The organism is Acinetobacter sp. SCLZS86, assembly GCF_021560715.1.
GTDB classification, from domain to species: Bacteria; Pseudomonadota; Gammaproteobacteria; order Pseudomonadales; family Moraxellaceae; genus Acinetobacter; species Acinetobacter towneri_A.
The window spans coordinates 1,038,088-1,095,758 of sequence record NZ_CP090864.1 but is presented as its reverse complement, the minus strand read 5'-3'; the positions used below and the strand labels follow the sequence as shown (position 1 = coordinate 1,095,758).

Here is a 57,671-nt window from a genome sequence, read left to right as displayed (position 1 = left end):
AAAAAAGCCACTGGGCAAAACATTAACTTTAAACAATCACATGGTGGTTCGGGCAAACAGGCACGTGCGGTAATTGATGGTTTGGGTGCCGATGTCGTGACTTTGGCGCTAGCTGCCGATATTGATGAAATTGCCAAACGTGGGCTATTGCCCAAAGACTGGCAAAAGAAATTTCCGCACAACTCGACTCCTTATACATCCACAATTGTATTTTTAGTGCGTAAAGGCAATCCGAAAGGTATTCAAGATTGGGGTGATTTGATCAAACCAGGGGTAGAAATCATTACCCCAAATCCAAAAACATCTGGTGGTGCACGCTGGAACTATTTGGCAGCGTGGGCATGGGCAAAACATCAACCTGCGGGCAGTGATACCAAAGCACAAGAATTTGTGCGCCAAATTTATAAACAAACCAAAGTGTTGGATTCAGGCGCACGTGGCGCAACCACCACTTTTGCAGAACGTGGCATTGGTGATGTTTTGTTGGCTTGGGAAAATGAAGCCTATTTAGCCGTGCGTGAACAACCAGGCAAATTTAAAATCATTACCCCTTCTCTATCCATTTTGGCTGAACCACCTGTGGCAATTGTAGAGAAAAATGTGCAAAAAGATGGTAATCAACACTTAGCCAAAGCCTATTTAAACTACCTCTATTCACCTGCGGGTCAAAATATTGCTGCAAAGCATTATTATCGACCACGTAATGCTAAGGTATTGGCACAATATAAGTCGCAATTTAAACCATTGAAGTTGGTGACCATTAATCAAGCCTTTGGTGGATGGAACAAAGTCCAAAAACAACACTTTGAAAATGGCGGTATTTTCGATCAGATTGTCAAAGCCAACCAAACCAAATAATACTCCGAAAGGTAAATCATACCAAAGCTCTAGCTGAAAACACCCAAATTGAAAAATGCGGGTGTTTTCACAAACGCATTTTTACCTGATTCACATATATCTTTTTTATTCATATAAAATTCATTTTTAATTATTTTTTTTGCAAATAAACTCTCGTTATCCTTGTCGCAGATGATTTAAAACATGAATTCTACAGCATTATCTTACTGAATTTTGAATCCAAGTGATTACATCCAAAGCTGAAAATGCTGGGTTCAATTCACATTTAAGCGTTATTCAGATCATTATTTCAGTTTGAAATATGCGAAGGAGCATCGACATGATTCATACCGTAATTGTTCCGGGTGTAGGTGGCAGTGAATATGCACACTGGCAATCTTGGTTACAACGACAAATCATGTCTTGCTCGCGTGTAGAACAGTCAGACTGGAATAGCCCCATTTTACAGAACTGGGTTACCGAGTTTGTCAAAACGGTAGCCCCGATTCAGGACGATATTCAAATTGTGGCACACAGTTTTGGTTGTCTAACCACCTTGGCGGCATTAGCTCAGCACACTGAGCTTCAGGCGAAAATTAAAAATTTGGTTTTGGTTGCGCCTGCCAACCCTGCCCGTTTTGGTGAGTCTGGTTTTGCAGAACACAGTCAAAGCAATTATTCGGCTTATTTTCAGCAACTTAAATTAGCTGTACCGACACGCTTATTGATTAGTGAAAATGACCCGTGGCTCAGTTTTACAGATGCACAGTCACTTGCACAAGCATGGCAAGTCACACCTATTAATTTAGGGCAAGTGGGGCATATAAATGTTGCCTCAGGCTTTGGGGCATTTCCAGAAATTTATGATTATTTGATTGCAGAAAATATGCAATCACATATCAATATATCTGATAACAACAAGTATCTATTCAAATTTGTAATTTGATCTTCGCAACTTATGCTTGTGCCGAATTTATTTTTATCTGTTTGTTTTTAAACACTCATTCTCTCTTTTGAGGAGTCAACATGTCGCAGCGATCCAAAGTGCTGCCAGGATTTGGTCTTTCTCTAGGCTTTACCCTAGCGTATTTATCTTTAATTGTTCTTATTCCCTTATCGGCTGTATTTATTAAATCGCTAGGTATCGGTTGGGATGGTTTATGGGAAATTTTAAGTTCAGAACGTATCCAAAAATCTTTGCAACTCAGTTTTAGCGCTGCGCTCATTGCAGCCTTTATTAATGTCGTATTCGGCTTATTATTGGCGTGGTGTTTGGTACGATACAGCTTTCCGGGCAAACGTATTATAGATGCGTTGGTCGATTTACCTTTCGCCTTACCTACCGCAGTGGCTGGTATTGCCCTGACTTCTTTATATGCACCTACAGGCTGGATTGGACAATATTTAGAACCACTGGGTATTAAAGTCGCCTATACCCCTATCGGGATTACGCTTGCCCTGATTTTTATTGGTATTCCATTTGTTGTGCGTACCGTGCAACCTGTACTCAGTGACTTAGAAACCGAGTTAGAAGAAGCAGCATCTGCGCTAGGGGCGAACCGCTTTCAAATTGTCAGCAAAGTGATTTTCCCATTTTACTGCCTGCACTGATTACAGGTTTTGCCCTCGCATTTGCGCGTGGCGTGGGTGAATATGGCTCGGTGATATTCATTGCGGGTAACCAACCATTTAAAACTGAAATTGCACCCTTAATGATTATTTCCCGTTTGGAAGAATATGACTATGCGGGTGCAACCACAATTGCTGTGGTGATGTTGCTGATTTCTTTTGTCATGCTGTTCCTGATTAACTTATTACAAGCATGGGCAAGTCGTCGCACAGGGAGAACAGCACGATGAGTTTAAATACCAACAGCAATGCTTTGGCTGAAAAACTGCAATCACGCGATGCAACACGTGAGCCGACTTGGGTACGCTATACCCTGATTGCGATTGCTTTGATTTTCTTTTTAAGCTGTCTGATTTTGCCGCTGATTTTGGTTTTTGTAGAAGCGCTTAAACAAGGCGTCGGTGTCTATGCCCAAGCTTTAGTGCATCCTGATACTTTATCGGCAGTGAAATTAACCTTACTCACAGCAGCGATTGCCGTGCCTTTGAACGTTGTATTTGGTATTGCAGCAGCGTGGGCAGTGGCGAAATTTAATTTCCGTGGTAAGGCAATTCTCACCACCTTAATTGATATGCCTTTTTCAGTTTCCCCTGTCATAGCAGGTTTAATGTTAGTCCTGATTTTTGGTACACAAGGCTGGTTGGGTGGCTGGTTGATGGAAAACGACATCAAAGTTTTATATGCCGTACCTGCAATTGTGATTGCCACGATCTTCATTACCGTACCTTTTGTGGCACGTGAATTGATTCCTTTAATGGAAGCACAAGGCACAGAGGAAGAAGAAGCTGCGATTGTATTAGGTGCATCTGGTTGGCAAACCTTCTGGAAAGTCACTTTGCCTAATATTAAATGGGGTTTAATTTACGGCGTAATTCTGTGTAATGCCCGCGCGATGGGTGAGTTTGGCGCAGTATCTGTGGTATCGGGGCATATTCGCGGAGAAACCAATACCCTGCCGCTACACGTCGAAATTCTCTACAACGAATACACCTTTAGTGCTGCGTTTGCGGTGTCCTCTCTCTTGGCACTTCTTGCAATTGTGACCCTGATTTTAAAAACTTGGGTTGAAATTCGCCAAGAAAAGCAAAACCAACGCAATGAAGATTCAACTGTTTCTTAAGGAATGACCGCATGAGTATTCAAGTTAAAAATATTGAAAAAAATTTTGGTGCATTCCATGCACTGAAAGACATCTCCCTCGATTTTCCAGATGGTCAATTGGTGGCACTGCTTGGACCTTCAGGCTGTGGTAAAACCACCTTGCTGCGTATCATTGCAGGTTTAGAATCGGCAGATCGTGGACAAGTCATTTTAGAAGGTCAGGACGCAACCGATGTGCATGTGCGTGAACGTCAAGTCGGTTTCGTTTTCCAGCACTATGCCCTATTCCGCCACATGACTGTATTTGACAATATCGCGTTTGGTTTACGGGTACGTCCGCGTGCAACCCGACCATCAGAAGCCGAGATTAAAAAACGCGTTATGCGTTTACTTGACTTAGTACAGTTAAGCTTTTTAGCAGACCGTTATCCTGCGCAGTTATCAGGTGGACAACGTCAACGTATCGCTTTGGCACGTGCCTTAGCGGTTGAACCACGCGTATTGTTATTGGATGAACCTTTTGGTGCGCTCGATGCCAAAGTGCGTAAAGAATTACGTCGTTGGTTAAGAACTTTGCATGATGAATTACACATCACTTCAATTTTTGTGACCCACGATCAGGAAGAAGCGCTCGAAGTTGCCGATCAAATTATTGTGATGAACAAAGGTAATGTCGAACAAATTGGTTCACCACGTGAAGTGTATGAACAGCCTGCCACTCCATTTGTATTTGACTTCTTAGGTCAAGCCAACCGTTTTGAAGGACAACATCATCAAGGAATTGTGCAAATTGGTGAAGATCGTGTACAACTTCTTAATCAACCGAATGCGCCACAAGGCAAAGTCATTGCATTTGCACGTCCAGATGAGTTGCATATTCATGCCCAACCACAAGAAAATACCATTCAAGCGACCTTCTTACGTGAAGTTTGGATTGCTGGTAAAGTAGTTGCAGAATTGCAAGATCGCCAAGGGAATTTAATTGAAATTGCACTCACTGCAGATGAAGCTAAGCTGCACCAATTCCGTCCAAATCAAACGGTTTGGTTAAGTGTAACCATTTTACATTTATTTGAAAATCAAGTCGCATAAGGACATTAATATGGAGCCTAACCCGCTCCATCCTTTTTAGGGTTGCACCACTATGAATTTCCAACAACTTAGAATTATTAGAGAAACCGTTCGGCAAAACTTTAATTTAACTGAAGCGTCTGCGGCACTATATACCTCTCAATCGGGCGTGAGTAAGCACATTAAAGACCTTGAAGATGAGCTAGGTGTGCAGCTTTTTGTCCGCAAAGGTAAACGTCTACTAGGTTTAACCGAGCCAGGACAATCCTTGCTGTGTATTGTCGAACGCATGTTGATTGATGCAGATAACATTAAACGCCTTGCTGATGACTTTAATAAAGTTGATGAAGGCACGCTCACCATTGCGACTACACATACCCAAGCGCGTTATGTGCTACCGCCCATTGTGAATTTGTTTAAAAAAGAATTTCCTAAAGTACATCTGATTTTACAACAAGCCAGCCCTGTAGAAATTGCTGAAATGCTGCTACAAGGTGAAGCCGATATTGGTATTGCAACCGAATCTCTCACCACTGAAGAAAACTTGGCAAGTGTGCCTTATTATGAGTGGCGTCACAGCATTATTACTCCACAAAACCATCCTTTAGCCAGTAAAGCTGAGATTAGCCTGTCCGATTTGGCTGAATATCCAATTATTACTTACCACGGTGGCTTTACGGGTCGTTCTAAAATTGACAAAGCATTTACCGATGCAGGCGTCGATGTCAATATCGTGATGTCTGCACTTGATGCCGATGTCATTAAAACCTATGTTGAATTAGGCATGGGTGTAGGTGTGGTGAACAATGTAGCATACGATGCAGAACGTGATTACCGCCTAAAACAAATCCAGACCGATATTTTTGGGCTTAACACCACATGGATTGCGGTTCGCAAAGGACATTTACTGCGTGGTTATGGCTATGAGTTTATTTCTTTATGTGCACCAAATGCTGATATTAAAGCTTTAAAACGTATCGCCTATCCCGAAGAATAAAACAATAATGCATAAGAGAGCCTAGGCTCTCTTTTAGTTCTTTAGCAAAACTCTTGCTTATCTAAATGCCTAGAAATAATCAAAATAATGATTTTAATTTATCAGAAACGTGAATAAAATATAATCAATAATAAAAAACGTAATTTGATTTTAAACACGATTCTATAATTTAGACCAAGGGCGTAACATGAAATATCACATTTTTGTTGGATTGCTGTGTGTCCTGCCGCTAGGTTATGCCTCTGCTGCCGCTTTAGAACGTAGCGGTCAATCGGTACATGCATTATTTGAAAAAGGAAATTATGCGGAAGTCGCTTTGCTACACGTGGATACCAATATTTCAGGTCAGGTACAGCATCAACAAAATATTGCCGAATTAGGCGTTCAAGATTTTTCAACAGGCAATTTAGTCAATAATCAACACTTCATCCAAGCTGCATTAAAATTACAACCACATCCACAAATTTCTGTGGCGTTATTATTTGACCAACCTTATTTTGTTGATGTGGATTATCACTATAGTCCTATTCTTTCAGGCGAACCTTTACCTATAGAAAATGCAGATATTAAGTTTGACTCAAGAAATATTACAGCGCTTATTGGCTATCAACCCACACAACATTGGAACCTCTTTACAGGTCTGAGTTACCAGTCATTTTCAGGTGATCTGAAAATTGGTACACAAGTTGACTATACCTTTTTTGATTATCACGTACATTTTCCAAAAGACCATGCGTGGGGTTGGTTGGCAGGTGTAAGCTACCAAATTCCTGAATATGCATTTAATACAGCAATCACTTATCGCTCTAAAATCAAACACAGGACCAATGCAAGCGAAAGTATTTGGGGATTTCCTTTAGAGATTGCACCACAACAAGCAACTGAAATTCAGACCCCTGAATCGGTGAATTTAGATTTTCACACCGGTTTACCTGCACAAAATTTTCTGTACGGATCATTGCGATGGGTCAATTGGCAAGATTTTAAAATTCAACCCACTCAATTTGCTGCAATTCTGCAATCTGAAGGACTAGGTAATCAGTTCAACCTGATTGATTACCAAAAAAATCAATGGTCTACGCGTTTGGGTTTTGCCCATCAATGGTCACCCAAGTGGATCACTGCGGTGGAAGGATTATGGGATTCTGGTGCGGGTAATCCTGCCTCAAGCTTAAATCCCGTAGACGGCTATGTTGGTGTGGGTACGGGCGCGGTTTATCACTTCACCCCCAAAACGTTTATGATTGCGGGTCTGCATTATTTGCACTTTACTAAGCCAGACACGGTACAGCCGCAGTCATTCATCACGCAAATCTCAAGTTTTTCTTCACTCGAACAACGTGAGGCTTGGGTTTATCACTTGAAATTGGCACACCGCTTTTAAAACACGAAAAAACGAGCCGAAGCTCGTTTTTTGGTTTAGCTCAAGCTAATAGATATTACCAGTGGTAACTTACACCTAGTTTAGCAACTGGCATCCATTCGTATTTGTCATCATTGGCAATTTTTCGCTCTTCACCACGGATAGCATCACTTAATCGATCGCCATTACCGTTGACTTGGTCTGTACCACTCACTTGTTGCAGTGAAACAGTAGGATTACCAGTATAGTATGCACCTACTTCACCAAATACACCGAAGTTCTTGTTGATTTTTGGAGCAAAACCAAAACCTACATATGGTGCAAATTGGTTATCGTATTTTTGCTCACCTTTTATCTGAACATCTGATGTAGCATTAAAGTCAGTATTATTCACAGAGAAATTACGACCCTGAGAAATACGACGCTCTAAACCATATTCATTATCTACGTAGCCTACACCAGCAGCGACATAAACGCCTTGAGCCCATTTACTTGGACTTGCACCCCATGGACGAATTTCAGCGTTCAAATAGGTCAAGTTATTGTCCATGTCTAAGTCATACTTTGAGCCATTGACTGATAAATCATCTGACCATGAAATGTCACCACCGTTATACCCAAGCGCTAAACCAACATACGGGTTTGCAGTCCAAAGTAAGGCACCGCCATAACCTGTTGTACCTACTTCAGCACGCACACCTGTTGGAATGAGTTGGTTACGGTCAAATGCATAACCATCTTGAACCACAGCTGTATCTGCCATTGCAGAACCTGCAACTGCTGCCAACACCGACGCGGCTAAAATTGTATGTAAAGTTTTTATTGTGTTTCTCCTCAAAATAAAGCTTTTTGAATTTTCATTCGTTTTGTCATGTGAAAACTATAGAGCATGTTGCGCTCAGCTTTTATGCAAGATTCACCCCGTTTTTGTTATCTTTTGATACAAATTTATTTTTATTGTTTATTGCAAAGCAATTATTTTCAAAACTTCAACAATTTAGTGCTCAATTTGACTTGTTTATTTTGCCAAGGATAAATTCCAATCTGTTCCAATTTTTATCTATTCCTCACTCAATATAGTGTAAAATCTTTGGAAAATTTTTTTCTGGTAAGAACATCGATGTCTCAACTTTCCACAATCATTGAACAAGCATTTGAAGACCGCGCTAATTTCAGCGCTGCAGATTGTCCCACTGAAATTCGTCAGGCAGTTGAACAAGCGATTGCAGGATTAGATAACGGCACATTGCGCGTTGCTGAAAAAATTAATGGTGAGTGGATCGTTCATCAATGGTTAAAAAAGGCAGTGTTGTTATCTTTTAAACTCAATGATAACAAGCCAATTGAATCTTGCGATTTGCGTTTCTACGACAAAGTAGACACGAAATTTACAGGCTGGACTGACGAGCAATTTAAACAAGCGGGCGTACGTGTAGTTCCGCCTGCTGTTGCACGTAAAGGTTCATTCCAAGCCAAAAATGTGGTGTTAATGCCATCTTATGTCAATATTGGCGCTTATGTAGATGAAGGCACCATGGTCGATACATGGGCAACTGTAGGTTCATGTGCACAAATTGGTAAAAATGTGCATTTATCGGGTGGTGTAGGCATTGGTGGTGTACTTGAGCCACTTCAAGCAAACCCAACGATTATTGAAGACAACTGCTTCATTGGCGCACGTTCTGAAATTGTTGAAGGCGTGATTGTAGAAGAAGGTTCTGTTATTTCTATGGGCGTTTATATTGGTCAATCGACCAAAATTTATGACCGTGAAACTGGCGAAATCCATTATGGTCGTGTACCTGCAGGTTCGGTGGTCGTTTCTGGCAATCTGCCTTCTAAATGTGGCACTTATAGCTTGTATGCTGCTATCATTGTGAAGAAAGTAGATGCGAAAACCCGTGCAAAAACCAGCTTGAACGACTTATTACGCGAAGACTAAACTTTTTTAGTTTTTCCCATCTCTACGGCCAGCAATGACCGTAGGGATTTTTGTTTTTTACATACTGTGATGAATTTTATGAGTACCCTCCGATCTTCCGCTATTCCTGTTTCTGATCCGTCTGCGGGTTTACGCATTACGGAGATTTTCTATTCATTGCAGGGCGAAGCCAATACATCAGGCTTGCCAACCGTATTTATTCGTTTAACGGGTTGTCCATTGCGTTGCCATTACTGCGATACCACCTATTCTTTTGAAGGTGGCGAACGTCAATCTTTAGATGACATCATCCAAACCACACTAGATTTTAAAACACCGTATGTATGTGTGACGGGCGGTGAACCTCTGGCTCAACCGAATGCACTGCCACTGATGCAACGCTTGGCAGATTTAGGTTGTGAAGTGTCTTTGGAAACCAGTGGCGCTTTAGATATCTCTAAAGTGGATAACCGTGTATCTAAAGTGCTAGATTTAAAAACCCCTGCATCGGGTGAAATGTCACGCAACTTATTATCAAATTTAGATTTTTTAAACCCACATGATCAAATCAAATTTGTGATTTGTAATCATGATGATTATCTTTGGGCGAAGCAGCAAGTTGAGCAATATCAGTTGCATAAAAAAGTCGATACCGTGTGGTTCTCCCCAGCATTTGCTGTCGAAAAAGGTGCAGTCGCCTTGCCACAACTTGCACGTGATTTAGCACAGTGGATTTTAGCCGACCATCTCCCTGTTCGTTTCCAATTGCAACTACATAAATTGCTTTGGAATGATGAAACAGGTCGTTAATCTCCTCACGAATACACATTCGTACTGAGGTCAATCATCACAGTTTTGCTCAAGTTCTATCGCAATATTTTAAAATTTGGAGTTCAATTATGCGCCCTCGTGCCATTGTATTGTTATCTGGTGGATTAGACTCAACCACGTGTTTGGCATGGGCACAAGCGCGTTATGAATGTATTGCACTAAGTTTTATGTATGGTCAACGCTCGACAACAGAGCTAGATGCTGCACGTGCCTTGACTAAAAATGCAGGCATTGAGCATCGTGTGATTAATATTGATTTAGGCAACTTGGGCGGTTCTGCCCTGACCGATCACAGCATTGAAGTACCTGATCATGAGCAAGAAGGTATTCCTGTGACTTATGTGCCTGCACGTAATACCATCTTCCTATCTTATGCTTTGGCAGCAGCCGAAGTTTTTGATGCAGAAGCCATTGTGATTGGCATTAATGCGGTAGATTATTCGGGTTATCCTGACTGTCGTCCTGAATTTATTGATGCATTTGCCAATATGGCACGCTTGGCAACCAAAGTTGGCGTAGAAGGCAAACCGTTAAAATTTGAAACACCTTTGTTACATTTATCCAAAGCAAATATTATTCGCTTAGGTATTGAACATGGCGTAGACTACAGTCAAACGGTTTCTTGCTACCAAGCAGATGACCAAGGACGTGCTTGTGGTAAATGTGACAGCTGTCGCTTACGCAAACAAGGTTTTGCCGATGCAGGTGTTGCAGACCCAACACGTTATATACCGTCATAACAAGGTAAAGTATATGAAAAATTTAAAATCAAACATTATGGTTTCTGCGATTATGTCTGTTGCTGCATTATTCGCTACAACGACGCACGCAAATAATGACAAGTTGCAACAAGCATACAAAAGCACCAATGTAAAAGCAGCTTTAATTAATGTTTGTAAAGAAGAAACTGCAAAAGGCAAAAAACTAACTACAGCTGAAGTAAGCAAATATTGTACTTGTGCAGTAGAAGCAGATGGTAAATTAACCAACGCTCAAAAATGGGAAATTCAAAGCGCAATTAACCAGAAAAAGAGCCCTGCGACTTTAGCTTTTGTACAAAAGCAAAATAAAGATTTGCAAGCTTGTTTTGGTCCTCAGCTTACAGGTAAATTAAAAACCTTAACTGAAGAAGCAATGAAAGCGGGTGAGAAAAAATAATTTTTCTTAACAATTTCAACTAGCCACTTTATGTGGCTAGTTTTTTATGTGCATGATTTTGGAGAAAAATATGAGCACGACAATTCAATTACCAAATCAAGCTTTTCCTGCAACTACAGGCGAAGTCAATTTAACCGAACTTGGTGCAGATTGGTTAGTGGTGTATTTTTACCCGAAAGATTCTACCCCAGGCTGCACCACACAAGCTGTCGATTTTACTGCGCTAAAGCCACAATTTGATGCACTCAACACTACCATTATTGGTATTTCACGCGACTCGGTCAAAGCGCATCAAAACTTTACCGAAAAGCAATCTTTAGGCATTAACCTGATTAGCGATAAAGATGAAGTATTATGTCAATTGTTTGATGTGATTAAAGAAAAAAATATGTATGGCAAAAAAGTTATGGGCATTGAACGCTCTACTTTTATTTTCCATCAAGGTCAATTACTGAAAGAATATCGTAAAGTCAAAGCTGCAGGACATGCTGAGCAAGTGCTTGCGGATTTAACCGCTTTACAGGCTTAATTTTCAGCCTCTAAAAAAACACAATGTTCTGGATGATTGAAAGCTTTTTCAATCATCCTTTTTCATTTAAAAACTGGATTACTCCGTCAAATTACTGCTGTCCTGCTGCTGGTATTTATCTTGTAATTGACGATAAATTTCCGTGTTTTGAAATGCGGTTAAGAAATTAATTGTCCCTTGCGGGAAAAAATTGGGCTGAATTTCGCCACGATAATAAGCTTCTCGTGCAGGCGTGGCAGACATCGCATTTTGCAAGCTGTCTAACTCTACCATTTCCCATTCAGGGAAAAACTTTAAATAATAAGATGAGTCATCTTTAAAATGCCCTATTAAACCAACACGATCTTGAGGTTGAATCAGTTCACCTACTAAAGATTTGACCAGTTTTTGCCATTTTTCATCATTGTAGACATCGACAACATGCACAAATTTAATCCGTTCTTGCATCTCAGGTGAAAAGTTAGACAAAATCATCTGCTCACGTTCTTTGGCTAAAAACGGATTTTTTAAATTGCGCTCATTTTGTGCAGAACCTAATGCCAAAATCACATAATGACTACGTGCTAACGCAATTTGAATGGTTTGCAAATGTGCCAAATGAAATGGCTGAAAACGACCAATGAAAACCAAATAATCAAACGTATATTGCATAATAAATACGCCAATCCTAATTTTGATAACAACATGATGCTATCTGATACGCGGAAATGTCATCCACAACCTGCGTGGTATCAACTCATTATTGTTTTTGCAAGATAATAAATCAAAAACAATAATTGGGCAGGTTTCGTGGATGACAAATGGTTTTGCCTACTTTTGCCAAAACAAAAGTAGGTCGAACCGAAGGTTAATCCTAAAATAGAATTAATAGACGTTAAGATTCCGCCTTGCTTATTCATTTTTTAAATGAACAACCCCAAATTCTAAATAAATTTCACATTGAATTAGGAACGCAAATCTCATCATTCACTAACTTTTTATGAACTCATGAGTTGTGCCAGCGCTGCGAATTTGCGACATAATGAGCCATAAATTCTAACCAATCAAAGCAAGGATAGTACGATGACACTGAGCTGTATTCAACAACCTCACCCACATTTGAATGCGAATTTAGACAATGGCGTACTGACTTTAGCCATCAACCGACCAGAAGCAAAAAACGCGCTGTATGGTGAATTATATTTGTGGATTGCACAAGCCTTAGATGAGGCCGATCAAGCCAATGAAGTACGTTGCGTAATTTTACGCGGCGCAGATGCAGACTTTAGCGCAGGCAATGACATGCAGGACTTTATGAAGTCTGCCGCACTTAAAGGACAACTACCTGCTGCCGAAGGTCCTCCGTTCATCTTATTAAAATCTGCTGCCAAGTTTTCTAAACCGCTAATTGTAGCTGTACGTGGGGTGGCGATTGGCATTGGTGTCACCATTTTATTGCATGCAGATTTGGTGTATAGCGACAATACTGCCCTATTCCAGATTCCATTTGTGAGCTTGGGCTTATCGCCAGAAGGCGCATCAAGCAAACTTTTGGTAGAGCAAGCTGGCTATCACAAAGCTGCTGAACTGTTGTTGACTGCGCAGAAATTCAATAGCGAAACGGCATTATCGGCAAATCTAGTTAATAGTATTGAAACCGATGTCTATGCAACAGCACAACAAAAAGCAGCGCAATTGGCGGCTTTGCCATTGGCTTCACTCAAACAATCTAAAGCCCTCATGAAACATAATGTCGATGAAATTGTGGCGTGGATTGACCATGAAGCAGAAATTTTTATGCAACGTGTCGGCTCAGCAGAAATGATGGAAGCAGTGCAAGCCTTTATGCAAAAACGTAAACCTGATTTCAGCCAATTTAATTAAGTACTGTTGAACTGAAATGCACTTATTTCAAGTGTACTAGCCGTTTTTAAAACCACATTCATATTGGCTGAATGTGGTTTTTTCTTTATTCGCCCCCATATTCTAAGATGTGCTGTCAATCATTAAAAATTGAGGAAAATTGTAATTTCTAATTCAAATCTAGCCGATGTTCAAGTTGAAAAAAAAGAACGTTATTTTGAACCCGCACCAAAAGATATTGATGTAGAAAACTTTAAAAAAGTCATTCAAAGCCGTCGTTCGGTGCGAAAATTTACCGACAAAGCCATTCCTGCTGAAGTGTTGGATGATTGTTTAGATATGGCTTTATTGGCGCCAAACTCATCTAATTTACAACCCTGGACTTTTGTGGTGGTGCAAAACCCTGCCAAAAAAAAACAACTGGTTAAAGCCTGCTTAGGACAGCTTGCTGCCCGTACTGCAGCAGAGCTAATTGTATGTATTGCGCGGACAGACCGCGTTGATGAAATGGCAAAAAAGAATATCAGCGAGTTTCCTTTTCCTGAAGCACCCGCTGCAGTAAAAAAATATTACAAGTTTATTCCTTATAACTACAAGACTGGTTACTTAAATACATTAGGTAACTTTAAGAAAGTCGCTTTCAAAATTGCACGTAGTTTAGATAAACAATTACCTGTAACGGCATTTAATCCTGCCGATGCCAAACTTTGGGCCAGTAAAACCACAGCACTCGCCTGTGAAAATATGGTTTTGGCCCTTCGCGCACACGGTTTTGATAGCTGTATGATGGAAGGTTTTGATGAGCCGATGGTACGCAAACTCTTAAAACTGAATGATCAACAATTTCCAGTCATGGTGATCGCTGCAGGTGAACGTGCCGAAGATGGTGTCTTTTTCCCACAATACCGTTTTGACCGTGACTTGTTTATTCAGAAAGTCTAGGGGCTGTTAACATTTCATAAATGGCTTGCGCTGTAGGCTAAAACTGAGCAGATTAGGCATGAAACGCAAGGAATAGCGGGACTATTGCCAAGTTTCATAACGTAATCTGAGAAAGTTTTAGCCACATGAGCAAGAACAAAGCGCTGCTTTGTTTGCTGCGCAAGGAGACGAGCATATTTTTTGCTGCTATTGCGTTATGAGTCAGTCATTTAGAATAACTAAATTTCCTGCCCCATGCCTTATAGCAGCTAAAAAACCTTGCGAGATATATCTCTCACGTCGCAAACATAGATGAAGTGTCAACAGACCCTAATATTTCAACTGTATTTTTAAAACCTAGCCACATTTTGACTCGTGATAAGGCGACAAGGATGTCGCCCGTTAGACTGTGGTACAGGACGTACCATCAGTCTAACAGAGGGCTTTTGTTACTTTTCGCCCGTGAAAAGTAAACTCTATCTACGCAACTTATATTTGCCCCAATCCATATATGAGTGATCGTGCAATTCTATTTTTCTTTAAAAATTGGTATTTAAGTCTTTAAAAATTAATATCTAAAAGTTGCATAAACTCAAAGGCAGGCTCTTCGTAAGGATGGCTTTCCTTGAGTGCTTTTGCGACTGCCTGAGCATTTTGCTCAGGCACAATGGTTTCCACTCGCCACTCAGCAACGTGTTCCAAAGCATCTAACTCACCAATAAAAGGATTTGCTCCTTTTACAGGTTTAAATTGCCCTGCGCCTAAAACCTGCCATGCACATTGTTCATAATTGCCAATCCCCCCTGCACCTGCTGCAAAAACAGCCTGTTTGGTTTCTTCAAGATGAGATTGAGGCACATAGTAAATCAGTTTAAGCATATTTAAACTTCGCTATCCATTTCACGATTGACTAGAAATTATCATAAAAATTTGAGCATTGTTGCTATTTTGGCAACCTATACGCATCATCCAATCCTCGATTTATATAGCCCCCAAAAAAAATTTAAAGTACGCTTCGCCACAAACGTATCTCCCATTTTGTATGATTTTAGATTTAAAAAGACAAGCCATGTCGCCCGCCCCTAGAGCTTTTGTCATTTTTTTGGCATGATGCAAAACAAGCACATAGTGAATAATGATAAATGACTCAAATGCGTTGGTTAGAACTGCTTTCCACAGTTCGAATTGGTAGTAAAAAACAAAGTACAGAACAGGCGCGCAGCCCTTTTCACAAAGATTATGACCGTATTATTTTTTCGCAAAGTTTCAGACAGCTTAACCGTAAAACCCAAGTCCATCCACTCACTCAACACGATGGTATTCATACTCGCCTGACCCATTCTTTAGAAGTGTCTTGTATTGGACGTTCATTAGGGATGTTGGCTGCAGAAAAAATCAAAGACCACTTGCCAATGTGGATTTCTCCTGCCGATGTCGGTGCGATTATTCAAGCCGCATGCTTGGCACATGATATTGGTAATCCACCTTTCGGACATGCAGGTGAATATGCCATTCGTGAATGGTTTGACGATGCTTCACACGGCAATTTTCTCGCCAAACTGAGTGATGAAGAAGAAGCTGACGTGCGTCAGTTTGAAGGCAATGCGCAAGGTTTACGGCTACTCACCAAAATTGACTATCATCCAAATGATGGCGGCATGCGTTTAACCTATGCCACTTTAGGCGCTTATTTAAAATATCCGTGGCTCTCCAAAACCATTGCTGAACAAGGCAACCGACCTGCCAATCAACGTGATAAATTTGGTTGTTACCAAGCTGAAAAAGAAATTCTCAAACAAATTGCAGAACAGCTTGGACTGATTCAATTGGGCGATTATCACTATTGCCGTCATCCACTGACATATTTATTGGAAGCGGCGGATGATATTTGCTATGCCTTAATTGATTTGGAAGATGGCATTATTTTAAACATGCTCAGCTATGAAGAAGTGGAACCGATCTTTTTAAACTTAATTGGTGACTACGGTATTCCTGCAGAACTGGCGATGGCACGGACCACATGGCAACAAAAAATTGCCGCTTTGCGTGGTCGGGTCATGAAGCGTTTGGTCGATGAAGTCACCACGGCGTTTGCCAAACACCATTTTGAAATTCTGATGGGTCAGCTCAAAGGCAGCCTTTTACAGTATTGCTCGGCAGATATTGAAATTGGTATTAATCGCGCCAAAGACTTAGCGCGTGAGAAAATTTTCGAGCATCCACATAAGGCAGGGCTGGAAATTATTGCGCATCAAAGTTTACAAAATATTTTGGATGCGTTTATTCCGCTCACCACACCCCATAAAACCCTAAGTTTTAAAGAGCAGCGTTTAATGTCCATCTTGCAACGCTCAGGGGCAGATTTTGCGCATAATCATTATGACAATATCATGCAAGTGTTGGACATTATCTCTAAGTTTTCAGATCACCAAGCCTATAACTTATCGCAAGAATTACAAGGCAACAAGGTTGGCCTGCTATAACGACTCACCTGTATATCAATAACTTATATAAAATTGACGTAGAATTTAAGCACGGATTTTGCCTTTTGTGAAAATGCGCTCTACTATGCGAACAGCAAATTATTTTAAATTAATCAGTGAATCACAAATATGATCGGATGTCTTGTTGGCGAAGTATTGGCTTTAGAAGCACCAACCGTGTTGCTGAATGTGAATGGTGTCGGCTATGAAATTGACACGCCGCTCACTACATTTTGCCAATTACAAAAAGGGCAGAAAATTACCCTATGGACGCATTTAGCCGTGCGTGAAGATGCTCAATTGTTATATGGTTTTTTAGAAGCCCAAGAAAAAATCATTTTCCGAACCTTACTGAAAGTTAATGGTGTCGGCCCAAAAATGGCGCTAGGTATTTTATCAACCTTAAGCGTCGAGCTACTGATTCACACCGTAGAACATGAAGATATTAATACCTTGATTAAAGTGCCAGGTGTGGGCAAAAAAACTGCTGAACGCTTAATGATTGAATTACGTGATCGCTTTAAAGCCATGTCTAACGAAGTGAGCAGCAGCAATTCCACAATGACTCAAATCCAGTTTACAGGCAATTCTGCTGTTGCCGAAGCCGAAGCCGCTTTACAATCTTTAGGTTATAAACCTGCCGAAGCACAAAAACTGATTAACGCAGTCAAGGGCGATTTTACTGAAGCCAGTGATATTATCCGTGCAGCATTAAAGTCGATGAATAAATAAAAGATGCCAACAAACCTAGCGTAAGTTCATCTTTCCAATATTGGATACATGACTGGCGACATGGATGTCGCCCGTTGAGTTGGGGTATAGGGATATACCCTCAACTCAACATAAGATTTTTGTTACTTTTGATCTTTCAAAAGTAAAATCATGCCTTCGCAAAGGCATTTAAACGCAACTCATACTTTGAGGCTGTGCATGCAGCATCAAAATGCCCAGCTCAAGAGATTAGTTAACACGATATGCAAGACCGTCTAATCAGTGGTTCTGAAAAACCCGAAGATCAAATTGATCGCGCCATTCGCCCCACTTCACTCGATGACTATATTGGGCAACCTGTAGTGCGTGAACAAATGGAAATTTTCATTGGTGCAGCCCGTGGACGCGCAGAAGCATTGGACCACACCCTGATTTTTGGACCACCAGGTTTAGGCAAAACCACACTCGCCAATATTATTGCCCGTGAAATGGGCGGCAACCTTAAATCTACTTCAGGGCCTGTCTTAGAACGCGCAGGCGATTTAGCCGCCATGCTGACCAATCTTGAAGAAGGTGATGTGTTATTTATTGATGAAATCCATCGTCTTTCACCTGTGATTGAAGAGATTTTGTATCCAGCGATGGAAGATTATCAACTGGATATCATGATTGGTGAAGGACCTGCAGCACGCTCCATTAAACTGGATTTACCCCCATTTACCCTTGTCGCCGCCACCACTCGCGCAGGTTTGCTCACCTCACCGTTACGTGACCGTTTTGGGATTGTGCAGCGTTTAGAATTTTACTCGGTTGAAGATTTGACCCATATTGTCAAACGCTCGGCGAGTCTGATGGATGTGCCAATGACCGATGCAGGAGCCAATGAAGTCGCTCGTCGTTCACGCGGTACACCACGTATTGCCAACCGTTTGTTACGTCGCGTACGTGACTATGCACAGGTCAGAGGCACAGGTGAAGTCACACAAGAGATGGCACAACGTGCATTAGATATGCTGAATGTCGATAAAGATGGTTTAGATACTTTGGACCGTCGATATTTGTCTATGTTATTACAGCGTTTTGATGGTGGCCCTGCAGGTGTGGAAGCACTGGCTGCTGCTATGGCGGAAGATTCTGGCACACTGGAAGATGTAATTGAACCATACTTAATTCAGCAAGGTTATGTGATGCGAACTGCGCGCGGGCGTATCGCGACCAATATGGCGTATTTACAATTTGGGATGACACCACCTGAGCCGAAATAAAAGTAGGTCAAAGGAAAAAATAGATCAAAGGGAGGTATCTCCCTTTAAACTCTTAAATAATTAGGTTAATTGAGTCTGAAGATAGACCTTAATTTTCGATGACACGCACATCTTCAACGAGCATTAATTCACACGCGCCCGCCCCTGTGTCATGACGGCTTAAAGAACTGCGCCACAGCCAACCATCTGCGGCAGTAACTTCAACCAATTTACCTTTCAAATAAATCAAATCATCTTCATCAATCTGTTTTAACTGTGTCGCAATCGCGGGCGTTGCAGGAATTAAATGCGTATTGGCACTCAAACTTGCAATCTCTTCCACAGGAATTGGTGGTTCTTGTTCATAACGCCAATGATACCAACGGTTGCTTTGACGAATAGACAACTGTTTATACACTTCAGGTTTGGCCATTTCGCCCCATCCCAAGGCAAAATCGACAGGGCTAAGTTCGGCTTCACGTCCAAATTTATAATTTTCACGTGACAATACCCGAAACTCACCTTCATAGCTTTCCAAAACTTGAATGGTATAGTCTTTAAACTGATGCACTTGCTGCGAGGACTGATAGGTTGTGCTATCCGCAATTCCTCCATCTGACTGGAGCAGCATCATCCACAACAAATACAACATGGCAATCACTACAAAAAATTTAACTAAACGACTCATGTCCTGCTCATTGGGAGGAATCATCTGCATATGTAAGGCAAGCAGCTAATTTTAACTTAAAAGCATGTTTGAAATCTTGTGCCATTGGACCGAGCGTTGAGAATGATAAACTGCCACGCTATACACAGCTTGACTTATGGCCCCGATTCACGTCAATTTCATAGACATGGCTTAAGCTATAAGTATTGCTTATCAAACAACTTTGCAACATTGAAGCGGAACATCATCATGGCGAATAAATTTGAATTTAAAATTCGTATCTATATGGAAGATACTGATGCAGGCGGCATTGTTTACCACGCCAACCATATTCGCTTTATGGAACGTACCCGTACCGAATGGCTTCGTGCGTCGGGTGTTGATCATTATTGGCATCAACAAGATTATAACTTTGTTGTGCATAAAATTAATGTGAAATATTCACGTCCAATCTTAATGGATGACCTAATTACTGTTACAGCAAGTGTAGTTTCGTGTAAAGCGTCATCATTTGTATTGCAACAAAATATTTATCGTGGTGAAATCATGCTTGCATCTGGCGAGGTTGAATTGGCCTGTCTGGGTTCAGATATGAAACCACGTCGTCTGCCAGATGAAATTCGTAGCCTTATTCTGAAAGAATTAGGACAAGATTAAAAAAATGAATTGGCACATGTAGTAACTATGGCAACACAACTCGAATCATCTCTTCAAGTATCAGATCTTATATTACAAGCAAGTCCTGTTGTTCAGCTGGTAATGCTCTCGCTGCTTTTAGCATCATTATACAGTTGGTATCTGATTGCCAAGTTACACATGAGCTATAAAAAAGCACAGGCAGAGGATCAGCATTTCCAGAAAATCTTCTGGTCTGGTGCAGAACTGAATACGCTTTACAACAACGCACAGCTCAATTCAAAACGTGTCGGTTTAGAAGATATTTTTTATCAAGGCTTAGGTGAGTTTTTAAAACTGAAAAAGCGCCAAGCGCATGCTTCACAAACCATTGAAGGCACAGAGCGTATCTTACGTGTCGGTTTAAGTCGCGACCAAGCCCAACTTGAACAAGGCTTAGGTGCATTGGCCAGCATTGGTTCGGTTGCGCCATACGTGGGTTTATTTGGTACCGTCTGGGGTATTATGAATGCCTTTATTGGACTGGCAGATGTCGATCAAGTCACACTGGCAACAGTCGCACCAGGGATTGCCGAAGCCCTCATTGCCACAGCCATTGGTTTATTTGCCGCCATTCCTGCGGTACTTGCCTTTAACCATTACACCGCCAAAGGCGAAGCGATTTATTCTGATCGTGCTTTATTTGCCGAAGAAATGGTGGCTTTATTACAACGTCAATCTTTAGGCAATACTAAGGATCACGACTAATGGCCATTCAACGCTCAGGACGCTTCGAGCGCATTAAGAAACCACTCAAAAGTGACATGAATGTAGTGCCCTATATTGATGTCATGTTGGTGTTATTGGTGATTTTTATGGTTACTGCACCGATGATTACCAGTGGGATTCAAGTCGATTTACCTCAAGCCAATGGTAATCCAATTGAATCAAAAAGTGCCTTTGCTCGGGTGACTTTAAATAAAGATGGGCAATATTTTTTAGAATACAAAGAACACAAAGCCGAACCTTTGGAATTAGCCCAACTGAAACAAATTTTGACCGATGCTCAAATTCAAGCCAAAGCTGAAAACAAAGAGTTTCAGGTTGTTATTCGCGGTCATAATACACGCCCTTATGGTGATGTGATTGCGTTAATGTCTGACTTACAAGATGCGGGTTTAACCCAAGTTGGATTGCTGACCGAGCCTTTAAAGTAATTTATGAAAGATTTTAAAAAGCCACCTTTTCAACAAAAAGCCATCGCGATTGGGTTCACCGTAGGTGTCCACCTTATCGCAGTGGTTGGCTTGCTTTATTTGGGCATGAGTAAAGCACCTGAGCCGCCTAAACCCATTAAAACGGTATTAATAAAACCAGAAGATTTAAAACCCTTATTAGAAACTAAATCTGCTGAAACCACACATGAAAATGTAGCAGAGCAAATTACTCAAACAGCCGAGCCTGCTCTTGAACCTGCCCCTGTCATTCCAACACCTGCAGCGGCTCCTACGCCACCCGCTCCTCAAGTTGATACACAAAAAGCAGCACAAGCGGCAGAGGCTCAAGCACGTGCAGAACGACAAGCTGCTGAAGCCAAACAAATTGCCGAGCGACAAAAATTAGAAGCTGAACGCTTAAAAGCACAACAAGCACGCGCTGAAGAACGTGCTCAACGAGAAGCCGATGCTAAAGCAAAAGCCCAAGCCGATGCCAAAGCACGTGCTGAAGCAGATGCTGTACGTCGTAAAGAAGCTGAAGCCCTGAAAAAAGCAGAAGCGGCAGAAAGACGTCAACTCGAAGCCAATGCAGCAGCAAAACGCAAAGCTGACGCAGATGCAAAAGCCAAGGCAGATGCCGAGGCAAAACGTAAAGCTGCTGCAGATGCAAAAGCCAAAGCTGATGCCGAAGCAAAACGCAAAGCTGACGCAGATGCAAAAGCCAAAGCTGATGCCGATGCAAAACGTAAGGCTGACGCAGATGCAAAAGCCAAAGCTGATGCCGATGCAAAACGTAAAGCTGCTGCAGATGCAAAAGCCAAAGCTGATGCCGATGCAAAACGTAAAGCTGACGCAGATGCAAAAGCCAAAGCTGATGCCGAAGCGAAGGCGCGTGCCGACGCTGAAGCCAAAGCTTCAGCTGCCAAACAAGCTGCAGAAGAAGCCGCTCAGAAAAAGGCAGAAGTACGACGTATTGCATCCACTGCTAAACGCGATTTCGAAAATAAAATCAGACGAGCGTGGGATACCCCAGCTGGTTCTTCGGGTCAACGTGCAACTGCCCGCGTGACTTTAAGTGACAGTGGCGCAGTTCAGTCTGTCGTGGTTAATTCTAGCGACCCTGACATGAAAGCCAGTGTAGAAGCTGCTGTTCGTGCTGCCGCACCTTATCCGATGCCATCAGACCCAGATGCACGACGCGAAGCACGTAGCTTCACCTCTACCTTTACAGCGCAATAAGTTACCAGTTAGCCGAATAACATCTATTTGGCTAACTCCTTCTCAAAATATTTACGAGTATAAATAAATTTAAATTTTCACAGTGTTATAACAGTTTTATTATAAATTCATGCTTTCATTCCTACCAAAGCATGCCATTATGTACCACAATTACATCCAAAAAAGTTATGTTGATTTGAGAAAATAGCGAATGATGGAAACAACGCGTAAACACCTACTTTGTCTTGCTATTTTAACTGCGCTTAGCCCAGTTTTAAGCACACAATCTTTTGCACAACTGCATTTAGAAATTGCCAAAGCACCAGAAGAAGCACCTAAAATTGCGATTGTGCCGTTTGGCAATGATCAAAGTATTTATCCTATTGTAGAAAACGATTTAAACCGTTCAGGCAAATTCACCAGTTCATCTAAAAACCTTGCTGCAACTGCAAGCATGAACAATCCAAATGCAGCTGCATGGCAAGCCGCAGGTGTACCTTATGTGGTGACGGGAAATGTCAAAGCCACTGCAGAAGGCGGTTATGAAGTTCATTACCAACTTTATGATGTGCAAAAACAGCAATACTTATTGAATGAATTATTAAGCGTGCCTGCGTCACGCGTACGTTCTGCTGCACACATGATCAGTGATGCCATTTATGAAGCACTCACGGGCATTAAAGGTGACTTTAGCGGACGCATTGCTTATGTACTGCGCAACCCTGCAACACCTGAACAACGCTATACCCTGCAAATTGCCGATACTGATGGTGAACAGCCTAAAACCATTTTGACTTCGCGTGATCCTATTTTATCGCCTGCGTGGACACCAGATGCCAAAAAAATTGCCTATGTGTCGTTTGAAACCAAACGCCCTGCTATTTATGTGCAAGATTTGGCGACAGGTCAGCGTGAAAAATTAGCCAGTTTCCGTGGTTTAAATGGTGCTCCAAGCTTCTCACCAGATGGTCAAAGTATGTTGTTTACCGCATCCATGCATGGCAATCCAGAAATTTATCAAATGAATTTAAGCACCCGTGAACTGCGACGCATGACCAATGACAGTGCGATTGATACCGAAGCACGTTATGCACCAGATGGTAAATCATTTATTTACACTTCAGATCGTGGTGGTTCCGCACAAATTTATCGTTATGACTTTGCCACAGGCAGCAGCAAACGCCTAACCTTCCGCGGTGCATTTAACGCACGTGGTACGCTAAGTGCCGATGGTCGTAAACTGGCATTGGTGCATCGCCCAAGTGGCAGTAATTACAAAGTCGCAATTCAAGACATCAACACCAATATCACCAATATTTTAACCCCAACCAGTTTGGATGAGTCGCCAAGCTTCTCACCAAATGGGCAAATGGTGGTGTATGCAACGCGCGAAGGCGCACGTGGCTTATTGTCAATTATGTCTTTAGACGGTCGCTTCCGCATGAACTTACCTAGTGAACAAGGTGAAGTGCGTGAACCTGCGTGGGCACCAAAATAATGAGTACCCGCAAGGTAAACACTTTTCAGTTCTGTTTTAAAACCAAAAATCAAGCTTCATGGAGATGAGGATGAACGCAGTTAAATTATTGGTACTCCCTGTTTTGGCATCGGCTTTAGTGATGACAGGTTGTGCAAACCGCAAACCAACGACTGACTCACAAGCAGGTCAAACACCAAGTGGTGCAACTACAGTCAACACCCAAGGTTTGAGTGAAGATGCAGCTTTAAATGCACAAAACCTTGCAGGTGCATCTGCCAAAGGTGTAACCGAAGCCAACAAAGCTTTCTTGGCAAAGCGCGTGGTGCATTTTGACTACGACAGCAGCGAATTATCTAATGATGATTACCAGACCCTACAAGCACATGCACAGTTTCTAATGGCGAATGCCAACTCTAAAGTAGCGCTTACAGGTCATACCGATGAACGCGGTACACGCGAATACAACATGGCTTTAGGCGAGCGTCGTGCCAAAGCGGTTGAGAGCTTCTTAATCACTAGCGGCGTTAACGCAGGTCAGCTTGAAGCAGTGAGCTATGGTAAAGAAATGCCAGTCAACCCTGGACATGATGAAAATGCATGGAAAGAAAACCGTCGCGTAGAAATTAACTACGAAGCTGTTCCACCATTATTGAAATAATAATTTGCTGTTTGGGAAAAACTCGTTTAGAACGTGTTTCCCCAATACAAAAAAAGCGCTCTTTATTACAAGGGCGCTTTTTTATGACATAAAAAACTGGGCGAACGAATATTTTAAAAACTAACAGATAAGTGCAGAAATACAGCTTTGCTTCAGTTATTCCGACTCGGCATCAGCTTTTGCAGTTTGCATAGATTCAATCAAATCATGCTTGTTAAACTTTTTATATTCAGGTTTAGACTCGTAATCTTTCCAAGCGGCTTTCATCTTGTCCTCAGAAATATCGTCTAAACTAATCCCTTCGCTTGGCGTTGGAGTCGCATCAAACTTTAACGTTGTCATATCTGTGCTCCTATCTCAAATTAAATCCTTCACATCAACATAGCACTTTCTGCAGGACTTGCAAGGGTAAAATCACAGCAAATAGTCGAGTTTAATTTTTCTTTTAACGCGTTCTCATCTAAACTATTGCAGCATATTGTTATCCTCATTTTTGCAGTCATTCGGAGTTTTCCAGTCATGTCATACCGCACCCTTTCCCAATTTCTACAACAACAAACTGGAAATTTAACACCCGAACTTGCTCAAGTGATTGAAACCATAGCCAATACTTGCAAAACAATTGACCAAACATTACAAAAAGGTGCATTGGCGGGCGTATTAGGCAGTGCACAAAATGAAAACGTACAAGGCGAAGAACAAAAGAAATTAGATGTAATTTCAAATGATTATTTAATTGATGCGTTACAAAAACACCCAAATGTGGGTGGTTTGGCATCGGAAGAATTGGACGAATTCACCCCTGCCCAGGAAAATGGTCAATATTTAGTGTTATTTGACCCACTAGATGGTTCAAGCAACATCGACATCAATATGTGTGTGGGTACCATTTTCTCAATTTTACCTGCAAAAAATGCAGTGACTCAGGCTGCAGACTTTATGCAAGCAGGTACACAACAGGTTGCTGCAGGTTATGTCCTGTATGGCCCATCTACCATGATGGCGCTCACTGTTGGTGCAGGTGTGGTGTTCTTTACCTTTGATCCAGAAAGCCAAGAGTTTTTAGTGACTGCAGACAATATTCAAGTTGCTGTCGATACAAAAGAATACGCGATCAATGCTTCAAATCAACGTCACTGGGAAGCACCTGTAAAACGCTATATTGATGAGCTTTTGGCTGGTAAAACTGGTCCACGTGAAAAAGACTTTAACATGCGCTGGGTTGCATGTATGGTGGGCGATATTCACCGTATCCTTTGCCGTAGCGGAATTTTCATGTATCCGTACGATTTAAAAGACCCTAAAAAAGCAGGTCGTTTACGTTTAATGTATGAAGCCAACCCAATGAGTATGCTCATGGAGCAAGCAGGCGGTGCGGCAACCACTGGTCGTGAGCGTATTTTAGATATCCAACCTACAGACCTGCATCAACGTGTGCCTGTCATCATTGGCTCAAAAAATGAAATCGATTTGGTCAGCAGCTACCATCAATAATTTTTAACAACAGCAGTCGGCCATTCGCCGACTGCTGTGGATTTTATCGCATGCCTACGATTTTTTTAGAATCAAAAGATAACCCGAAAATTAAACACTTACGTGGTTTAATTGAACAAAATACCTATCGCAAAAAACAGGGACAAACGGTACTTGAAGGCACACATTTGTGTCTGGCATGGTTACATGAAAATAAAAAAATCAATTCGATTTTTACCACTGAACATGCACTGAGTCATCCTGACTATGAACGTATTTTGGCTAAATACACAGGCGTGGTCTTTGTCATTGGTGAATCGTTATATAAAGATTTAAGCACTTTAGGCACTTCCCTTGCTTGTTTAGCCATTGTCGATGTGCCAAGTTCAAGCCAAGCTTTAGACTTTAAAGCAGACACGCTGATTTTAGAAAATGTGCAAGATCCGGGTAATGTCGGCACATTATTGCGCTCTGCAGCAGCAGCAGGTATTGAACAAATTATTTGTACCAAAGGTTCTGCCTCGCTTTGGTCACCACGCGTGTTACGTGCAGGAATGGGCGCACACTTTAGCTTGCATACCTTTGAAAATATTGAACTTGAAGATGTCTTGGCACAATTCCAAATTCCTGTATATGTGACCAGTTCACATCATGCAGAAAGCCTCTATTCCAAAAATCTACGCAAGGCTTGCGTCTGGATTCTAGGCAATGAAGGACAAGGTGTGTCCGACTATGCCCTACAACATGCAGAAGCGGTAAGCATTCCGCAACCGGGTGGACAGGAATCTTTGAATGTGGCAATTGCAGGCTCAATCTGTTTCTTTGAAATGGTACGCCAGCGTCTGTAAATAGTTAATTTATTTTAAAAAGACTAGCCCTGCAAAAAAAATAGATTAGACTGAAAATAATAATTTGCAATGTCAACCAAACCATTGTTTTTAGCGTTATAGAATTATGATGTTAAAAATAATGGTGGGTATCCAATGACAGGATTTTCCATCTCTATGGATTTAAACCCAAAGTCGTCACACTCGGAAAATTTGAGTGCTCTTAAGAGTACGGCAGAGCAACGTCTGAAGAATTTCATGCAAGACGTAACGGGGCGTGCCTTAGTGATGATGGAAAGTGCGACGCAAGGCCAGCACGGCATAGCGATGGATTTGGTGCAAGAGGCCTTTATTTCCTTGCATAAATCTTATGCCGACAAAGCCACAGATGAGTGGTATCCCCTGTTTTACACCATTTTAAATAACAAATTACAAGATTGGCGTCGTAAAGAGGCTCGTCGCGCGCAACCGTTTTCATTGTTTAAAAAAGTCAGCTTAGATGATGACGATGTTGAACAACTAGATATTGTCGATGAGCAAGCACTCAATCCTGCAGAGTTTTTAGATCAAGCTGTGACTGTAGAAGAAATTCAGGCAGCAATTGCGGGGCTTCCTGTGCGGCAACAACAAGCTTTTATGTTACGTGCTTGGGAAGGTTTTGATACGCAAACCACCGCACAAATTATGAACTGCACTGAAGGCAGTGTAAAAACGCATTATCACCGTGCTATTCAAGCTTTACGCAACAGTTTGGCACATATGAATCCGTATCTGGGAGGATCATCAGAATGAAACAAGATGATTTCTTAAAACAAGTGACATCTAAACTTGATGGATTGGCTCGCCACCATCAAGACAAAGCCGCGATCATGAATCATGTCTTGGACAATATTCAAGACAAGAAAACATCGCGCTATGGGCTTTGGAAAATGTCAGGTTTTGCATTGGCTGCGGCAATTGCAGGTTTTGTGGTCTTGCCAAATTCAATGGAAATGACCACACAGCCGCAGAATCAAGCTGTATCTGTTCCTAAACTTTCTCCACAAATGGTGGAAGATTTAGAAATGTTAATGGTGTTGGGTGAGGACAAAGTTCCACATGGCAGCTAAACGAATTGTGATTGCGTGTTGTGCGCTCAGTTTTTTACAAACCAGTTTTGCAGGGTTTGAGCGTTTTTGGATTTTTTCCAAAGATGCAGATACGCAAATTTCAGAAACCTGGGAAACTCTTTCTGAAGAAGAACAATTGGCCTTAATTAAGCGCTATCAAAACTTAAAAGAAATTCCTGCTGAGAAAAGCTTGGCTTTGCAGCAGCGAATGGATTGGTTTACTCAACTGCCTGATAGTGAAAAGCAAAAAATGCGTGAAACTTGGCAAAAAATGAGTACACAGGAACGTCGTGAATTAGGACAACGCTTGCAACGAGCAACACCTGAGCAACGACCTCTAATTCGTCAGGAATACATTCTTAAATATCAGCAGCCTGCAATGAGCCACTAATTTTATCTGTTCATGGATAATAGAAAGTACTTGAAGTCACCAATAACAAAGGCCTCATCATGTAAAACAGATGAGGCTTTTGCAATAAAGACTCGGTAAAAGATTACGATTTTCTTGGACGTTGACGATAGAACGCCAATCCGATTAAACCAAACACACCCCAGAAACCTAAGCTTCCTCCGCCACCACCACTAGCTTCATAATTGGTATTTTTCGCTGTATTTTCTAAAGTAATGGTCGCTTCAGGCGATAATTCCAGTTCATGATCGAAAATTTTGTACTTCAGCTCATAATCAAATGGGCTAAAGCTATTACGTACTTGTACCTGAATATTGCCTCCATAGCAAATTTCACGTGCATAATCACCTGGACAAGGTGCTTTACGATCTGCCGTAGGTTCCATACCTGAAGGTACTTGGGTAAAAAGAATTGCCAGTTCTTGTCCTGTACTATCTTTATAGAATGCAGGCTTATTGGTCATACGCGCCAACTTAAGGCTTAAACTGTTGAAATATATTATAATTATCGCTTGAAAAATAAAAAAGGTGGTTGTATTTATTAATGCGCTAACACAAAACACAACCACCGTGGCGTATCATGATTCATTTTCAACAGTTATTACAAGTACTTCCTTCAAATATTGAACAAATGGCGATAAATTGTAATGCTTTTCAACGGGCTAGAAAAATTAAATCGCCTTTAGAACTGTTTAAATTACTTATGCTGTATTGTGGCCTCGATTTGTCTTTAAGAGCATGCGCTGGAAAATTCACTGAAACTTATTCCGCAATCAGCGACGAAGCCGTAAAAAAGAGATTAATATCTTGTGCTGACTGGATTAAATCACTTTTAAAAGAAACTCTTACCACAGATCATAACCATACAGAAGGCGATTTAAAATTTATAGCTGTAGATGGCTCTACCGTTCAGGAACCAGGTGCGACACAAACGAGCTATAGACTACATCTCGGCATAGATTTGATGGATTTAACGCTCACTGATGCTGTTGTTACAACAGACAAAGTTGGCGAAAAACTTCAGCATTATCAGCTTCGTGAGGGTTATGTCTTTGTGGCTGACCGTGGCTATAGTCGAGTTCAAACCATTATGCCGACAGTCGATCAAGGCGCTGATGTCATTGTCAGATATACACCGAACTCCATGCCTCTCTATACATTTAATTCGAATAATCAAAAGCTTAAGATTGATTGGCATCAGCAACTTATATCACGGTCTGAGAAAAATCAGGTGATTGAGTGTTATATGATTTTAGGCGATAAGAGGATCAAGGGTTATGTCCATGCGATAGCTAAAAACACAAAAGTTGCAGAGAATGAACGTCGAGAAATGATGACCTTTGCTAAGAAAAATGGGCGAAAAGTCAGAGCTCAAACACTTTACTTAACGAACTGGATGCTGGTATTTACAACGATTCCGCCGCAGGTTCTTAGTACGCTTCAAGTTCAAAATATTTATAAAGCCAGGTGGCAAATCGAACTATATATAAAACGATTAAAAAGCTTGCTTAACATAGATTTACTAAGGGCTAAAAAAGACGGTAAATTAGCTGAGGTTTATTTACTCGGAAAGCTACTTTACGCAGTTTTAGTAGAGAAAATCTATAAACAACATTATTTTAATCATGGTGTTAGTTTACTCGATAAAAACCGAAACTTAAGTCCTTGGCGGCTAATTCAAGACTTGAATGATCAGATTAAATACAGTTTGTTAGCAGAATATCCAAGCTTTGAAGCCAATCTAGCAAGCAGTATTAAAAGTATGTCGGAGCGGCCTAGGAAGAGGAAATTACAACGATTTACAGATGATATTTCAATGTTATTTAGGAGGCACCAGAGTGTATGAAATATCATCAACATGGCTTAAGTTGGCGCGTATGGGCTTATTGATATTTTCTTTCAAAGTGCTGATAGAACCATCGCCTGCATCGCTATCATTCAGCAATGGATTAAAACTCACTTTAAGGTCTGTACCATATTCAAGTCGTACACGATCATCTTTTGCAATTGGGGCAATATTGCTAAATTTGCCTTCAAGCAAGCCCGATGAATGCAAATTGCTGTCTAATTTTGAGGTAATGGTGTATTTACAATACGCTGAATCGGTTGCTTCCGTGACTTTATCATTCAGTCGATACATCACAATCCGTTGCAACTGTGCATCCCATTCACATTTGAATAGTGGATCTTGGGTCAATTTATCGGTACTAAATGTGGTACCTGAACCCGAAATTGCACCAATCCCCAATACTTCAGTGCTAATGCTAAAGTTGTCAGAATTAAGCTGTCTTAACTGAACAAATTTCCCATCTGCAGTTGGTTCATCATGCTTTAATGCCATGGCAAATGGATCAACATATATGGCACGATATTGCTGCTTGGCTTTGGTATTGGCCAACAAATCCTGCATTGTTTTCAAATCAGAACGCGATTGAGAAACGACCGAAGATGCAGCATCTTTACTTTGATCTATCGCAGACTGAATACGGTCAATTTGTTGCTGATAATTGGCAAATAAACTTTCATAAGAGACATTACGCAAGCTTTGAATATCGGCTGCATTTAAGCGCATCACTTCTACAGAGCCAATTTCACAGGTATTTTTTGCATCAGGATTTAAAGTTAAAGTTGCATTACTCACCCGCGCTAAACCACGTTGTTCATAATCACTACACCCCATGCTGTTTACATCAATCAAATCTTTCGCAGGGTCTGAACCAAGTTTTGGATAATACAACGGCAGGAATAAATTATAAGCAGATGGTTCTTGCAAGGGCTGCAATACTTGATCAAAGCTAAGCCCTGTCAAATCCAAATTTTTAGCACCATCATAAGAACTATTTGCTGTTTCAGGCAAATCACACTCGCCTTGCTCTGTCGCTGATCCCATTGCGAATAAGGCATTGCGAATCGTGTTGATGTTGTGCGCCTGCTCTAAGCTTGCAGGTAACGCATAACGACAAGATTTACCTTGGTTAAAAGCCAACATATTAAAAGCGAGGACAATGCGTGGATAATTGTCATAAAACAAAGTACTCCATGCTTTATTTTCAACAATGGTATTACTTTGCAAATACACTTGTGACAAAGTGCTAAGCGGATGATTTTCAGCATTGCTCAAGTTAAAGATATGACCTTTGCTTGCATCAGCTTGGTTTTGTGCAATAGTACTGGCGGTCAACTCAAGATCAGGTTGACCACAAAGATCAAAAGTACTAAGACTATTTGCAGCACCATTTTTCACAATACTACTGCGGTCAATTTTCACCATAGTGCGTGTATTGACCAAGTTGGCACTACAATCCATTGCCAACACACTGCCTACTTTGGCTTGGTTCTCATGGATATAAGCATTTTCTAAATTGACTTGACGCTCCGCTTGATGGGCAACAACATAAATTGCGCCACCTTGCTCTGCATGGGAGTTTTGAATATCGACATTGTTCGCAGCCAATGGGCCTGCCACAAATAATGCACCACCTTTGCCTGCATCTGCAGGGTTCGCATTACCACCGCCATTGGCATTCCCATTTTTTAGGATGACATCGTATAGTGCTACGCTGGCTTGGGTATCTGAAGTATTGATAATGCGGCTATTACCCTGTGCATTAATACTGGTTTTTAAGGGTGCAATTGAAGGATAACGATGCGTAATTGGATCTACCTGGTTATAGTCAACCGCTGTCGCCCCATAAATACGCACCATAGATTGCGGACGTAATTCTGAGTTTAAGATATATTCCCCAGACTGCAACTGAATCATATCTGTTACACCACGGTTGGTGTTACCTGCACTACAACCACCAAACGCCATATTCTGCTTAGCTGCAACCAAAGCTTCACGTAATGAACATTTGCTTAAGTCTTCACCATTTTGATCTTCAAAGGTCGTCACCTGAATTATAGGATTATCTGCTGCCATGAGGGACATAGCAGACAACACCATTATCCCTAATAGTGTTTTTTTATTATTTTTCATATTCATCCTTTATGCTTTTCTACGGCGTATACCCAACAAGCCCAATAAAGTCATTAATCCATAAGCGCTCCATGCACCGCCTGAAACATTTATTTTATCGCTTTCCATACGATTTTCATGTTCTTGAATAACTTGGACTTTCACTTCCATATAAGGTGTCGTGCTATTAAAACGTGTGGTGCTGGTGACTAATTTAATTTTAAAGACATCTGCACCATGCCAAGCAGAATCTGGGGTATACACCAAATTCCCCAACTCATCTACAATCAATTTTCCTTTTGAGCGAGTATCAAGTTGCTCAATTTGCACACAACCTGCTTGCCATGCTTGGCCTGTCGGATTATTTGGATAAACTTGATCACAAAACTCTTTAGGCACCAAATCACTATCACCCAACAAATCTCTCACCGACATCTTAGCAATTTGACCTGCCAAAATATTTTGACCAATGAGGCTCATAGTTTCAGGAACCACCACCTCAATGGCCCCACGATCACATAAGGTAATATCTGACTGACGGTTTTTACCGCGTTGATCTGAAGCAGTACAACCGACCACTTTATGATCCGCCAGTTGTAATTGCCCCTGATTCAACACCACAGAATCTTTCAGGCTGTTGTAACTGAGCAATACACGTGGACGCATAATGCCCAAGAATGAGTTTTCAGGCACTTCATATGGACAAAACAGTGCTGTTTTATCTTGACTGAGGGTTTGGCATGCGCCTTCAAGCAGATTGCCAGCAAGTACCGAATTCGCAGTCCATAGCGTATTTGGATAGTTGCTATCGCCTACTCCACAGCCAGCACCGACTAAATTATTTTGTAATCTTGTTGCATCTGAACCTGCTTGCACACAGTTCGCTGCAGTACTCACACTAACAGGATGCGGATTGCCTAAAATCACACTATTGGCAATATAGGCTTTTCCTAGAGGTGCATTGAGATACACACCACGACTATTGCCAATCAAGCTAATATTATTGACACCAATATCGTCTAGCACATTCATGACATAGCCTTCATTTGCAGTAAAAGTACTGCTCACGATCATATTCCCCATGCTAGGAAAAGCTTTGATTTCTTCATCTGCCAAACTTGCTGCAGAATAGAGATTGGCTGAAGCAACTGGTATGGTCTTGTTGCCTTTAAATACTGATGTTGTAATGACAAAGCGCGGAAATTGCGTATAAATGACACCTCCTTCCTGCGCTTGGTTGGCTTCAAGCAAGCTATTTTTGATCTCAATAAAACCTGCTGGAATCTTTTCGCCAGTCACTTGTGCAAAGTTATAAATTGCCCCACCTTGATTGGCTAGCCCCTTACTCAATTTTACATAATCTAAAATTAAATGTTCATTATTATAAATCAGGCCACCCTGTTGCTGACGACAGCGTTCTTCACCGCAGCCCTGCAAAGTCAATTCTTTTAAAGAAACTTTTAAGAAACGATCTTTGCTGTCTTCAATGTGGAAAATGCGCTGATTACCGCGCATCTGAATCGTGGCGTTATTCAAACCTGGTGCTGTTTTATCATTCAGACTACTGTCATAGGTAGTTTTAATTTCAAGGTTTTCTGTAATTTTAAGTTGAGTATCAATTTGATAGACGGCTTTCTTTTCTAATAAAATCACACTTGAGGCATTTTTGCCACCACAGCCCAAATAACCTTCTTCGGGCATGCCTAAATTTATATACTCGATAGCTTCACGCAAAGAACATTGTTGATCATCTGCTTTGGTGTCAGCAGTGGTGGTGACAATGATATTACTACTATATGCATGACCTGCGATAAACAGCATACCAATGCCGATGCTCTGCTTGAGCATAAGCGTACTCCTTGTAATTTTCTTTGTTTTTTTTGTTCTTTAGCTGCAAATTCCCTGCAACTTCGAATTATTTTCCGAGTAATTTGGCATAGCTTGCGCAAATTCTCAAGTAATTTTAACTTTTACCGATATTCGTCAATTAAAGCATAAATCTGACGCAGGTTTGCGCCACTTAATTTTGTTTTCTCTCCTTTAAGTAATTGCACCAACTGCTCAAGGCTTTGCAGTAAAATCGAGGTCTGCTGTGGGCCATGTATCAATAAATAATCAATAATTTGTGGGTCGATGATAATACCACGACGCTCTAACACCGAACTCACTAAAGCTTGTCGATCTGCATACAAACTACCTGAAGGCACTTTAACACTCACCGCTTGCGTCAAACGTGATTGCAAATCGGGCAATTCGAGCTTTAATTCAATGGGTGCAAAACGTGATGAAAACACCAACTGACCACCAACTTCATTGCTGTAATTGATTAAGTGAAACACCGCACGTTGCCAATGCGGGACACCACTAATCGCTTCAATATCATCTAAGGCGACCAAATCATAACGATCTAAAGAGGTAATTGCTTCAGTGGGGGCATCCAATAACTCAAGTAAGGATACTTTAATGGCAGATTTGCCAATTTCTAAATAGGAATCGCAAATTGCAGACAACAAATGACTTTTGCCTGTGCCCGCACCACCATAGACATAAAAGCGATTGACCAATCCTGCATGAAGCTGTCGAACTGCATCAATCACATGCCCCCAACCCGGACCAGAAAAATCACTGATCCGTGCATCTAATTGAGGCTCGATATCTAACTGCAGTTGACGCATAGAATTGTAATCACCTAGGAGTTTTGCTGATCTGAGGGTTTTATCTTACTTGATTTTTCAGTGTGTTGCAGTGAATTTGCTGAATGCGGATCAAGCTCAATATCAAGATGGACTTGTGCTGTATCAATACTGATGTCACCCGATGCACCATCTTCAGACACCACCACTGGCTGTCCATACAAGTAACTTTTTTCGTAATAATCACGTAAATGACGCAGCAACACCACAATGACCGCCGCCACAGGTAAAGCGATTAGCATACCCATGAATCCAGCCAGTTGTGCACCCGCTAAAACAGCAAACACCACCGCGACTGGAGAAAGTCCGATTTTATCGCCCAGTAAAAATGGCTGTAGAATATAGCCTTCGACTGCCTGTCCAATCATAAAGACCACGAGGACTAAAACCAATTGCATCCAGTCAATGCCAAATTGTAGGAAAGTGGCGATGATGGCTGCAACAATCCCTACAGCGAAACCTAAGTACGGAATAATACTGGCAAGTCCAGCAATCATACCAATAATCAAGCCGACTTCTAAACCAATCAGTTGCAATCCAGTCGCATAAACCACGCCCAACAAGATCATCACCAAAAACTGACCTTTAACAAAAGCACCTAACACACTGTGACATTCTTTTACCACAGCCAAAGTACTTTGCTCATAAGGACGCGGAATTAAGCGGTGTAGACTGTCGAGCATACGCTGCCAGTCGAGTAGGAAATAGAAAGCAATAATTGGAATGAGCACGACCGTTCCCCCAATCTGGATAAAATTCAGTCCAGACTGTGCAACACGCAATAACATTGCTTGAATGCTATCAGCACTATAATTGGTCTGCACATAATCCATCACAATGCTGGTCATGTGCGTGGTATCAATTTCCATTTCTTCAATATTGAAGGTGGACGACACCCAAGGCAAAAAGGTCGAATTAATCCAGTTAATACCTACAGGAATACTGTCACGCGCAATAATCAACTGTTTCCAAACCAATGGAATGATGTACCAAACAGCCAAAGTCAGCGCGATACCAATTCCAATAAAAACCAAACTGATTGACAACCAGCGCGGCAAACCGACTTTGCAAAATTGTTCCACCAATGGGCTAAATAAATAGGCCATGAAAAATGCGACCACAAAAGGAATGACAACCGGTTTTAATAAGTACAGCACCCAAAGGAGCAGAACTATCCCAGACAGGATAAAAATGCGACGCAAGGTACGATCGACCATAGAAATTCGCCTTTTTTCAGTTTATTCGTTATAGAAGCTAAAATATTTGAATAAAGATAGCATTTTGGCGCATAAATAACATAAGAGTTTCGTATATTCAGGTATAATCGGCCCCGCGAATGCGGAGACTTCATTATGAGCAACTCAACTTCTAACCCTACCACTGGTTTAAGCTATAAAGATGCTGGTGTCGATATTGAAGCGGGCGACGCGTTAGTCGATCGTATCAAATCTGTCGCTAAGCGTACTACTCGTCCTGAAGTGATGGGTGGATTAGGTGGCTTTGGCGCACTTTGTAAAATTCCGAAAGGTTATGAAGAACCTGTCCTCGTATCTGGCACAGATGGTGTAGGGACTAAATTACGTTTAGCGTTGAACCTAAACCGCCACGACACCATTGGTCAAGACTTAGTCGCAATGTGTGTAAACGATTTGCTGGTATGTGGTGCTGAACCTTTATTCTTCCTCGACTACTATGCAACAGGTCACTTAAATGTAGACGTTGCTGCCAATGTTGTGACAGGTATTGGTAAAGGCTGTGAGCTTGCAGGTTGTGCGCTTGTAGGTGGTGAAACAGCAGAAATGCCAGGCATGTATGAAGGTGAAGATTACGATCTTGCAGGCTTCTGTGTAGGCGTGGTTGAGCAAAGCAAAATTATTGATGGCTCTAAAGTAAAAGCGGGTGACGTTTTAATTGGTGTTGCATCTTCAGGCGCACACTCAAATGGTTACTCTTTACTTCGTAAAATTTTAGACGTAAAAAATGTTGATTTAACTCAACTGGTTGATGGTCGTCCTCTGGCTGACGTTGCCATGGAACCAACTCGCATTTATGTCAAATCGATGCTTGAACTGTGCAAACAAGTTGATGTACATGCTATGGCGCACATTACAGGTGGCGGTTTACCAGGTAACTTACCACGTGTATTACCAAATGGTGCGCAAGCAGTGATTGACGAATCATCTTGGGAGTGGCCAGAACTGTTCAAATTATTACAACGTGAAGGTGGTGTAGAACAGTTTGAAATGTATCGTACCTTTAACTGTGGTGTTGGTATGGTTGTCGCTATCGATGCCAACGATGTTGACAAAACAGTTGAACTTCTCAACAGCCTTGGCGAAAAAGCGTGGGCGATGGGTCATATTCAAGACAACGCCGAATCTGTTGAAGGCGCAGATGAAAAAATTCGCGTAATTTTTGCGTGATTTGACTCACATGATCAAAATAGCTGTCCTTGTTTCAGGCAGCGGAAGTAACTTACAAGCCCTGATAGATGCCAATCTTTCAGGGCAAATTGTTGGGGTTATTTCCAATAAGCCTGATGCCTATGCTTTACTACGCGCTCAACAAGCAGGGATTCAAACTGCCGTGATTGAGCACAAACACTATCCGAGTCGTGAATTATTTGATGATGTCATGCATCAACAATTACTTGCATGGGATGTCGATTTGGTCGTGCTTGCGGGCTTTATGCGTATTTTAAGTGCCCAATTTGTGCAAGCTTGGGAAGGTAAAATGCTCAACATTCATCCTTCACTCTTGCCGCATTATAAAGGCATGCGCACTCATCAACGTGTACTCAATACTGGCGATATCTTACATGGCTGTACGGTGCATTATGTTAGTGCTGAATTAGACGCAGGCCAGGCAATTGCACAAGGTGTGTTGCAAGTAAATATCCATGATGATGCCGAAAGCTTGGCTAATCGTGTGCATGTGTTAGAGCATTTAATTTACCCGCAAGTGGTTGAATGGATTTGTAACGGAACGATTCAGCACACTGCACAAGGCGTGATCTACCGCCAGCAACTTTTACAACAACCTGTGCAGTTTTGCCATTTTTAAATATTCTTTAAGTCTGTAGCTTTTACAATATACGAAAAAACGCCTGTTGATCAGGCGTTTTTTATGGCTCGTACTTGGTTCAGACTGAATCAAACAGAAGTAGTTTTGCTCTGCTGTGCTTTAATTAAGTCTTTAATTAGCTGCACCGAAGCTTCAGGTTTTTCTAAAGGGAACATATGTCCACCTTCAACCACTTGATAAGCAATTTTAAATTTCTTGGCGGTTATTTGTGGGAAACCTGCTTTTAGGAAAGGCCCTTGTTTTGCAATTATCAATTCTGTCGGCACTTGCAGTTTTGCTTGCGGCAACCACCAAAGCGAGGGATTGGTTCTAAAAATATTTACTTCGTCCATTTTTGGAATCGTCAATTGTACTCCGCCTCGAACATGGTCGTCAGTTAAAGCATGCTCAATATAAGCCTGAAAACAATCGGCATCGAAATCTTGATAAAAACCTTTCGGACGCAATAAATCAGCAGCTTGCTCACGACTTTCCCAATGATCACGACGGCGCAAAGACAAAGATGCAGGCGACATTTGATCTACTGCTTTGAGCTTAAACATTTTAGCAAAATGTAAAAACACCGATACTTTGCCCATAATTAAAGGTGGATCAAGCATGATCACTTGTTCAAATAATTCAGGGCGTTGTAAAGAGGCTTGAAACGACAACACTGCACCTAAAGAATGTCCCAATGCAATTACTTTACGCCCCTGAGCTTGACGTACAATACTGTCAATCACTTGTTGAGTTAAGCTATGCCAATGATTATCAATCGGATAACGCTTATCTGGACCCAATAAAGGGACATAAATCACATCGTAGTCATCTTTAAGTAAATCAAACAGTTTTTGATAAACCTTCGATGGCACGCCATTGGCATGCGCAAAATGAATCAGTGGTTTCATTTTAATTTCGCGTTTTGCTCAGTCTGAATATGTTGAGATAAGGAAGTGGCAAAGCCCTCTCCCACTGCCGCGCCCATACGTCCCAACACAGAATCTAAAGGACTGTGTTCAATGGTATAGTTCACTGTTTTATCTAGGTTTAAATCACGTTTCAGGCTATTTAAACTGCCAATCTTATCGGCAATGCCTAAAGTCACAGCTTGCTCACCTGTCCAGAACAGACCTGAGAAAATCGCAGGATCTTGTGATTTTAGTTTCGCGCCACGTCCATCTTTCACTGCTTGAATAAAGTGACCATGCACATTATCCAATACAGCTTGTACATGTTTTTTCTGTTCAGGATCAACAGGTTGCGTCATCGACAATAAAGCTTTATTTTCTCCAGAGGTCATGGTGCGATCTTCTACCCCCATCTTCTGCATTAAACCGCTCAGACCATAATTTGGCATAATTACGCCAATCGAACCCACCAAACTTGATGGATTGACAATAATTTCATCTGCAGCGGAAGCAATATAATACGCACCAGAAGCGCCAGTATCGCCAATCACGGCATAAAGTTTTTTACCTTGATGCTGTTTTTTCAAATATTGAATTTCTTGCCAGATTTCATCGGACTGTACAGGTGAACCACCCGGAGAGCTAATATTTAGCACGACCGCCTGACTGTTGCTGTTTTCATAGGCTTTTTTCAGTGACTTGATGGTGTCATTACTATTGACACTTTGCTTGTCAGATGCAATTGTTCCGACAATATCCACCACCGCGATATGTGGACTCGCTGCCGATGTATTCGTGGTTGTAGTACTACACCCTTTGCCCATAATCACCAACAGTAAAAAGACATAAGCAAAAGTTAAAAACTTAAAGAAAATTCCCCAACGACGTGCACGACGTTGTTCTTCAACTGAAGCCAAAACAGCTTTTTCTAATAGTTTCCACTCATTGCCTGTTGGCTGCTGTGCTTGTGGAGATATTTGATGTGATTCATTTTGTGGTTTTGGTGGCCAATCGGACATGAAACAATCCAAAAAATAGTAAATTTGCTCCATTATATACACGGAATTGGCAAAAACTGTCTAAAGCCTGTATTTTCTCCTATAATATTTTATATCTTTATCTTTTCTATCCATTGATGCTGTCGTTATGACCGAACCCGCACCAACAACGGCTTTATCGCGCTTGCTTAATTTTGTCAGTCGACAACCTTTAACTGTTGCGCGTCTTTTTGCAAAATCTTTAGCTTTTTTGGTCAATACAATGCGTTTGAGTAAGACCTCTCAAACCATTGAGCTTAATCTACAAATAGCACTTCCTGAGCTGAGTTCACAGCAACGCCAACAAATTACCCAGCAAGCAATTCGTAACGAACTGACGTCTTATTTTGAGTTTTTTCATATTTGGGGATCAAGCAATCAAAAAAATATTCAAAGAATTCATCAGGTACATGGTTTAGAACTATTACAAGAAGCACTGGCTGCGCAAAAGGGTTTGGTCTTGATTGTGCCGCATTTTGGTACTTGGGAAATTATGAATGCGTGGGTCGCTCAATTTACGCAAATGACCATCATGTATAAACCTGTCAAAAATCCTGCGGCTGATGATTTTGTGCGCCAGGCACGCAGTCGTGAACGGGCACATTTGGTTCCGACAGATGAATCTGGGGTAAGACAGATTTTTAAAGCACTTAAACAAGGCGGAACCACTGTCATTTTGCCAGACCATACCCCCAATATTGGTGGTGAGATGATTCCTTTTTTTGGTATTCCGTTGGAATCGAGTAATTTAAGCGCAAAACTGATTCAAAAAACCAAAGCAAAGGCTTTGTTCTTATATGCGTTAAGAAATGCAGATCAAGGCTTTGATATGTTTATCGAAGCGGTAGATGAGCACATATATGATTGTGATCCCAATGCAGGAACGGCAATCATTCACCATGCCATCGAAGATTTGATTCGTCGTTATCCTGCGCATTATCACTGGAGTTATAAACGCTACAAAGCCCATCCAGATTTACGCGGGGTCTATCATAAACCTATACAAGAAGCTTTGGCCGATGTGCAGGCTATACGTACCCAGACACAGCACCAAGCTAACGCTGCAGCCACAACTTCTGCTGCCGATACGGCTGTATAAGCATACGCTGTTGAGCATCTACAGAAAAACGTATGCTGCCCTGTTGTATGGTGTTGATGAACGGAATATTGAGCGCAGCCAAGCGTTGCTGAACTAAAGGACTAGGATGTCCATAACGATTATCAAAACCCGCAGATGCCACGGCTAATTTAGGTTTAAAATGTGCTAAAAAATCGTAGGCAGAGCTGTGCTTACTCCCATGATGCCCCAAAATTAACACATCCACTTTTAAATCAGGATATTCCTGCAATAACTGATATTCAGTTGCCCAGCCTGCATCGCCCATCACTAAAAAATGCTGATAAGGCTGTGCGGATGGCACTGAAATATACAGCACACATGACAACTCATTTTGTTGCTGTGCGGCATAGGGTAATTGACTCAATTTGGGAGACAAAACCTGTATCTGTACCTGATGCGGTAAAGTCCACCGCTGCCCTTGCTGACACAAATTAAATTTGGTATTTACTGCCACATCTACGGTCTGATTGGCAAAGACATGCTGAATCTTGATTTCATTTTGTAGATAAGGAAAAGCACCGCTATGGTCTTGGTCTAAATGGCTTAAAACCACCAAGTCCAGTTGCTTGACACCATGCACTGCTAAAAACGGACGTAAAATTTGCTGTCCAATACTAAACTTACTTTCATCATAAGAACCACCCACATCAATCATCATGTTGTAATGACCTGAACGTAAAAATAAAGCTTGCCCCTGCCCTACATCTAGTACGGTCAATTCAAATGGTTGCCGTTGGCTTTCGACTATAATCAGTGGAACAAAACACAAGATTGCCCAAGCTTTAGGCAATACCGCTTGTGGTAAAAACAGCAGAAATAAGCCTAGACAGAGACAGACATATACCGCTACAGACATCGACAAAGTGTGTAACCGTGGTGCAAAAACGGTTTCCATTCCCTGAAAAATCAAGCGCAATAAAGCCATAGCTAGATCATTTAATTGGAACAGCATTGACGCCAAAGGTTGAAAAATAAAAAAGAAAATTCCTGCCAAAATATCTAAAGGCACAATCAGCATACCAATCAATGGAATTGCGATGATATTAATAAGCGGTGCAATCCACGCCACTTGTTTAAAAAACACAATCACCAAAGGAAATAAGGCAATAAAAATTTTCCATTGTGATTCAATTAAAATTTTGCTGGCATGTTTCAGTTGCTGCCAACGATTCAGGTCTATACGAGGTTGCTCACTCAGGCTTTGATAAATACGCAGCAGAATAAAACACGCACCGTATGACAACCAAAAAGCAGCAGACAGCACACTTAAAGGATCAAACCATAATAATAAGGCAGCACTATAAATAAGTAAGGCAAAACCTTGAAGCTTCTGCTTCATCACCAGCATTACTGTAACGAGACTGCACATGAGCAAGGTTCTTAAGGCAGGAATTTCAAAACCAACAAAGGCGGTATACAGCAATACACAACTTAAAAATGGCAACATGAGCAAATATTGTTTAGGCATCCACAAATACCAATGCGGACGATAACACCGAATAAGCTGATGCAACGCCCAACAGAGCATGCCTGCAAAAATCAGCACATGCGGTCCTGAAATTGCCAATAAGTGACTAATTCCAAAACGCTGAAATTGCGCTTCAGTTTCTGCATCTAATAAGCTTTTATCTCCTGTAAGTAATGCAAGAATGAGACCTGGGTGCTGCAAAGGTTGCTGCTGAATAAACAAACGAATTTGATAACGCTGCTGCTCAATCCATAAACGAAATTTTGCCCATAACGTTTGTTGTGCACGCCAATGTTGTGTAAAGCCCATGGCATAGATTTGTTCTGGCGGAATGAGCTGAACCTGCTCCACCCGAAAACCACTCATGATATTTTGTTGTAAATACCATCGCTCTACATCAAATGCCCCTGCGGTGGCATAACTATGTGCTGGGCGAATTTTTCCACTTAATTTGTAATAGTGTCCAAGTTCTAAATTATGCCCATGATCTACTTGGGTCTGAGCTAAAGTCGCTAACCATGTCACGGTTTGAGGATGTCGGTTTAACACTTCTACCACTTGTGAAATGCCGTTGTCATTCAGTTGATTTAACTCTCTGACATAAACTACAACTTCGGTAAATTCAGGTTGTAGCTCGCGCCATTGTAATCGCTGCTGCATCTGAGTATCGGCATAGATCAAGCCGAGAACAAGACTCAAAACCCCTGCCACTCCTACATTCAAACATTTCCAATAAATTGAAGATAAGCGAACTTGCAACAAGTATTGCACAACGATACAGCATAGAATCAGTAAAACCATTGCGCTGGGCATCGCAGTCAATGAATGTATTGGAAAAGAAGAAGAACGTATTCCGACACAGGCGATCCCAATCACCCAAGCCAGACCAATCAATTGCAGCATGAATATTAGACTTATTATTTTTATTAACATGCATCATAAAGCCCACCGAAGTGGGCTTCAACAAAACAATCTTATTCAAGCAATTACTGTTTTAAACGCAATCACTTTTGAGCGGCTTTACCAGCTATGCCCTTAAGTATCTACCCAAATACCATCTTGCATGTGCAAAATTGTATCGGCAGATTTTGCCAGCTCCTCATCATGGGTCACAATCAGCATTGCCATGTTAAATTCACTGCGTAATTCACGCAGCAATTCAAAAATTTTAACTGCAGTTTTACGGTCCAAGTTTCCAGTCGGCTCATCGGCAAGCATGAGTGCGGGTTTCGCCACCAATGCACGTGCCAATGCGACACGCTGACGTTCCCCCCCAGAAAGCTCACCGGGTTTATGGGTTAAACGATGCGATAAACCGACACGCTCAAGCAGATACTCTGCTTGTGCCTTCACCTCTTTATAATTCGTGCCCGCACGTAACATTAACGGCATCGCGACATTTTCAAGCGCACTAAACTCAGGTAGCAAATGGTGAAACTGATAAACAAAACCGAGGTATTGATTACGCAAATAACCACGCTCAGCTTCGCCTAAATTGTCAAAACGCTGCCCATTTAAAAATACTTCGCCTGTACTTGGTCGGTCTAAGCCACCCAAAACATGCAACAAAGTACTTTTACCCGAACCACTTGCTCCAACAATCGACACAAACTGTCCTTGCTGAACTTTTAAATCTAAACCACGAATCACTTCAACAGTGGTTTTGCCATCGGTAAAGTGTTTAGAAACTTGCTTGGCTTCCAGAACAATATTACTCATAACGCAATGCCTCTGCTGGTTGAATTTTCGCGGCACGTAACGCAGGATAAATCGTCGCCAAGAAACTTAAAATTAACGACAAACTTACAATCACCACCACATCCTGCCATCTTAAATAGGAAGGTAAGTAGTTGATAAAGTAGGCATCAAATAAATTTAGCCCTAATGCATTGTTCAGCCATGCAATAAAACCACTAATACTAGACGCAAAAATAATCCCCAAGATCGCACCTGAAACTGTGCCAATAACCCCAATGACCGTACCTTGCACCATAAAAATTTTGGTTATCGTGCTTGGTGATGCGCCCAAGGTTCTTAAAATCGCAATATCCGATTTTTTATCAGTCACGACCATCACTAAAGACGACACAATATTAAATGCAGCCACCAAAACAATCAGGAATAACAATAGGCTTACCATGGCCTTTTCCATTTGAATGGCGCTAAACAAGTTGCCGTGAGTATACGTCCAGTCTGAAGCATAAAAGTTAGCAGGTAACTCTTGCACAATATCTCGAGATACTTGTGGTGCAGCAAAAATATCATCCAGTTTTAGACGTACACCTTGCGCACCATCGGGTAAACGCAGCAAAGTCGAAGCATCATTCAGGGCGATATATCCCATCATTGAATCAACTTCTGCACCAATACTAAAAATACCCACCACCTTAAAGCGTTTAAAACGCGGTACAACTCCTGCGGGTGACGGCGTCGCTTCAGGTAAAACCAAGGTGATGCTGTCATTTAAGCCCAAGCCTAAGGCATCAGTCATTTGTTTACCCAAAACAATACCAAATTCACCCTTTTTCAGGTTATCGATACTGCCTGCAACCATATGGTTTTGAATGATGGATACTTTCTTTTCGTATTCAGGTTCAATTCCCGTGACCATAATGCCCGACACTTGCCCCTGTGCGGTCAACATGCCTTGCAATTGCGTGAATGGCGCAGCACCAACAACATGCTTATGCTGCTCAACTTTCGTTGCAAGTTCTGGCCAATTTGTTAAAATTTGCGTTGATGAAACAGTGGCTTGAGGTATCATACCTAAGACACGATTTTTTAACTCACGATCAAAACCATTCATCACCGAAAGTACGGTAATGAGGACGGCAACACCTAAAGTTAGACCGATCATCGAAACTAAGGCAATAAAAGAAATAAAGTGGTTACTGCGCCGAGCGCGCGTATATCTCAACCCTATATATAACGAGATTGGTTTAAACATACCATCAAAGTCCGAGGTAATACATTATGGAAAATTTACAGCATCAAAGCGTCGCGTCTGATCGTCGAGTCCTGTCACGAATTGATGCTGCCCTGAGAATCAATTACCAGATCATTTCTGAAGATGTTGCGCTAAATGACCCTTATGATGCTAATTTTGTTTTACCGCGTTATTTTCTACTACTCGCAGAATTAGATCAATTTGATCATGCATTAAACTACGAATTAGAACAATTAACTGAAAAAGATCAACAAATTGCACGAATCTTATCCTTATTCAACCAAAAATTAAACCTTATTACAGGGTCTTTATACGATACAATTGTACAAAGCATGTTACCTGTACCTGAACAGATCAATTTTTCAGAAAGCGGTTTAAGTTTTTATAGTGAACGTGAATTAAACACTGGCAGTTATATTCATGTCACGCTCAGCCATCCTGAAAACTTTTTCCACATAGCCGCAACGGCGCAAGTGGTTTACAGCCGTGAAGAAGAAAATGGGCAGTATCGTACCGGGGCGTATTTTATTACTTTATACCCTCAGGACCGCGTCAAGCTTGCTGAAGCCATTGCTTTACAACAAGCATAATCTAAGAAATAAAATAAATCATTTCTGCATCTTCGCGTATACAAAATTAGGTGGATGACACCATCTTTGCATATCTTTAAGATGGTGTTTTAATTTTCTGAGCCAATGCCCGACTCGCTTTAAGATCACGATAAAAATACAGCACCAAGCCTGACAATAAAATCAAAGCGCCCAAAAAAACCATAACCGACAAAGCTTCTTGATTGAGTAGCGCACCAATTAACAAGGCAATCATTGGCGTCATAACGGTGGTTAAAGATAAAGTGGTCGCCTGAATATTCTGTACCAATTTAAAATAACAAAACATCGCAATCAAAGAAGCCATGATCACGGTATAAAGCAAAGCTACAATAGATTTAAGACTTGGCAAGCTAGTCGGTATAAATGGCCAAATAAAGGGCACAATACATAAAGCCGCAATGGTCGATACCAAGATGGAACCTGTTGCCTGTGCTACAGGTTCAACCTGCGCATTGATTTTTTTCACCCAAAAAATAGACATGGTGTAGGTCAGTACACTAAACAACATTAAAACAATACCCAGAGGGTGCACATGCTGTGTTTCGCCACCAAAGCAGATAATACCAAGCCCTAAAATGGACACAGTCATCCCAATCCATTGAATACGTGCCAAATGCAACTGAAACACAAACCGACCAATCAACCCCGCTATGATAGGTGTTAGACCAAACATCAGAGCAATAATACCTGAACTTAAATAAGCGGTGGCAAGGTAGGTAAAAATTTGAGAACCGATCAGACTAAATGAGCCTGCCAGATAACTATGCCACGCTTGTAGATGATTTGGAAATTTCACTTTTAACAGCAGCAGTAAAATAATAGCTAAAGGCAAAGCAATGAAAAAACGCAGCACCAAAGCCCAAAGCATGTGTAAATCTGACACGCTCCAAACAATTGCTAAAGGCGTCGTTGCCCAAATAAAAACCAATAAGGCATAAGTCATCATAATATTGGTTTTAGAAGGCATGCGTGACTCGTGTTAAGCGGTTTTACGTTTTTGCTTTTGGATGGTTTGGTCTAAACTACTTGAAAATTCGCGTTTATCACGTTCTGAAATAGGCGCTGGCCCGCCTGTTTGAACACCTGCGCCACGCAACGTATCCATAAAATCACGCAAATGCAGGCGCGCTTTCACATTGGCAACGGTATAAATTTCACCCCTTGGATGAATTGCAATTCCACCCTTTTCAATCACTTGTGCCGCCAATGGAATATCCTGCGTGATCACAATATCGTGTTCCTTCATGCGATCTACAATTTCCTGATCGGCAGCATCAGCACCATGCATAACTTGAATAGAGTTAATCCGTACCGAAGGTGTAATCCCCACCGATTGATTGGCAACAAAAGTGACTTCAAGCTGGTAACGATCTGAAGCACGTAAAATGACTTCTCTTAGAATTTTAGGCAATGCATCTGCATCAACCCAAAGTTTAAATGGCAGCACTGTGCAACCCTGATAATAATATGCGACTAGTGTATCAAACTCATTAAATTGCACTATGTTTAAAATGCTCAGAATTGCATGTTAAAGTGTAGATGGATGTGATTTTGTTACTGCTGCATAGCTATGCACAATCTGTACAAATGCAGTTGCAAAACATGAAATTTTAGCCAAAGACTTGAAAAATCGAAATAACCCTCGATCTAAGAGTAAACAAAAGAACCTAACATCTCAAAGTGCTTATGAACAATCAAAATAGACCAGAAATCATCCGCATTGAAGATCAGAACTTCGGCAGCCATGTTGAACATTGGAATTTACTCACGGATGAACCCTGCACCGAAGTTCCAAAATGGTTAGGGCTGGCTCTAGATGCACCAATTATGCCAATGGGTTTATGCCGTCATGAAGCAGAAATGGATCAAAGCACGTGGCTAATTCAAGGCCCAAGCAAAGAGGCAATTCAATTGATGCAAGTCATTGCGGTTGAAAATAACAAACCACAAGCTGTAAAAACTGCCTTCCCTTGCTTTGAAAGCCCTTACAAAGTTGAAGCTAAAATTGAACGTATCATTAGTTGCAAATCTAATACTCAAGCGGTACTTCGACTCAATTTAGGTAACAATAGCATTGTCTATGCTTTTGATAGTTTATACAGTGTTAACCATCAACAATACCTAAAAGATCAAAGCTATTGGGTGCACTTAAACGCCTGGGCATATGAACTAGAGGCTGTTGCTGAAGGTGAACAATTAGTAGTTGATGATCCTGCTTCGATTAAACATCACCGTGCGCTGAATGATATTTTAGCGGCAAATGATGGTGTTGCTCCTGCCAATCTGCAAGAACAAATTGACGCATGGCAACCTAAGTCTGAAGATGATAAAGCACCTGTAACGGTGGATTTTTCTAAAATGGTCGCATATTTATATGGCGAAAATATCGGTCAAGAAGATGAAGCATGGTTTCAAGGCAATGTTGTTGGTAAAAGCAGTTTTGAATTCATGAATCAAACCTATACTGTTTATGATGTCACTCTAATTCATGATGAAAATCAGCCTGCAATTTTAATTCGTCTTGCAACTAAAAATCCTGCGCATCAAAACTTCGAAATTGGACAATACATTCGTGGCAATATTTGGGTTCAAGCCAACATTCATAATATAAAACAGTAGGTTATTAACCACAAACATCAAGTCGATTGTCTAAATAATAAACTTATATTCACCATCCCCCCATCCTCGCCTTCTCCTCAGGGAGAAGGAACTTTCAATACTTATTTCACTGATGGCTTATGATTATTTTTTGATTTATGAAAAAGTGCTATTGATGGTGTGAATATATTGATGCTTATTTAAGCATTTTAAATTCAAAAAAACACAGTTATCCACAGTTTTAAATTTATTCTCTGTACACGACAAATTTCACAGAACCCTTATCCTATCAGGGTTCTGCCTTCTTAAAATTGCCAAAATTTCCTTAAACTCTTCTTTTTTCCCAAAACCAATTAAACGCTGAATCGCCATTTGAACATAGTCTAAACCATAGCGAAATAAACTCATTGAGAGTCGTCCATGCTTCTTTATTTTTATCGCTTTTTTTTGATCATGTTGCCATTCACCCGTTAAGTAACACCAACAGAAGCTTATAGCTAACACCGCAATCAATTTTTTCACTCGTCTAGGGTCTGTCAAGCGCGTATTTTCAAGATTAAACCCGCGTCCTTTGAGACAACTGAATAAGGTTTCAATTTCCCAGCGTAATGCATAATCCTGAATAGCATTGGCATTAAACTGAGGAGAAACGACGAGTAAAAGCTCTCCATTTTCTAACTGTAGTGCACTTATATATAGTTTCACCCGACCAACCAAAATCCGTCGTTTACGACATTCAATTTGACCAACTTTAAGATGGCGAAATAAATCACTAATTTTATGATTCTTTCCTAAATGATTGGTGACAATGAAGTTTTTTTAACACGAATGCAGAAGTTGATGTCTTGTTCAATTAACCATGTAAACCACTGCTCACCGATAAACTCTCTGTCTGCGAACACATTCACAATACGGTCTTTACCAAAAATGGCTATAAAGCGTTGAATCAAAGCAATACGCTCTTTCGTATCTGAATTTCCACGTTTATTAAGCAATGTCCAAAGGATAGGTATCGCTATTCCACGATAAACGATTGCGAGCATCAGGATATTAATATTTCGTTTTCCCCATTTCCAATTGGTTCTATCTAAAGTCAGTTGCACTTGGTCGAATGAAAACATATTGAAAATCAACTGAGAAATTTGACGATAATCAAAATACTGACCTGCAAAGAAGCGCTGCATACGTCGATAAAATGATTGTGGTAAGCACTTGATGGGCAAGGCTTTAGATGCAGAAGAAAGATTACATGTTTGCTTTAAAATAATCACAAGCATGATGAGCGCAAAGCACTTTAAATGTGACTTGTTCCATTTTAGATATTTGTTTAAGATAAGATATAACTCATTGAGATGTGTCATAGTATTCGTCGTTAGAAAACAATTATTATGACATTATTTCAATGAGTTATCTATTTTTGTCGTGTACAGAGAAATTTATTATAAATTCAAAATCAGCCATATTTTAAATCGAATATGTGGGTAAGTTTTTTTAAAAACCAAACATCTGCACCAAACACCGTAGATAATCTGAAAGCTTTGAATGGTGCAGATTTTGAAAATCAGCATAGAATTAATTTATTATTGTTAGATATTATATTTAAAATAAAATTAGTACTTTATTTAATCAATTTTTTATGCTAAAAATATAGCCGTATTTAAATATTTAACGATAAATAGATCATCGGAAAATAATATCTATGAAAATCGTGCAAGAAGAAAACTTACAGCATGTTGAACATCAACTTGAGCAACGCTTTCAGCTCGACCCGATGTCTTGTCTATTTTTTGCATTAGGCATGCTGCTCTCCGCCTACGGCTTACACTTTTTTGTGTTCTAAGTTTCACTCATCAACAAGCCACTATGACTTTTCACCTATTTCTATAAAAAAACCCAGCTAATACAGCTGGGTTTTTGCTTTTTACCACTTTCTATTAACCATGACGTTTTGCAAAGTCATCCATAAAGTTAACCAAAGCTTGTACGCCTTCTAATGGCACTGCATTATAAATACTTGCGCGCATACCACCTACAGAACGGTGACCTGCCAGGTTCAACAAACGGTTGTCTTCAGCTTCTTGCAAGAATTGTTTTTCTAGTGCGGCATCAGCCAAAGTAAACGGAACGTTCATAATTGAACGGTTTGCGCTATAAATTGGATTCGCGTAGAAATCGCTTGAATCGATATAACCGTATAACAGTTTCGCTTTTTCTAGGTTAGCTTGATGAATCGCATCTACTCCACCGTTTTGCAATAGCCACTCAAATACTAAACCAGATAAATACCAAGCATAAGTTGCTGGTGTATTCACCATGGAATCATTTTTTGCCTGTGCAGAATATTCCAAAATGCTCGGAGTTTCAGGCTTGGCTTGATCAAGTAAATCTTCGCGTACAATCACGATGGTTAAGCCTGCTGGGCCAATATTTTTTTGCGCACCCGCATAAATCAGACCAAATTTAGAGATATCTAAAGGTGCAGATAAAATGCTTGATGAGAAATCACATACCAACGGCTTGTCCGTTTCAGGAATATTGGCAAACTGTAAACCACCAATGGTTTCATTATCTGCATAATGCACATAGGCAGCATCGGCAGATAAGTTCCATTGGCTTTGTTCGCTAATAGCATGCTTACCTTCAATCTGAATGCCTGCTTCAACGACATGAATATCGCCATAGCGCTGCGCTTCTTTTAAAGCTTTTTCAGACCAAATACCCGTATGGATATAATCTGCCTTATTATTTTTACCCAACAAATTCAATGGAATTGCAGAAAATTGTAGCGATGCACCACCTTGCAAGAACAATACTTTGTAGTTCTCAGGAATATTCATGAGTTTGCGCAGGTCTGCTTCCGCTTTTTCAGCCATGGCAACATAGTCGGCACTACGATGGCTCATTTCCATAATGGAAAGTCCCTTGCCATGCCAATCTAGCATTTCAGCTTGGGCTTTTTCAAGTACGGCTGTAGGTAATGCAGCAGGACCAGCACAGAAATTGTACGCGCGCATGATTTTTCCTTTCAGAGTGAAACACAATAAAATGATGGCATTTAACCATATCTGGCAGGGTCTTGCACAAAATTATTTCAATCTATGAGCCAAGATAGAGTCAAAAAATCAATGTAGATTCGAGGGATAAATTTACTAAATCAAAAAAAGAGGTTGAAATGTGTGCGACAATATCTGTCGCAAATTGATCAAAAAAACCACCCACTACTCCTAATTAAATGATATTTTAAATAAATATTAAAGGAAAAATAAACAATGACAACATTCCTCAATCACTTTAAGGTAGATAAAAATTTACTTGAAGTTGACTTCTTTGACCCTAATCTGGAAACAGATACTCGCTTATACATTGATAGTTATTATTTAACTCGTTGTGAGAACATACATTCCAAGTCTGCTCTGACTACTCAGCAAAATTTTATGAAATGTTTAATGGAAGCTCTTAAAGAAAAAGATGAAATTAAAGCAAGAAAATTATGCTCCCATTTTCCTGAGCCCAAATATACTGGCATTGGTGCAACTAAAGAAGGAGTAAATGGCAAAGGATCACACGATATTAAAGTTGAATATATACTCACATGCTTAAAGTCTTCTCAGGCAGCTCAGACAGGCTTATTAGAAGATCTTGAAGAATTAATATTAGTTGCAGATGGTATAGGTCCGGACACTATTTCAGATATAACGACTAGGGTCTGTTGACATTTCATAAATGGCTTGTGCTGTAGGCTAAAACTGAGCAGATCAGGCATGAAACGCAAGGAATAGCGAGATTATTGCTAAGTTTCATAACGCAATCTGAGAAAGTTTTAGCCACAGCCTTTCAGGGCGAGCATATTTTTTGCTGCTATTGCGTTATGTGCCAGTCATTTAAAATGACTAAATTTCCTGTCCCATGCCTTATAGCAGCTAAAAAACCTTGCGAGATATATCTCTCATGCCGCAAACATAGACGAATTGTCAACAAACCCTAATATTTGCTTTAAACATTTTGCAGAATATACATTAGAACAATGTGAAAAATTAGGTATAGAAACGACTGAAACAAAAGAGGCTATTCATTTCTTTTGTGCAATCGATAACGAATGGAAAAAATCAAAATTTTCACTTCCTCACGCTCCTTGGGGGCCTAATAAAGTTGTTGGACCTGTAATTTTGTTACCTCAAAATATCTTGGAATCTATGATTAGCTATAAAACTAATTATTTTTTCACTAATATTAGACCTCTTGCGAAAGTAAAAAATTGTTTATACTCATCTCATGAAATATGAAAATTTAACAAGATTTAATGATGAAGAATTTAAACGACTTGTTGGAGTTCCTCGTCCATTATTCTTAAAAATGGTATCAGTGTTACAACATGCTGAACTTGCCAAGAAAAAATCTGGAAGACCTCATTCGTTGTGTTTAGAGTATCAATTGTTGTTAACTTTAAATTACTTACGCTGTTATAGAACTCAAATTGAGTTATCCGCCGACTATAACCTAGCTGAAAGTAATGTGAATCGTACGATTCAGAAAGTTGAAAATGCTCTGATTCAATCACGGATTTTCGCATTGCCGAAAAGGAATCAAAAGTTTAATGAGGGGGATTATGTAATCGTTGATGTTACTGAGTCACAGATTGAGCGTCCCAAAAAAACAAAGAAAATTCTATAGTGGTAAAAAGAAGAAACATACGCTAAAAACACAGGTCATTTTTAACCCCCAATTAAAGCAAATTGTAAGTATACAGATTGAAGATGGCAGAAAACACGATCTGAACATTGCGCGTAAGCATTTGAAGGAGATGATTATTTATCCTTATATCATGGCAGATTTAGCCTATAAAGGATTTCATCAGATTAAGAGTAAGTTACTCATTCCAATCAAGAAACCTAACAATTTATCATTACCCCAAATAGCAAAACAGATCAACCAAGAAATCAGTCGGCGTAGGATCACAATTGAACATATCAACGGCAAACTTAAACATTTTCGGATATTAACAGAACGCCATAGAAATAGACGGAAACGATTTGGTCTAAGAATGAATTTAATTGCTGGAATGGTGAATTGGATGCTCTTAAATTAACTTTCGCAAGAGATCTATTGCCACCCCTTTATTTAAAGAAGAAGTTTTACGTAGAGATGCTTCAGCAAGCTTTATTTATTCTTTAAAATCTGGCGAGAAAAGAGTGAATGTAAAAAAATGCGAGAGCAACATCCTGAATTTCGAGGGGGGAAAAAGCAATATGGATGAATTAATCGCAAAAAATCCAAGACTTTTAAAAGAATATAGAGAAAAAGTAGCTAAAAAACGCTATTTAAAAAGAAAAGGTAAAAAAAGAAGATTAGAGGACGCATAAGCGTGCTTTTTATAGACAAATGTACAAGAAACAATACTATAACTTTACACTAGTTCTATCTGCGAACCTTTGATTTATACTAGCGGGATAACATTACCGGCTTTATATCAGTTTAGCGACTTTATGAACTTAAAGAAAAATAAAAGACAGCTTGTCTGGGGTTTAAATCTGCTTGCATCTATGATGTATGGCAGCTTTGCTCATGCACAGAGCATCAGCTTTCAGGATGCTGAACGTCAGTTGTTGCAAAATTCTTATAGCAGCCAAGCCTATCAAAGTCTGGAACAGGCTTCAAAACTTGAAGCTGAAGCAGTAAAAGGCGTAGGTCTGCCACGTGTCGACCTGAATGTTCGTGCCTATGCCTTTCACAGTGAAGTCGATATTCCATTAAAGCAATTTAAAAATAATCTGGAGAATTCACTCTCTCAAGGCGTGAATGGCCGGCTTAATGAGTGGGAGGCCAGTAATGGCGTGGATCTACCTGCAGGTATTACTGATCCACTGCGTGATGGACTTAACAATACTATTCATAGCGGAGTTGGTCTGATTCCGGATACGTCTAATGTCATCCTTGAAGATCAGGTGATTCGCCCCACTGTTTCCGTGATTATGCCAATATATACTGGAGGCCTCACCCGTAGTGCCAAAGAAATTGCCAATATTCAGGTCGGTCGTAGTCAGCTCAGCAACAAACAGCAGCAAGATACGCAGCGTTTTGAACTGATTCAAAGTTATTTTAATGTGCAGCTCCAAAAGCAATTGCATGCAGCTGCGCTGTTTAATCTGAATGCCATGCAGCAGCATTATCGCAATGCCTTAAAAATGGAACAGCAAGGTTTTATCAGTAAAGGCCAGCGTATGCAATTTGAAGTGGCACGTAATAATGCCGAGCGCAGCCAGCAAAATACGCAGGCCAATTTGAATGCAGCGCTGTTCCAGCTGAATAATCTGCTTCAGGAAAGTAGCATCACTGAGCTTTCGATGCCTTTATTTGTCAATAAAACCGAGCCACAGGCCTTAAATCATCTGCTAAAAACTTTTAGTCAGAACTCTGCGCTGATTCAAAAAATGCAGCTGGATACCCAATTGGCCCAAGCCAATGTGAAAGCCCAGCAAGCAGCGAAAAAACCAAATGTATTTGCTTTTGGCGAATATAGTCTGGATCAAAATGAAAACTGGATTGTCGGGGTTGCCGCACGCTATAACCTGTTTTCCGGGATCGATAAAAACAAGAATATTCAGGCTGCCGAACTCAAACGCTCTGCAACAGAACTGCTTACTGCACGCACCCAGCAGGAAATTGAAAATCTGATTTATAAATCTTATAGCGAAGCACTTAGTGCACAGCAAAGTGATGTACTTCTGGCACAAAACTTGAAAGCCGCACAGGAAAATTTACGCATCCAAGAATTGTCTTTTAAAGAAGATACGGGCACCGCCACACAGGTCATCGATGCACAAAATATGCTGAGCGGACTACGAGCTGAAACTGCCTTGAATGCTTACAAATATGTGATGTCACTGGCCACACTATTACAAAGCCATGGCTCGATTGCAGAATTTCCAACCTACATTCAACATGCCAACACCCACTATATTCGCTAATGGAGCCGAACATGAACGAAGATCAAAAACCTAATGATCCTGTGAATGAAGTGGCTTCATCCAGCGATACAGAAAAATCGCCTGCGCAACAGGTAGAAACAAAAACTGAAATAGAAAACAACGCGACGACTTCGACCGAGCAACAACAAGCTCCTGAAATCGCTAAAAAGAAAAAATATTTATTGCTCGCCCTGATTCCAGTTCTGCTGGCAGTCATCGCTTTTGGATTGTGGAAAAGCTACCAACCGGCTCCGCTTGAATTGCAGGGTCGTGTAGAAGCTGAAACAGTTCAGGTGGCGACCAAAGTGCCAAGCCGTATTGAAGAAATCTATGTAGAAGAAGGTCAGCGGGTCAAAAAAGGCGATGTACTGGTGCGCTTAAACAGCCCGGAAATTCAGGCCAAAAAACAGCAAGCCGCAGCGGCTTTACAATCTGCGCTGGCCTTACAATCGACTGCTGAACGTGGCTCGCAGGAAGAAAATATCGCCAGTCTGTATGCCAACTGGCAATCGCTGAAAGCACAGCAAAATTTAGCCAAAGTTTCTTATGAGCGTGGTGCAAATTTATTGAAGGAAGGTGTGATTTCACGCCAGCGCCGTGATGAATTGTATGCAGCCAGTCAATCAGCGGCGCAAATGACAGAAGCAGCGTATCAGCAATACGCACGTGCCAAACGTGGCAGCACCTCGCAGCAAAAGAGTTCTGCCGATGCACAAGTAGATATTGCCCAGGCTGCGCTGGATGAAGCCAATGCTTTAGAAGCAGAAACCCAATTAGTAGCACCTGTAAACGGAACGGTGTCTAAAACCTATGGCAAAGTCTCGGAGCTGGTAGCCACCGCAGTCCCTGTGGTCAGCCTGATTGAAGATCAAATGTGGGTGAGCCTGAATATTCGTGAAGACCAATATGCCCCATTTCAGAAAATGAGCAGTATTGAAGGTTATATTCCCGCCCTAGATAAAACCGCCACTTTTCAAATTAGACAGATCAGTGCTGAAGGTGAATTTGCCACCATTAAGACCACACGTCAAACCGGCGGTTATGATGTGCGCAGTTTTAAGCTGCATCTTGTACCCACACCAGCGATTTCTGAACTGAAAGTCGGGATGAGCGTGTTATTTAAACTGAAAGAGACCCGATAATGTGGACGGGTATATGGCGCGAACTGCGCTATCTGCTCAGCGAAAAATGGGATCTGTGTCTGGTCACGCTGGCACCTGCACTGGTGATTATTTTATTCAGCAGCATGTTTGCTCAAGGGAAATCGGATCATTTACCGATTGCGATTATTGATCAAGACCAGAGTGCGCTGAGTCAAAGCATTTATCAACATGTGGCGCTGAATCATACTCTTAAAATTGCTACGGTGTCGGAACAAACAGCTGAAATTGAGCGCCTGTTAAATCAAAATAAAATTTGGGGTTATATCCATATTCCAAGCGGTGCCGAGCAACGTCTGGTTCGTGCCCAGGATGCTGACATCAGTATTGCTTTTAACCAGAGTTATTTCAGTATTGGAAATACCATTTCCTCAGCCATGCTGGTCAGTACCCTACAAGCACTCGCTGAATTTAGCGGACAGCAATATCTGGGCAACCGACTCCCCTCTCTCGAAGCACCGTCACCGCATATTAAAATATCTCCGCTGTATAATCCGCAGCTGAATTATGAATTCTATCTGGAACCCTATGTCATTCCGGCAATTCTGCATTTACTGCTGTGTTGTTGTGTGGCATTTTCCGTCGGTCAGGAACTGAAGCGGCAGACCTTAACAAGCTGGATTAGCAACTCATCCATCTGGATGGCATTGCTGTCTAAGAACCTGATCTATGTGGCTATTTTTAGTCTATGGACCTGGATCTGGATGTTCTGGCTGATTGAAATTCGCGGCTGGTTTGTTGCCGGCTCGCTCGCTCTGATTCTATCGGCACAATTTCTGCTATATAGCGCTTATGCATTTTTAAGCAGTGCAGTGGTTCTGGCAACCAAAGAT

General features: G+C 41.0%; 59 protein-coding genes and 1 pseudogene (2 of these 60 only partly in view). 41 read left to right on the top strand and 19 right to left on the bottom strand.

Features of this window, described 5'->3' with window-relative positions:
- From LZP46_RS05150 to LZP46_RS05120, 7 genes and pseudogenes are all read left to right on the top strand, one after another.
- A protein-coding gene (locus LZP46_RS05150) for a sulfate ABC transporter substrate-binding protein (RefSeq protein WP_236094885.1) crosses the window boundary here: on the top strand, positions 1–858 show its 3' portion. It extends 150 nt beyond the left edge of the window; only the last 858 of its 1,008 coding nucleotides appear in the window; its start codon lies off the left edge, out of view; it ends in the stop codon at positions 856–858.
- A 319-nt stretch (positions 859–1,177) separates the two neighbouring features.
- Positions 1,178–1,783, top strand: a complete 606-nt coding sequence (locus LZP46_RS05145; protein WP_236094884.1) for an alpha/beta hydrolase — start codon at positions 1,178–1,180, stop codon at positions 1,781–1,783.
- Positions 1,784–1,863: 80 nt separating this feature from the next.
- Positions 1,864–2,696 (top strand): annotated as a pseudogene (cysT, locus tag LZP46_RS05140) (sulfate ABC transporter permease subunit CysT).
- Positions 2,693–3,586: a sulfate ABC transporter permease subunit CysW gene (gene cysW / locus LZP46_RS05135; RefSeq protein WP_236094883.1), complete on the top strand. Its 894-nt coding sequence runs from the start codon at positions 2,693–2,695 to the stop codon at positions 3,584–3,586. Before cysT ends, cysW begins: the two are co-directional and overlap by 4 nt.
- Positions 3,587–3,597: 11 nt before the next feature.
- Complete coding sequence (locus LZP46_RS05130; RefSeq protein WP_236094882.1) at positions 3,598–4,659, top strand: sulfate/molybdate ABC transporter ATP-binding protein; 1,062 nt, start codon at positions 3,598–3,600, stop codon at positions 4,657–4,659.
- A gap of 52 nt (positions 4,660–4,711) precedes the next feature.
- Positions 4,712–5,635 (top strand): CysB family HTH-type transcriptional regulator, encoded by a 924-nt coding sequence (locus tag LZP46_RS05125; protein ID WP_236094881.1) that lies wholly within the window; start codon positions 4,712–4,714, stop codon positions 5,633–5,635.
- A gap of 187 nt (positions 5,636–5,822) precedes the next feature.
- Positions 5,823–7,019, top strand: a complete 1,197-nt coding sequence (locus tag LZP46_RS05120) for an outer membrane protein transport protein (protein ID WP_236094880.1) — start codon at positions 5,823–5,825, stop codon at positions 7,017–7,019.
- A gap of 55 nt (positions 7,020–7,074) precedes the next feature.
- Here LZP46_RS05120 and carO read toward each other — a convergent pair whose 3' ends face one another.
- Positions 7,075–7,821 (bottom strand): ornithine uptake porin CarO, encoded by a 747-nt coding sequence (gene carO, locus LZP46_RS05115; RefSeq protein WP_236095174.1) that lies wholly within the window; start codon positions 7,819–7,821, stop codon positions 7,075–7,077.
- Positions 7,822–8,118: 297 nt separating this feature from the next.
- Here carO and dapD point away from each other — a divergent pair, with 297 nt between their 5' ends.
- The 5 genes from dapD (at position 8,119) to LZP46_RS05090 (ending at position 11,437) form a co-directional block, all read left to right on the top strand.
- Positions 8,119–8,940, top strand: coding sequence for a 2,3,4,5-tetrahydropyridine-2,6-dicarboxylate N-succinyltransferase (gene dapD / locus LZP46_RS05110; RefSeq protein WP_179990092.1), 822 nt, complete (start codon positions 8,119–8,121; stop codon positions 8,938–8,940).
- 78 nt (positions 8,941–9,018) lie between these two features.
- Complete coding sequence (gene queE / locus LZP46_RS05105; protein ID WP_236094879.1) at positions 9,019–9,729, top strand: 7-carboxy-7-deazaguanine synthase QueE; 711 nt, start codon at positions 9,019–9,021, stop codon at positions 9,727–9,729.
- Between the two features lie 89 nt (positions 9,730–9,818).
- A complete protein-coding gene (queC, locus tag LZP46_RS05100) occupies positions 9,819–10,490 on the top strand; it encodes a 7-cyano-7-deazaguanine synthase QueC (RefSeq protein WP_136144778.1) in 672 nt (223 codons plus the stop codon).
- A gap of 13 nt (positions 10,491–10,503) precedes the next feature.
- The gene (locus LZP46_RS05095; protein ID WP_019837710.1) at positions 10,504–10,908 is read left to right on the top strand and encodes a hypothetical protein; all 405 of its coding nucleotides are present in this window, start codon (positions 10,504–10,506) and stop codon (positions 10,906–10,908) included.
- 70 nt (positions 10,909–10,978) lie between these two features.
- A complete protein-coding gene (locus LZP46_RS05090; RefSeq protein ID WP_236094878.1) occupies positions 10,979–11,437 on the top strand; it encodes a peroxiredoxin in 459 nt (152 codons plus the stop codon).
- 78 nt (positions 11,438–11,515) lie between these two features.
- Here LZP46_RS05090 and LZP46_RS05085 read toward each other — a convergent pair whose 3' ends face one another.
- Positions 11,516–12,088: a nicotinate-nicotinamide nucleotide adenylyltransferase gene (locus LZP46_RS05085; protein ID WP_236094877.1), complete on the bottom strand. Its 573-nt coding sequence runs from the start codon at positions 12,086–12,088 to the stop codon at positions 11,516–11,518.
- Positions 12,089–12,499: 411 nt separating this feature from the next.
- Between LZP46_RS05085 and LZP46_RS05080 the strand changes: the two genes are divergently transcribed.
- Both LZP46_RS05080 and LZP46_RS05075 read left to right on the top strand, forming a co-directional pair.
- Positions 12,500–13,300 (top strand): enoyl-CoA hydratase-related protein, encoded by an 801-nt coding sequence (locus LZP46_RS05080; RefSeq protein ID WP_070154140.1) that lies wholly within the window; start codon positions 12,500–12,502, stop codon positions 13,298–13,300.
- Between the two features lie 138 nt (positions 13,301–13,438).
- The gene (locus LZP46_RS05075) at positions 13,439–14,221 is read left to right on the top strand and encodes a nitroreductase family protein (protein ID WP_236095173.1); all 783 of its coding nucleotides are present in this window, start codon (positions 13,439–13,441) and stop codon (positions 14,219–14,221) included.
- A gap of 540 nt (positions 14,222–14,761) precedes the next feature.
- Here LZP46_RS05075 and LZP46_RS05070 read toward each other — a convergent pair.
- On the bottom strand, positions 14,762–15,079 hold the full coding sequence (locus tag LZP46_RS05070) for an NGG1p interacting factor NIF3 (RefSeq protein ID WP_236094875.1): 318 nt from the start codon (positions 15,077–15,079) through the stop codon (positions 14,762–14,764).
- A gap of 263 nt (positions 15,080–15,342) precedes the next feature.
- On the opposite strand from LZP46_RS05070, the gene LZP46_RS05065 reads away from it, so the two are divergent.
- The 3 genes from LZP46_RS05065 (at position 15,343) to ruvB (ending at position 18,659) form a co-directional block, all read left to right on the top strand.
- Entirely contained in the window at positions 15,343–16,683 is a 1,341-nt protein-coding gene (locus LZP46_RS05065; RefSeq protein WP_236094873.1) for a deoxyguanosinetriphosphate triphosphohydrolase, read from the top strand.
- 129 nt (positions 16,684–16,812) lie between these two features.
- Positions 16,813–17,415 carry a Holliday junction branch migration protein RuvA gene (gene ruvA, locus LZP46_RS05060; RefSeq protein ID WP_236094872.1) on the top strand — a complete coding sequence of 201 codons (603 nt, stop codon included), beginning with the start codon at positions 16,813–16,815 and terminating at the stop codon, positions 17,413–17,415.
- Between the two features lie 242 nt (positions 17,416–17,657).
- The gene (gene ruvB, locus LZP46_RS05055; protein WP_236094871.1) at positions 17,658–18,659 is read left to right on the top strand and encodes a Holliday junction branch migration DNA helicase RuvB; all 1,002 of its coding nucleotides are present in this window, start codon (positions 17,658–17,660) and stop codon (positions 18,657–18,659) included.
- A gap of 88 nt (positions 18,660–18,747) precedes the next feature.
- Here the strand turns inward: ruvB and LZP46_RS05050 are convergent, their stop codons facing one another.
- Positions 18,748–19,326, bottom strand: a complete 579-nt coding sequence (locus LZP46_RS05050; protein WP_236094869.1) for a hypothetical protein — start codon at positions 19,324–19,326, stop codon at positions 18,748–18,750.
- Between the two features lie 228 nt (positions 19,327–19,554).
- Here LZP46_RS05050 and ybgC point away from each other — a divergent pair, with 228 nt between their 5' ends.
- The 6 genes from ybgC to pal all read left to right on the top strand — a co-directional run bounded on the left by ybgC (position 19,555) and on the right by pal (position 24,493).
- The gene (ybgC, locus tag LZP46_RS05045; RefSeq protein ID WP_004971791.1) at positions 19,555–19,962 is read left to right on the top strand and encodes a tol-pal system-associated acyl-CoA thioesterase; all 408 of its coding nucleotides are present in this window, start codon (positions 19,555–19,557) and stop codon (positions 19,960–19,962) included.
- Between the two features lie 27 nt (positions 19,963–19,989).
- Positions 19,990–20,688, top strand: a complete 699-nt coding sequence (tolQ, locus tag LZP46_RS05040) for a protein TolQ (protein WP_236094868.1) — start codon at positions 19,990–19,992, stop codon at positions 20,686–20,688.
- On the top strand, positions 20,688–21,137 hold the full coding sequence (gene tolR / locus LZP46_RS05035; protein WP_236094867.1) for a protein TolR: 450 nt from the start codon (positions 20,688–20,690) through the stop codon (positions 21,135–21,137). Before tolQ ends, tolR begins: the two co-directional genes overlap by 1 nt.
- A 3-nt stretch (positions 21,138–21,140) precedes the next feature.
- A complete protein-coding gene (tolA, locus tag LZP46_RS05030) occupies positions 21,141–22,376 on the top strand; it encodes a cell envelope integrity protein TolA (protein WP_236094866.1) in 1,236 nt (411 codons plus the stop codon).
- A 193-nt stretch (positions 22,377–22,569) separates the two neighbouring features.
- Positions 22,570–23,853 carry a Tol-Pal system beta propeller repeat protein TolB gene (tolB, locus tag LZP46_RS05025; RefSeq protein WP_026438303.1) on the top strand — a complete coding sequence of 428 codons (1,284 nt, stop codon included), beginning with the start codon at positions 22,570–22,572 and terminating at the stop codon, positions 23,851–23,853.
- 70 nt (positions 23,854–23,923) lie between these two features.
- Entirely contained in the window at positions 23,924–24,493 is a 570-nt protein-coding gene (pal, locus tag LZP46_RS05020; protein WP_004971799.1) for a peptidoglycan-associated lipoprotein Pal, read from the top strand.
- 156 nt (positions 24,494–24,649) lie between these two features.
- On the opposite strand, the gene LZP46_RS05015 is transcribed toward pal, so the two are convergent.
- Positions 24,650–24,835, bottom strand: coding sequence for an NF038105 family protein (locus tag LZP46_RS05015; RefSeq protein ID WP_004971800.1), 186 nt, complete (start codon positions 24,833–24,835; stop codon positions 24,650–24,652).
- Positions 24,836–25,012: 177 nt separating this feature from the next.
- Between LZP46_RS05015 and LZP46_RS05010 the strand changes: the two genes are divergently transcribed.
- The 5 genes from LZP46_RS05010 (at position 25,013) to LZP46_RS04990 (ending at position 28,293) form a co-directional block, all read left to right on the top strand.
- Complete coding sequence (locus LZP46_RS05010; protein ID WP_236094865.1) at positions 25,013–25,987, top strand: class 1 fructose-bisphosphatase; 975 nt, start codon at positions 25,013–25,015, stop codon at positions 25,985–25,987.
- Positions 25,988–26,037: 50 nt separating this feature from the next.
- Positions 26,038–26,814 carry a TrmH family RNA methyltransferase gene (locus LZP46_RS05005; RefSeq protein ID WP_236094864.1) on the top strand — a complete coding sequence of 259 codons (777 nt, stop codon included), beginning with the start codon at positions 26,038–26,040 and terminating at the stop codon, positions 26,812–26,814.
- A 156-nt stretch (positions 26,815–26,970) separates the two neighbouring features.
- Complete coding sequence (locus LZP46_RS05000) at positions 26,971–27,585, top strand: RNA polymerase sigma factor (RefSeq protein ID WP_026438216.1); 615 nt, start codon at positions 26,971–26,973, stop codon at positions 27,583–27,585.
- Positions 27,582–27,902 (top strand): hypothetical protein, encoded by a 321-nt coding sequence (locus LZP46_RS04995; RefSeq protein WP_236094863.1) that lies wholly within the window; start codon positions 27,582–27,584, stop codon positions 27,900–27,902. The genes LZP46_RS05000 and LZP46_RS04995 overlap by 4 nt, the downstream gene beginning before the upstream one ends.
- Entirely contained in the window at positions 27,892–28,293 is a 402-nt protein-coding gene (locus tag LZP46_RS04990) for a DUF3106 domain-containing protein (protein ID WP_179993877.1), read from the top strand. The genes LZP46_RS04995 and LZP46_RS04990 overlap by 11 nt, the downstream gene beginning before the upstream one ends.
- A gap of 103 nt (positions 28,294–28,396) precedes the next feature.
- Here the strand turns inward: LZP46_RS04990 and LZP46_RS04985 are convergent, their stop codons facing one another.
- The gene (locus tag LZP46_RS04985) at positions 28,397–28,774 is read right to left on the bottom strand and encodes a GlyGly-CTERM sorting domain-containing protein (protein ID WP_236094862.1); all 378 of its coding nucleotides are present in this window, start codon (positions 28,772–28,774) and stop codon (positions 28,397–28,399) included.
- Between the two features lie 116 nt (positions 28,775–28,890).
- On the opposite strand from LZP46_RS04985, the gene LZP46_RS04980 reads away from it, so the two are divergent.
- Positions 28,891–30,156: a transposase gene (locus LZP46_RS04980; RefSeq protein WP_178319675.1), complete on the top strand. Its 1,266-nt coding sequence runs from the start codon at positions 28,891–28,893 to the stop codon at positions 30,154–30,156.
- On the opposite strand, the gene LZP46_RS04975 is transcribed toward LZP46_RS04980, so the two are convergent.
- From LZP46_RS04975 to cxpE, 4 genes are all read right to left on the bottom strand, one after another.
- On the bottom strand, positions 30,130–32,289 hold the full coding sequence (locus tag LZP46_RS04975) for a CSLREA domain-containing protein (protein ID WP_236094861.1): 2,160 nt from the start codon (positions 32,287–32,289) through the stop codon (positions 30,130–30,132). The two genes, LZP46_RS04980 and LZP46_RS04975, sit on opposite strands and share 27 nt — an antisense overlap.
- 9 nt (positions 32,290–32,298) lie before the next feature.
- The gene (rbtA, locus tag LZP46_RS04970) at positions 32,299–34,116 is read right to left on the bottom strand and encodes a rhombotarget A (RefSeq protein ID WP_236094860.1); all 1,818 of its coding nucleotides are present in this window, start codon (positions 34,114–34,116) and stop codon (positions 32,299–32,301) included.
- A gap of 122 nt (positions 34,117–34,238) precedes the next feature.
- The gene (gene hda / locus LZP46_RS04965) at positions 34,239–34,943 is read right to left on the bottom strand and encodes a DnaA regulatory inactivator Hda (protein WP_019837935.1); all 705 of its coding nucleotides are present in this window, start codon (positions 34,941–34,943) and stop codon (positions 34,239–34,241) included.
- Between the two features lie 14 nt (positions 34,944–34,957).
- Positions 34,958–36,178 carry a chloramphenicol efflux transporter CxpE gene (cxpE, locus tag LZP46_RS04960; RefSeq protein ID WP_236094859.1) on the bottom strand — a complete coding sequence of 407 codons (1,221 nt, stop codon included), beginning with the start codon at positions 36,176–36,178 and terminating at the stop codon, positions 34,958–34,960.
- A 135-nt stretch (positions 36,179–36,313) separates the two neighbouring features.
- Here cxpE and purM point away from each other — a divergent pair, with 135 nt between their 5' ends.
- Both purM and purN read left to right on the top strand, forming a co-directional pair.
- A complete protein-coding gene (gene purM / locus LZP46_RS04955; protein ID WP_236094858.1) occupies positions 36,314–37,384 on the top strand; it encodes a phosphoribosylformylglycinamidine cyclo-ligase in 1,071 nt (356 codons plus the stop codon).
- A 10-nt stretch (positions 37,385–37,394) separates the two neighbouring features.
- Complete coding sequence (gene purN / locus LZP46_RS04950; protein ID WP_236094857.1) at positions 37,395–38,024, top strand: phosphoribosylglycinamide formyltransferase; 630 nt, start codon at positions 37,395–37,397, stop codon at positions 38,022–38,024.
- An 89-nt stretch (positions 38,025–38,113) separates the two neighbouring features.
- Here the strand turns inward: purN and LZP46_RS04945 are convergent, their stop codons facing one another.
- Positions 38,114–38,932, bottom strand: coding sequence for an alpha/beta fold hydrolase (locus tag LZP46_RS04945; RefSeq protein ID WP_236094854.1), 819 nt, complete (start codon positions 38,930–38,932; stop codon positions 38,114–38,116).
- Entirely contained in the window at positions 38,929–39,951 is a 1,023-nt protein-coding gene (gene sppA, locus LZP46_RS04940) for a signal peptide peptidase SppA (RefSeq protein ID WP_236094853.1), read from the bottom strand. Before sppA ends, LZP46_RS04945 begins: the two co-directional genes overlap by 4 nt.
- Before the next feature lie 127 nt (positions 39,952–40,078).
- On the opposite strand from sppA, the gene LZP46_RS04935 reads away from it, so the two are divergent.
- Entirely contained in the window at positions 40,079–41,068 is a 990-nt protein-coding gene (locus LZP46_RS04935) for a lysophospholipid acyltransferase family protein (protein ID WP_236094851.1), read from the top strand.
- Here the strand turns inward: LZP46_RS04935 and LZP46_RS04930 are convergent.
- The 3 genes from LZP46_RS04930 to LZP46_RS04920 form a co-directional block, all read right to left on the bottom strand.
- A complete protein-coding gene (locus LZP46_RS04930) occupies positions 41,025–43,460 on the bottom strand; it encodes a DNA internalization-related competence protein ComEC/Rec2 (RefSeq protein ID WP_236094850.1) in 2,436 nt (811 codons plus the stop codon). The genes LZP46_RS04935 and LZP46_RS04930 overlap by 44 nt on opposite strands.
- Positions 43,461–43,592: 132 nt before the next feature.
- Positions 43,593–44,276, bottom strand: a complete 684-nt coding sequence (gene lolD / locus LZP46_RS04925) for a lipoprotein-releasing ABC transporter ATP-binding protein LolD (protein WP_019837944.1) — start codon at positions 44,274–44,276, stop codon at positions 43,593–43,595.
- Positions 44,269–45,504, bottom strand: a complete 1,236-nt coding sequence (locus tag LZP46_RS04920) for a lipoprotein-releasing ABC transporter permease subunit (protein WP_026438219.1) — start codon at positions 45,502–45,504, stop codon at positions 44,269–44,271. The genes lolD and LZP46_RS04920 overlap by 8 nt, the downstream gene beginning before the upstream one ends.
- A 26-nt stretch (positions 45,505–45,530) precedes the next feature.
- Here LZP46_RS04920 and LZP46_RS04915 point away from each other — a divergent pair, with 26 nt between their 5' ends.
- Positions 45,531–46,094 carry a PilZ domain-containing protein gene (locus tag LZP46_RS04915; RefSeq protein WP_236094848.1) on the top strand — a complete coding sequence of 188 codons (564 nt, stop codon included), beginning with the start codon at positions 45,531–45,533 and terminating at the stop codon, positions 46,092–46,094.
- A gap of 76 nt (positions 46,095–46,170) precedes the next feature.
- Here the strand turns inward: LZP46_RS04915 and LZP46_RS04910 are convergent, their stop codons facing one another.
- Together LZP46_RS04910 and LZP46_RS04905 are read right to left on the bottom strand one after the other, a co-directional pair.
- Positions 46,171–47,082: a DMT family transporter gene (locus LZP46_RS04910; protein ID WP_236094844.1), complete on the bottom strand. Its 912-nt coding sequence runs from the start codon at positions 47,080–47,082 to the stop codon at positions 46,171–46,173.
- A gap of 12 nt (positions 47,083–47,094) precedes the next feature.
- Positions 47,095–47,562 carry a YaiI/YqxD family protein gene (locus tag LZP46_RS04905; protein WP_004971836.1) on the bottom strand — a complete coding sequence of 156 codons (468 nt, stop codon included), beginning with the start codon at positions 47,560–47,562 and terminating at the stop codon, positions 47,095–47,097.
- Positions 47,563–47,801: 239 nt separating this feature from the next.
- Between LZP46_RS04905 and LZP46_RS04900 the strand changes: the two genes are divergently transcribed.
- Positions 47,802–48,734 carry a hypothetical protein gene (locus LZP46_RS04900; protein ID WP_236094842.1) on the top strand — a complete coding sequence of 311 codons (933 nt, stop codon included), beginning with the start codon at positions 47,802–47,804 and terminating at the stop codon, positions 48,732–48,734.
- A 249-nt stretch (positions 48,735–48,983) separates the two neighbouring features.
- Here LZP46_RS04900 and LZP46_RS04895 read toward each other — a convergent pair.
- A protein-coding gene (locus LZP46_RS04895) for an IS4-like element ISAba1 family transposase (protein WP_085940413.1) occupies positions 48,984–50,074 on the bottom strand; the annotation gives its coding sequence in 2 pieces (ribosomal slippage) (positions 48,984–49,534 and positions 49,534–50,074; 1,092 coding nt in all).
- A 338-nt stretch (positions 50,075–50,412) separates the two neighbouring features.
- Between LZP46_RS04895 and LZP46_RS04890 the strand changes: the two genes are divergently transcribed.
- Positions 50,413–50,553 (top strand): hypothetical protein, encoded by a 141-nt coding sequence (locus LZP46_RS04890; protein WP_167562399.1) that lies wholly within the window; start codon positions 50,413–50,415, stop codon positions 50,551–50,553.
- 94 nt (positions 50,554–50,647) lie between these two features.
- Here the strand turns inward: LZP46_RS04890 and serC are convergent, their stop codons facing one another.
- Positions 50,648–51,727 (bottom strand): 3-phosphoserine/phosphohydroxythreonine transaminase, encoded by a 1,080-nt coding sequence (gene serC / locus LZP46_RS04885; protein WP_236094839.1) that lies wholly within the window; start codon positions 51,725–51,727, stop codon positions 50,648–50,650.
- 255 nt (positions 51,728–51,982) lie between these two features.
- On the opposite strand from serC, the gene LZP46_RS04880 reads away from it, so the two are divergent.
- The 6 genes from LZP46_RS04880 to LZP46_RS04855 form a co-directional block, all read left to right on the top strand.
- Positions 51,983–52,426, top strand: a complete 444-nt coding sequence (locus LZP46_RS04880; protein WP_004971845.1) for a hypothetical protein — start codon at positions 51,983–51,985, stop codon at positions 52,424–52,426.
- 255 nt (positions 52,427–52,681) lie between these two features.
- A complete protein-coding gene (locus LZP46_RS04875) occupies positions 52,682–52,996 on the top strand; it encodes a hypothetical protein (protein WP_035310653.1) in 315 nt (104 codons plus the stop codon).
- A protein-coding gene (locus LZP46_RS04870) for an IS5 family transposase (protein WP_431520993.1) occupies positions 52,986–53,799 on the top strand; the annotation gives its coding sequence in 2 pieces (ribosomal slippage) (positions 52,986–53,368 and positions 53,367–53,799; 816 coding nt in all). Before LZP46_RS04875 ends, LZP46_RS04870 begins: the two co-directional genes overlap by 11 nt.
- A gap of 397 nt (positions 53,800–54,196) precedes the next feature.
- Positions 54,197–55,678, top strand: a complete 1,482-nt coding sequence (locus LZP46_RS04865) for a TolC family protein (protein ID WP_178318859.1) — start codon at positions 54,197–54,199, stop codon at positions 55,676–55,678.
- 11 nt (positions 55,679–55,689) lie between these two features.
- Positions 55,690–56,820, top strand: coding sequence for an HlyD family secretion protein (locus LZP46_RS04860; RefSeq protein WP_005252470.1), 1,131 nt, complete (start codon positions 55,690–55,692; stop codon positions 56,818–56,820).
- Positions 56,820–57,671, top strand: partial view of an ABC transporter permease gene (locus LZP46_RS04855; protein ID WP_131261184.1) — the 5' portion only. The gene runs 279 nt beyond the window's last position; only the first 852 of its 1,131 coding nucleotides appear in the window; the start codon lies at positions 56,820–56,822; its stop codon lies off the right edge, out of view. Before LZP46_RS04860 ends, LZP46_RS04855 begins: the two co-directional genes overlap by 1 nt.

Bases quoted from the DNA above. Each gene is read 5' to 3' on its own strand.
- LZP46_RS05145 (WP_236094884.1), top strand. From the start codon at position 1,178: ATGATTCATACCGTAATTGTTCCGGGTGTAGGTGGCAGTGAATATGCA.
- cysW (WP_236094883.1), top strand. From the start codon at position 2,693: ATGAGTTTAAATACCAACAGCAATGCTTTGGCTGAAAAACTGCAATCA.
- LZP46_RS05130 (WP_236094882.1), top strand. From the start codon at position 3,598: ATGAGTATTCAAGTTAAAAATATTGAAAAAAATTTTGGTGCATTCCAT.
- LZP46_RS05125 (WP_236094881.1), top strand. From the start codon at position 4,712: ATGAATTTCCAACAACTTAGAATTATTAGAGAAACCGTTCGGCAAAAC.
- LZP46_RS05120 (WP_236094880.1), top strand. From the start codon at position 5,823: ATGAAATATCACATTTTTGTTGGATTGCTGTGTGTCCTGCCGCTAGGT.
- dapD (WP_179990092.1), top strand. From the start codon at position 8,119: ATGTCTCAACTTTCCACAATCATTGAACAAGCATTTGAAGACCGCGCT.
- queE (WP_236094879.1), top strand. From the start codon at position 9,019: ATGAGTACCCTCCGATCTTCCGCTATTCCTGTTTCTGATCCGTCTGCG.
- queC (WP_136144778.1), top strand. From the start codon at position 9,819: ATGCGCCCTCGTGCCATTGTATTGTTATCTGGTGGATTAGACTCAACC.
- LZP46_RS05095 (WP_019837710.1), top strand. From the start codon at position 10,504: ATGAAAAATTTAAAATCAAACATTATGGTTTCTGCGATTATGTCTGTT.
- LZP46_RS05090 (WP_236094878.1), top strand. From the start codon at position 10,979: ATGAGCACGACAATTCAATTACCAAATCAAGCTTTTCCTGCAACTACA.
- LZP46_RS05085 (WP_236094877.1), bottom strand. From the start codon at position 12,088: ATGCAATATACGTTTGATTATTTGGTTTTCATTGGTCGTTTTCAGCCA.
- LZP46_RS05080 (WP_070154140.1), top strand. From the start codon at position 12,500: ATGACACTGAGCTGTATTCAACAACCTCACCCACATTTGAATGCGAAT.
- LZP46_RS05070 (WP_236094875.1), bottom strand. From the start codon at position 15,079: ATGCTTAAACTGATTTACTATGTGCCTCAATCTCATCTTGAAGAAACC.
- LZP46_RS05065 (WP_236094873.1), top strand. From the start codon at position 15,343: ATGACTCAAATGCGTTGGTTAGAACTGCTTTCCACAGTTCGAATTGGT.
- ruvA (WP_236094872.1), top strand. From the start codon at position 16,813: ATGATCGGATGTCTTGTTGGCGAAGTATTGGCTTTAGAAGCACCAACC.
- ruvB (WP_236094871.1), top strand. From the start codon at position 17,658: ATGCAAGACCGTCTAATCAGTGGTTCTGAAAAACCCGAAGATCAAATT.
- LZP46_RS05050 (WP_236094869.1), bottom strand. From the start codon at position 19,326: ATGAGTCGTTTAGTTAAATTTTTTGTAGTGATTGCCATGTTGTATTTG.
- ybgC (WP_004971791.1), top strand. From the start codon at position 19,555: ATGGCGAATAAATTTGAATTTAAAATTCGTATCTATATGGAAGATACT.
- tolQ (WP_236094868.1), top strand. From the start codon at position 19,990: ATGGCAACACAACTCGAATCATCTCTTCAAGTATCAGATCTTATATTA.
- tolR (WP_236094867.1), top strand. From the start codon at position 20,688: ATGGCCATTCAACGCTCAGGACGCTTCGAGCGCATTAAGAAACCACTC.
- tolA (WP_236094866.1), top strand. From the start codon at position 21,141: ATGAAAGATTTTAAAAAGCCACCTTTTCAACAAAAAGCCATCGCGATT.
- tolB (WP_026438303.1), top strand. From the start codon at position 22,570: ATGGAAACAACGCGTAAACACCTACTTTGTCTTGCTATTTTAACTGCG.
- pal (WP_004971799.1), top strand. From the start codon at position 23,924: ATGAACGCAGTTAAATTATTGGTACTCCCTGTTTTGGCATCGGCTTTA.
- LZP46_RS05015 (WP_004971800.1), bottom strand. From the start codon at position 24,835: ATGACAACGTTAAAGTTTGATGCGACTCCAACGCCAAGCGAAGGGATT.
- LZP46_RS05010 (WP_236094865.1), top strand. From the start codon at position 25,013: ATGTCATACCGCACCCTTTCCCAATTTCTACAACAACAAACTGGAAAT.
- LZP46_RS05005 (WP_236094864.1), top strand. From the start codon at position 26,038: ATGCCTACGATTTTTTTAGAATCAAAAGATAACCCGAAAATTAAACAC.
- LZP46_RS05000 (WP_026438216.1), top strand. From the start codon at position 26,971: ATGGATTTAAACCCAAAGTCGTCACACTCGGAAAATTTGAGTGCTCTT.
- LZP46_RS04995 (WP_236094863.1), top strand. From the start codon at position 27,582: ATGAAACAAGATGATTTCTTAAAACAAGTGACATCTAAACTTGATGGA.
- LZP46_RS04990 (WP_179993877.1), top strand. From the start codon at position 27,892: ATGGCAGCTAAACGAATTGTGATTGCGTGTTGTGCGCTCAGTTTTTTA.
- LZP46_RS04985 (WP_236094862.1), bottom strand. From the start codon at position 28,774: ATGACCAATAAGCCTGCATTCTATAAAGATAGTACAGGACAAGAACTG.
- LZP46_RS04980 (WP_178319675.1), top strand. From the start codon at position 28,891: ATGATTCATTTTCAACAGTTATTACAAGTACTTCCTTCAAATATTGAA.
- LZP46_RS04975 (WP_236094861.1), bottom strand. From the start codon at position 32,289: ATGAAAAATAATAAAAAAACACTATTAGGGATAATGGTGTTGTCTGCT.
- rbtA (WP_236094860.1), bottom strand. From the start codon at position 34,116: ATGCTCAAGCAGAGCATCGGCATTGGTATGCTGTTTATCGCAGGTCAT.
- hda (WP_019837935.1), bottom strand. From the start codon at position 34,943: ATGCGTCAACTGCAGTTAGATATCGAGCCTCAATTAGATGCACGGATC.
- cxpE (WP_236094859.1), bottom strand. From the start codon at position 36,178: ATGGTCGATCGTACCTTGCGTCGCATTTTTATCCTGTCTGGGATAGTT.
- purM (WP_236094858.1), top strand. From the start codon at position 36,314: ATGAGCAACTCAACTTCTAACCCTACCACTGGTTTAAGCTATAAAGAT.
- purN (WP_236094857.1), top strand. From the start codon at position 37,395: ATGATCAAAATAGCTGTCCTTGTTTCAGGCAGCGGAAGTAACTTACAA.
- LZP46_RS04945 (WP_236094854.1), bottom strand. From the start codon at position 38,932: ATGAAACCACTGATTCATTTTGCGCATGCCAATGGCGTGCCATCGAAG.
- sppA (WP_236094853.1), bottom strand. From the start codon at position 39,951: ATGTCCGATTGGCCACCAAAACCACAAAATGAATCACATCAAATATCT.
- LZP46_RS04935 (WP_236094851.1), top strand. From the start codon at position 40,079: ATGACCGAACCCGCACCAACAACGGCTTTATCGCGCTTGCTTAATTTT.
- LZP46_RS04930 (WP_236094850.1), bottom strand. From the start codon at position 43,460: ATGCTGCAATTGATTGGTCTGGCTTGGGTGATTGGGATCGCCTGTGTC.
- lolD (WP_019837944.1), bottom strand. From the start codon at position 44,276: ATGAGTAATATTGTTCTGGAAGCCAAGCAAGTTTCTAAACACTTTACC.
- LZP46_RS04920 (WP_026438219.1), bottom strand. From the start codon at position 45,504: ATGTTTAAACCAATCTCGTTATATATAGGGTTGAGATATACGCGCGCT.
- LZP46_RS04915 (WP_236094848.1), top strand. From the start codon at position 45,531: ATGGAAAATTTACAGCATCAAAGCGTCGCGTCTGATCGTCGAGTCCTG.
- LZP46_RS04910 (WP_236094844.1), bottom strand. From the start codon at position 47,082: ATGCCTTCTAAAACCAATATTATGATGACTTATGCCTTATTGGTTTTT.
- LZP46_RS04900 (WP_236094842.1), top strand. From the start codon at position 47,802: ATGAACAATCAAAATAGACCAGAAATCATCCGCATTGAAGATCAGAAC.
- LZP46_RS04890 (WP_167562399.1), top strand. From the start codon at position 50,413: ATGAAAATCGTGCAAGAAGAAAACTTACAGCATGTTGAACATCAACTT.
- serC (WP_236094839.1), bottom strand. From the start codon at position 51,727: ATGCGCGCGTACAATTTCTGTGCTGGTCCTGCTGCATTACCTACAGCC.
- LZP46_RS04880 (WP_004971845.1), top strand. From the start codon at position 51,983: ATGACAACATTCCTCAATCACTTTAAGGTAGATAAAAATTTACTTGAA.
- LZP46_RS04865 (WP_178318859.1), top strand. From the start codon at position 54,197: ATGAACTTAAAGAAAAATAAAAGACAGCTTGTCTGGGGTTTAAATCTG.
- LZP46_RS04860 (WP_005252470.1), top strand. From the start codon at position 55,690: ATGAACGAAGATCAAAAACCTAATGATCCTGTGAATGAAGTGGCTTCA.